Annotated in this window: 40 protein-coding genes and 1 tRNA gene (1 of these 41 running past the window's edge); 31 read left to right on the forward strand and 10 right to left on the reverse strand. The window is 61.3% G+C overall.

Annotated features, from left to right (window positions below; all coding sequences use genetic code 11):
- From JF616_10290 to JF616_10350, 13 genes are all read left to right on the forward strand, one after another.
- Positions 1-4,848 (forward strand): HAMP domain-containing protein (locus JF616_10290; protein ID MBW8888132.1); only part of this gene is annotated, 4,848 nt, incomplete at its 5' end.
- Positions 4,848-5,690: a protein-glutamate O-methyltransferase CheR gene (locus tag JF616_10295; protein MBW8888133.1), complete on the forward strand. Its 843-nt coding sequence runs from the start codon at positions 4,848-4,850 to the stop codon at positions 5,688-5,690. The genes JF616_10290 and JF616_10295, both read left to right, overlap by 1 nt.
- A complete protein-coding gene (locus JF616_10300; protein MBW8888134.1) occupies positions 5,690-7,837 on the forward strand; it encodes a response regulator in 2,148 nt (715 codons plus the stop codon). The genes JF616_10295 and JF616_10300 overlap by 1 nt, the downstream gene beginning before the upstream one ends.
- Before the next feature lie 304 nt (positions 7,838-8,141).
- Entirely contained in the window at positions 8,142-9,059 is a 918-nt protein-coding gene (locus JF616_10305) for an RNA polymerase sigma factor RpoD/SigA (GenBank protein ID MBW8888135.1), read from the forward strand.
- 182 nt (positions 9,060-9,241) lie between these two features.
- Entirely contained in the window at positions 9,242-10,387 is a 1,146-nt protein-coding gene (locus JF616_10310) for a hypothetical protein (protein MBW8888136.1), read from the forward strand.
- A 28-nt stretch (positions 10,388-10,415) separates the two neighbouring features.
- Positions 10,416-12,110, forward strand: a complete 1,695-nt coding sequence (locus JF616_10315) for a glycosyltransferase family 9 protein (GenBank protein MBW8888137.1) — start codon at positions 10,416-10,418, stop codon at positions 12,108-12,110.
- Between the two features lie 41 nt (positions 12,111-12,151).
- Complete coding sequence (locus tag JF616_10320; GenBank protein ID MBW8888138.1) at positions 12,152-13,252, forward strand: metallophosphoesterase; 1,101 nt, start codon at positions 12,152-12,154, stop codon at positions 13,250-13,252.
- Positions 13,249-15,516 (forward strand): AAA family ATPase, encoded by a 2,268-nt coding sequence (locus tag JF616_10325; GenBank protein MBW8888139.1) that lies wholly within the window; start codon positions 13,249-13,251, stop codon positions 15,514-15,516. The genes JF616_10320 and JF616_10325 overlap by 4 nt, the downstream gene beginning before the upstream one ends.
- A 152-nt stretch (positions 15,517-15,668) precedes the next feature.
- Positions 15,669-17,519: a long-chain fatty acid--CoA ligase gene (locus tag JF616_10330; protein ID MBW8888140.1), complete on the forward strand. Its 1,851-nt coding sequence runs from the start codon at positions 15,669-15,671 to the stop codon at positions 17,517-17,519.
- Between the two features lie 142 nt (positions 17,520-17,661).
- Positions 17,662-19,998 (forward strand): 3-hydroxyacyl-CoA dehydrogenase/enoyl-CoA hydratase family protein, encoded by a 2,337-nt coding sequence (locus JF616_10335; protein MBW8888141.1) that lies wholly within the window; start codon positions 17,662-17,664, stop codon positions 19,996-19,998.
- A gap of 158 nt (positions 19,999-20,156) precedes the next feature.
- Positions 20,157-21,335, forward strand: a complete 1,179-nt coding sequence (locus JF616_10340; protein ID MBW8888142.1) for an acetyl-CoA C-acyltransferase — start codon at positions 20,157-20,159, stop codon at positions 21,333-21,335.
- Positions 21,336-21,459: 124 nt separating this feature from the next.
- Positions 21,460-24,798 (forward strand): hypothetical protein, encoded by a 3,339-nt coding sequence (locus JF616_10345; GenBank protein MBW8888143.1) that lies wholly within the window; start codon positions 21,460-21,462, stop codon positions 24,796-24,798.
- A 94-nt stretch (positions 24,799-24,892) separates the two neighbouring features.
- On the forward strand, positions 24,893-25,444 hold the full coding sequence (locus JF616_10350; GenBank protein ID MBW8888144.1) for a peroxiredoxin: 552 nt from the start codon (positions 24,893-24,895) through the stop codon (positions 25,442-25,444).
- 117 nt (positions 25,445-25,561) lie between these two features.
- On the opposite strand, the gene JF616_10355 is transcribed toward JF616_10350, so the two are convergent.
- Entirely contained in the window at positions 25,562-26,386 is an 825-nt protein-coding gene (locus JF616_10355) for a transporter (GenBank protein MBW8888145.1), read from the reverse strand.
- A 198-nt stretch (positions 26,387-26,584) separates the two neighbouring features.
- On the opposite strand from JF616_10355, the gene JF616_10360 reads away from it, so the two are divergent.
- The 4 genes from JF616_10360 to mdh all read left to right on the forward strand — a co-directional run bounded on the left by JF616_10360 (position 26,585) and on the right by mdh (position 30,353).
- Positions 26,585-27,085, forward strand: a complete 501-nt coding sequence (locus JF616_10360; GenBank protein MBW8888146.1) for an Rrf2 family transcriptional regulator — start codon at positions 26,585-26,587, stop codon at positions 27,083-27,085.
- A 170-nt stretch (positions 27,086-27,255) separates the two neighbouring features.
- Positions 27,256-28,464 (forward strand): ADP-forming succinate--CoA ligase subunit beta, encoded by a 1,209-nt coding sequence (gene sucC, locus JF616_10365; GenBank protein MBW8888147.1) that lies wholly within the window; start codon positions 27,256-27,258, stop codon positions 28,462-28,464.
- A gap of 1 nt (position 28,465) precedes the next feature.
- The gene (sucD, locus tag JF616_10370) at positions 28,466-29,347 is read left to right on the forward strand and encodes a succinate--CoA ligase subunit alpha (GenBank protein ID MBW8888148.1); all 882 of its coding nucleotides are present in this window, start codon (positions 28,466-28,468) and stop codon (positions 29,345-29,347) included.
- A gap of 67 nt (positions 29,348-29,414) precedes the next feature.
- Positions 29,415-30,353, forward strand: coding sequence for a malate dehydrogenase (mdh, locus tag JF616_10375; GenBank protein ID MBW8888149.1), 939 nt, complete (start codon positions 29,415-29,417; stop codon positions 30,351-30,353).
- Between the two features lie 79 nt (positions 30,354-30,432).
- On the opposite strand, the gene JF616_10380 is transcribed toward mdh, so the two are convergent.
- Complete coding sequence (locus tag JF616_10380; protein ID MBW8888150.1) at positions 30,433-31,710, reverse strand: hypothetical protein; 1,278 nt, start codon at positions 31,708-31,710, stop codon at positions 30,433-30,435.
- Between the two features lie 281 nt (positions 31,711-31,991).
- Between JF616_10380 and JF616_10385 the strand changes: the two genes are divergently transcribed.
- Positions 31,992-34,367: a multicopper oxidase family protein gene (locus JF616_10385; protein MBW8888151.1), complete on the forward strand. Its 2,376-nt coding sequence runs from the start codon at positions 31,992-31,994 to the stop codon at positions 34,365-34,367.
- A complete protein-coding gene (locus JF616_10390; GenBank protein ID MBW8888152.1) occupies positions 34,364-35,080 on the forward strand; it encodes a 5'-methylthioadenosine/adenosylhomocysteine nucleosidase in 717 nt (238 codons plus the stop codon). The genes JF616_10385 and JF616_10390 overlap by 4 nt, the downstream gene beginning before the upstream one ends.
- A 3-nt stretch (positions 35,081-35,083) precedes the next feature.
- On the opposite strand, the gene JF616_10395 is transcribed toward JF616_10390, so the two are convergent.
- From JF616_10395 to JF616_10405, 3 genes are read right to left on the reverse strand one after another with little or no spacing between them, the layout of a single operon-like run.
- Entirely contained in the window at positions 35,084-35,716 is a 633-nt protein-coding gene (locus JF616_10395; GenBank protein MBW8888153.1) for a threonylcarbamoyl-AMP synthase, read from the reverse strand.
- A gap of 37 nt (positions 35,717-35,753) precedes the next feature.
- Positions 35,754-36,161 carry a YraN family protein gene (locus JF616_10400; protein ID MBW8888154.1) on the reverse strand — a complete coding sequence of 136 codons (408 nt, stop codon included), beginning with the start codon at positions 36,159-36,161 and terminating at the stop codon, positions 35,754-35,756.
- A 28-nt stretch (positions 36,162-36,189) separates the two neighbouring features.
- The gene (locus tag JF616_10405; GenBank protein ID MBW8888155.1) at positions 36,190-37,683 is read right to left on the reverse strand and encodes a serine/threonine protein kinase; all 1,494 of its coding nucleotides are present in this window, start codon (positions 37,681-37,683) and stop codon (positions 36,190-36,192) included.
- Positions 37,684-37,849: 166 nt separating this feature from the next.
- On the opposite strand from JF616_10405, the gene JF616_10410 reads away from it, so the two are divergent.
- On the forward strand, positions 37,850-39,586 hold the full coding sequence (locus JF616_10410) for a serine/threonine protein kinase (protein MBW8888156.1): 1,737 nt from the start codon (positions 37,850-37,852) through the stop codon (positions 39,584-39,586).
- Positions 39,587-39,605: 19 nt separating this feature from the next.
- On the opposite strand, the gene JF616_10415 is transcribed toward JF616_10410, so the two are convergent.
- The 3 genes from JF616_10415 to JF616_10425 form a co-directional block, all read right to left on the reverse strand.
- Positions 39,606-40,802 carry a pyridoxal phosphate-dependent aminotransferase gene (locus tag JF616_10415; protein ID MBW8888157.1) on the reverse strand — a complete coding sequence of 399 codons (1,197 nt, stop codon included), beginning with the start codon at positions 40,800-40,802 and terminating at the stop codon, positions 39,606-39,608.
- A 51-nt stretch (positions 40,803-40,853) separates the two neighbouring features.
- A complete protein-coding gene (gene ilvD, locus JF616_10420) occupies positions 40,854-42,527 on the reverse strand; it encodes a dihydroxy-acid dehydratase (protein ID MBW8888158.1) in 1,674 nt (557 codons plus the stop codon).
- Positions 42,528-42,698: 171 nt separating this feature from the next.
- Entirely contained in the window at positions 42,699-45,998 is a 3,300-nt protein-coding gene (locus tag JF616_10425) for a hypothetical protein (GenBank protein MBW8888159.1), read from the reverse strand.
- Positions 45,999-46,119: 121 nt separating this feature from the next.
- Between JF616_10425 and JF616_10430 the strand changes: the two genes are divergently transcribed.
- The 11 genes from JF616_10430 (at position 46,120) to JF616_10480 (ending at position 56,085) form a co-directional block, all read left to right on the forward strand.
- Positions 46,120-47,478 (forward strand): hypothetical protein, encoded by a 1,359-nt coding sequence (locus tag JF616_10430; protein MBW8888160.1) that lies wholly within the window; start codon positions 46,120-46,122, stop codon positions 47,476-47,478.
- Positions 47,479-47,487: 9 nt separating this feature from the next.
- Positions 47,488-49,086, forward strand: a complete 1,599-nt coding sequence (locus JF616_10435; GenBank protein ID MBW8888161.1) for a transglycosylase SLT domain-containing protein — start codon at positions 47,488-47,490, stop codon at positions 49,084-49,086.
- Between the two features lie 118 nt (positions 49,087-49,204).
- The gene (gap, locus tag JF616_10440) at positions 49,205-50,209 is read left to right on the forward strand and encodes a type I glyceraldehyde-3-phosphate dehydrogenase (GenBank protein ID MBW8888162.1); all 1,005 of its coding nucleotides are present in this window, start codon (positions 49,205-49,207) and stop codon (positions 50,207-50,209) included.
- Between the two features lie 186 nt (positions 50,210-50,395).
- Positions 50,396-51,634 carry a phosphoglycerate kinase gene (locus tag JF616_10445; protein MBW8888163.1) on the forward strand — a complete coding sequence of 413 codons (1,239 nt, stop codon included), beginning with the start codon at positions 50,396-50,398 and terminating at the stop codon, positions 51,632-51,634.
- A 135-nt stretch (positions 51,635-51,769) separates the two neighbouring features.
- Positions 51,770-52,531, forward strand: coding sequence for a triose-phosphate isomerase (locus JF616_10450; protein ID MBW8888164.1), 762 nt, complete (start codon positions 51,770-51,772; stop codon positions 52,529-52,531).
- A 14-nt stretch (positions 52,532-52,545) separates the two neighbouring features.
- Complete coding sequence (gene secG / locus JF616_10455) at positions 52,546-52,983, forward strand: preprotein translocase subunit SecG (protein MBW8888165.1); 438 nt, start codon at positions 52,546-52,548, stop codon at positions 52,981-52,983.
- 71 nt (positions 52,984-53,054) lie between these two features.
- Positions 53,055-53,138 (forward strand) — tRNA-Leu (locus JF616_10460).
- Between the two features lie 60 nt (positions 53,139-53,198).
- Entirely contained in the window at positions 53,199-54,056 is an 858-nt protein-coding gene (gene psd, locus JF616_10465; protein ID MBW8888166.1) for a phosphatidylserine decarboxylase, read from the forward strand.
- Between the two features lies 1 nt (position 54,057).
- On the forward strand, positions 54,058-54,909 hold the full coding sequence (locus JF616_10470) for a hypothetical protein (GenBank protein MBW8888167.1): 852 nt from the start codon (positions 54,058-54,060) through the stop codon (positions 54,907-54,909).
- A 43-nt stretch (positions 54,910-54,952) separates the two neighbouring features.
- Complete coding sequence (locus JF616_10475; protein ID MBW8888168.1) at positions 54,953-55,795, forward strand: hypothetical protein; 843 nt, start codon at positions 54,953-54,955, stop codon at positions 55,793-55,795.
- A gap of 104 nt (positions 55,796-55,899) precedes the next feature.
- Complete coding sequence (locus JF616_10480) at positions 55,900-56,085, forward strand: hypothetical protein (protein ID MBW8888169.1); 186 nt, start codon at positions 55,900-55,902, stop codon at positions 56,083-56,085.
- Positions 56,086-56,250: 165 nt separating this feature from the next.
- Here JF616_10480 and JF616_10485 read toward each other — a convergent pair whose 3' ends face one another.
- Both JF616_10485 and JF616_10490 read right to left on the reverse strand, forming a co-directional pair.
- Positions 56,251-57,132, reverse strand: a complete 882-nt coding sequence (locus JF616_10485; protein ID MBW8888170.1) for an ABC transporter permease — start codon at positions 57,130-57,132, stop codon at positions 56,251-56,253.
- Positions 57,133-57,139: 7 nt separating this feature from the next.
- A protein-coding gene (locus JF616_10490; protein ID MBW8888171.1) for an ABC transporter permease crosses the window boundary here: on the reverse strand, positions 57,140-57,671 show its 3' portion. The gene runs 389 nt beyond the window's last position; only the last 532 of its 921 coding nucleotides appear in the window; its start codon lies off the right edge, out of view; its stop codon occupies positions 57,140-57,142.

Genomic DNA, 57,671 nt, shown 5'->3' on the forward strand with positions numbered 1-57,671 from the left:
GCCGTGGCCAACGGGGATTTGTCCAAGAAGATCACGGTGGACGTGAAGGGCGAAATCCTTGAGCTGAAGAACACCATCAACATCATGGTGGATCAGCTGAACTCCTTCGCGTCGGAAGTGACGCGCGTGGCGCGCGAGGTGGGTACGGAAGGCAAGCTGGGCGGCCAGGCCGAAGTGCGCGGCGTCGCCGGCACTTGGAAGGATTTGACGGATTCCGTGAACTTCATGGCCGGTAACCTGACCGGGCAGGTGCGTAACATCGCCGAAGTGGCGACCGCCATCGCGAACGGGAATTTGTCGAAGAAGATCACGGCCGAAGCCAAGGGGGAAATCCTCGAGCTCAAGAACACCATCAATATCATGGTGGATCAGCTGAACTCCTTCGCGTCGGAAGTGACGCGCGTGGCCCGCGAAGTAGGCTCGGAAGGCCGTCTGGGCGGCCAGGCGGAAGTGAAGGGCGTGGGCGGCACCTGGAAGGATTTGACCGACTCGGTGAATTTCATGGCGTCCAACTTGACCTCGCAGGTGCGTAACATCGCCGAAGTGACCACCGCCGTGGCCAACGGGGATTTGTCCAAGAAGATCACGGTGGACGTGAAGGGCGAGATCCTGGAGTTGAAACGCACCATCAATACCATGGTGGATCAGCTGAACTCCTTCGCGTCGGAAGTGACGCGTGTGGCGCGCGAGGTGGGTACGGAAGGCAAGCTGGGCGGCCAAGCCGAAGTGCGCGACGTGGGCGGCACCTGGAAGGATTTGACCGACTCGGTGAACTTCATGGCCTCGAACCTTACCGGCCAGGTGCGTAATATCGCCCAGGTGACGACGGCGGTGGCCAATGGCGATTTGTCCAAGAAGATCACGGTGGACGTGAAGGGCGAGATCCTGGAGCTGAAGAACACCATCAATACCATGGTGGATCAGTTGAACTCCTTCGCGTCGGAAGTGTCGCGCGTGGCGCGCGAGGTGGGTTCGGACGGAAAGCTCGGCGGCCAGGCCCAGGTGAAGGGCGTGTCGGGCACGTGGAAGGATTTGACGGATAACGTGAACTCGATGGCCTCGAACCTGACGGGCCAGGTGCGTAACATCGCCGAGGTGACCATCTCGGTGGCCAACGGCGATTTGTCCAAGAAGATCACCGTGGACGTGCGCGGTGAGTTCCTGCAATTGAAGGACACCATCAATACCATGGTGGATCAGTTGCGCGCCTTCGCTTCGGAAGTGACGCGCGTGGCGCGCGAAGTGGGTACGGAAGGCAAGTTGGGGGGCCAAGCCTACGTACAGGGCGTGGCGGGCGTTTGGAAGGATTTGACGGATAACGTGAACTTCATGGCCTCCAACCTGACGGGCCAGGTGCGTAACATCGCCCAGGTGACCACGGCGGTGGCCAACGGCGATTTGTCCAAGAAGATCACAGTGGACGTGAAAGGCGAAATCCTGGAGCTGAAGAACACCATCAATACCATGGTGGACCAGTTGTCCTCTTTCGCGTCGGAAGTGTCGCGCGTGGCGCGAGAGGTGGGCACGGAAGGCAAGCTGGGCGGCCAGGCCCAGGTGCGCGGCGTGGGGGGCACCTGGAAGGATCTGACCGATAACGTGAACTTCATGGCCGGTAACCTGACCAACCAGGTGCGAGGCATCGCTAAAGTAGTGACCTCGGTGGCCAATGGCGATTTGAAGCAGAAGCTGGCTTTCGAAGCCAAGGGCGAAATCGCGGCCTTGGCCGATACCATCAACGGCATGATCGATACCCTGGCGACCTTCGCGGACCAGGTGACTACGGTGGCCCGCGAAGTGGGCGTGGAAGGCAAGCTGGGCGGCCAAGCGCTCGTGCCCGGCGCCGCCGGTACCTGGAAGGGCCTGACGGATAACGTGAACCAGTTGGCGGCTAACCTGACGACCCAGGTGCGCGCCATCGCCGAGGTGGCGACGGCAGTGACCAAGGGCGATTTGACCCGTTCCATCCAGGTGGACGCCCAGGGCGAGGTGGAAGCCCTGAAGGACACCATCAACCAAATGATCGTGAACCTCCGCGAGACAACCTTGAAGAACGCGGAGCAGGACTGGCTTAAGACCAACCTCGCGAAGTTCACCCAGATGTTGCAAGGCCAGAAGGACCTGCTCACGGTGACAAAGCGCATCCTGGCCGAATTGGCGCCGGTGGTGGCGGCCCAGCACGGCGTGTTCTACCTGGTACAGCAACAGGAGGACGAAGCCGTCCTGAAGCTGATGGCTTCATACGCGTACAAGGAACGGCGCCTGGTGGCGACCGGGTTCAAGATGGGCGAGGGGCTGGTGGGGCAATGCGCCCTGGAGAAAGAGCGCATCCTGCTTACCAACGTGCCTTCGGACTATATCATGATCAACAGCGGGTTGGGGGAGGCTCCGCCCCTTTCCATCATCGTGCTTCCCGTGATTTTCGAGGGCCAGGTGAAGGCGGTCATCGAGCTGGCTTCCTTCGAACGCTTCAACGCCACCCATCAGACCTTCCTGGAGCAACTGACCGAATCCATCGGCATAGTGCTCAACACCATCGAGGCCAACATGCGTACCGAGGATTTGCTGAAGCAATCCCAGTCGCTGGCCCAAGAGCTGCAATCGCAACAGGAAGAGCTGCAGCAGACCAATGAGGAGCTGGAAGAAAAAGCCAAGCTGCTGGTGGAACAGAACGCCGAGGTGGAGCGCAAGAACCGCGAGGTGGAACAGGCCAAGCAAGCCTTGGAAGAAAAGGCATCTCAGCTGGCGCTGACCTCCAAGTACAAGTCCGAGTTTCTGGCCAACATGTCCCATGAGTTACGCACGCCCCTCAATTCCTTGCTGATCCTGGCGCAGCAATTGGCCGATAACGTGGAGGGCAATCTCCAGGTCAAGCAGATACAGTTCGCCCAGACCATCTATTCGGCGGGATCGGATTTGCTCACGCTGATCAACGACATCCTCGACCTTTCCAAGATCGAGTCGGGGACGGTCACGGTGGATCCTTCCGATCTTTCCTTCACCGAAATGCGCCAGTACGTGGAACGTACCTTCCGGCATATGGCGGATAACAAGAACCTCGACTTCCACGTGTCCGTGGACGAGGATTTGCCCAGCTACATGAACACCGACGTGAAGCGCTTGCAGCAGGTGATCAAGAACCTTCTCTCCAACGCCTTCAAGTTCACCGAGCGCGGGCACGTGGACCTCCGGATAAACGTGGCGCGCGCCGGCTGGAGCCCGGATCAGATGATACTCAACCGGGCCCGCAACGTGGTCGCCTTCTCCGTCACCGATACGGGGATCGGGATCCATCCCGACAAGCAGCAACTCATCTTCGAGGCTTTCCAGCAGGCCGATGGCACCACCAGCCGCAAATACGGCGGCACGGGCCTGGGATTATCCATCTCGCGCGAAATCGCCCGGCTCCTGGGCGGCGAGATCAAGCTCAGGTCGGCCTTGGGCGAAGGTTCCACATTCACTCTCTACCTACCGCTCGATTACAAGCCGCACACCTTGGGCAAGATATCCGACGCCGGGCAGCCGTTGCTGCCGTCCCCCGCCGAGGCCCGCCGCGACATGCCCCGCGAGGCCGCCCCGGCCGAAATGGCCCAACGCGATTGGCAGGCCTTCAGCGAAGTCCGGACCGTACCGAAGCCCCAACCGGTTACCGATGATCGCGAGTCCATCAAAACCGGCGACCAGGTGGTGATGATCGTGGAAGACGACGCGAATTTCTCCTACCTGCTGCTGGGCGTCGCTCGCGAGAAGGGCTTCAAAGGTATCGTCGTGCCGTGGGGGAATTCGGTGATGTCCCTCGCCCGCGAATACCAGCCGGACGCCATCACCTTGGATCTGCATCTGCCGGATATGGACGGCTGGAGCGTGCTGGCCCGTCTCAAGGAGGATTCGGCCACCCGCCACATCCCGGTGCATATCATCTCCGTCGACGAAGAGCGCGATCGCGGCTTGCGGGCCGGCGCCTTGTCGTTCCTCAATAAGCCGGCCACCAAGGAAACCTTGGATGAAGCCTTCGCGGACATCCAGGCATTCATCGCCAAGGGCGTGCGTAACCTGCTGGTCGTCGAGGATAATGCCGATCAAAGGACCGCCATCCTGGAGCTCGTGGCCGATCCGGACGTGGAAGTCGACGCCGTAGGCACCGGCGCCGAGGCCCTGGCCATCATGCGATCCAAACATATCGATTGCATGGTTATGGATCTGGGTCTGCCGGACATGGACGGGTTCGCCATGATCGAGGAGATCAAGAAGGATCCGGCGTTGCGGGAAGTACCCATCGTGGTCTACACCGGCAAGGACCTGACCACCAAGCAGGAATCGCAACTACGCGAGGTGGCGCAATCCATCATCATTAAGGACGTGCGTTCACCCGAGCGGTTGCTCGATGAGACCGCGCTCTTCCTGCATCGCGTACAGAAGCGCCTGCCGGAGCATAAACGCAAGATGCTGGAGCAGTTGCACCAATCCGACGCCCTGCTCCACGGGAAAAAGGTATTGGTGGTAGACGACGATATCCGGAACATCTTCGCCATGACCAGCCTGTTGGAACGGCACGGCATGGAGGTCATCACCGCGGAGAACGGCAAGGATGCCATCCAGATCCTGGAGAAGGGGTTGCATATCGACGCGGTGCTGATGGACATCATGATGCCCGAGATGGACGGGTACGATACCATGCGCGCCATCCGCCGCATGCCGCAGTACCAGGCCTTGCCCATCGTGGCCCTCACGGCGAAAGCCATGAAGGGGGATCGCGAGAAGTGCATCGAAGCGGGAGCCAGCGATTACATCTCCAAGCCGGTGGATACCGATCAGCTCTTGTCCCTCCTGCGCGTATGGGTGTACCGCTGATGCCCGCCCGAAAATCCGCGCTTAAAGAGGGGCGGGTCGGCGAGGAGCTGAACCCCATCCTCGAGGGAATCCTGGATCGATACGGATACGATTTCCGCGATTACTCCCGGCCGGTACTGGAAGGACGGGTGCGCTTCTTCATGAAGCAGGAGGGTATCCCGGATCTGGCCGCCTTCGGCGATCGCATCCTGTCCATCCCGGAGATCATGCAAAGGTTCCTGCTCGCGTTATCCTCGACCGGCGCGGCCATGTTCAAGGAACCGGAGCTGTACGCGGCCATCCGCCGGGACATCGTACCCGTCCTGCGGACTTACCCGTTCATACGCATCTGGCATGCCGGCTGCGGGAGCGGGCAGGAGGCTTATTCCATGGCCATCCTGCTCGCCGAAGAAGGCCTCTACGATCGTTGCCGCATCTACGCCACCGATATGGACGAAAGTTCCTTGCGAAAAGCCCGCGACGGGATTTTTTCGATACAGTCCATGCGTAAGTACGCCCAGAATTACGTCCAGGCGGGCGGGAAGAACTCCTTTTCCGACTACTACACGGCCAAGTACAACAGCGCCATCATCAACGCCTCGCTCCGGAAGAACATCGTTTTCGGCCAGCATAACCTTGTTTCGGACGGCTCGTTCAACGAGTTTCAGGTCATCTTTTGCCGCAACGTGCTGGGCTATTTCAACGATCGCCTGCAGGAGCGGGTACTAGGCCTTTTGCACGGGAGCCTGGGCATGTTCGGGTACCTGGGGCTGGGCCCCAAGGAAACCTTGCCTGCGGGCGGCTATCAAGGCTGCTTCAACGAAATCGACGCGAAGCATCGACTCTATCGGAAGGTCGCATAATGGCGGAGGGCAAACTGGGCAACGGCGCATCGGATGGTCCTTCTTTCGATGCGTCAGGGCCGCATGAAGAATCCGCGCATGGCCAGGGTGCCGTAATGTACGGGGAACCGACCTATCCCGCCAACGGGCATTCCATGGCCCTGCCGGCGGCCCAGGAGGAAAAAGTCAAAGTCCTCCTGGTGGACGATCTGCCGCATAAATTGACCGCGCTGCATGCCATCCTGGAGAACGAGAACCTGTCCCTGGTGACGGCCACTTCCGGATTCGACGCCTTGCGTAATCTTCTGCGCGAGGATTTCGCCGTCATCCTCCTCGACGTGATGATGCCCGGCCTGGACGGTTTCGAGACGGCCGCCCTAATCCGCCAGCGGAAGCGTTCGGAGCATACCCCCATCATCTTCATTACCGCCAACCTCGCGGACAACAACCTCTCCAAGGGCTACTCCCTGGGCGCCGTGGATTACATCTATGCGCCGGTCGTTCCCGAAATCCTGAAGGCCAAGGTGGCCGTATTCGTGGAGTTGTTCCGCATCAACCGCAAGGTGAGGCAGCAGACCCGCGCCTTGCGCACTTATACCCTCGACCTCGAGGTCGTGAACAAACAGCTCGAGCACCGCACGCGGGAATTGCAATCCAGCCGCGAAAGCTTCCGTAATATCGTGGAAAAGAACCAAGAAGGGATCGCCGTGGTGGATGCCGCGGGAAGCATCCGCTTCGCCAATCCCGCTTTCGCCCGCCTGCTGGGCGAACGGGGAGGAGAAGCTTCCGGTGGCGTGATCGGGAAGCCGTTCCCTTTCCAACTCGAAGCCGGCTCCATCCGCGAATTGGAGCACACCGGCGCGGACGGGAAGCCGATCCATATCGAAGTGTCCTTGGCGGAAACCCAATGGGAAGGCGGAACCGCCTACCTGGCCAGCGTGCGCGACGTAAGCATGCGGATCGATGCCGAAGCAGCGCTGCGCGACAGCGAGGAAAAGCTGCGGCAGGCCCAGAAGCTCGAATCCATCGGGCGCCTGGCCGGCGGCGTGGCCCATGATTTCAATAACCTCCTCACGGCCATCAACGGCTACACCGACATGGTGCTTGCCAGCTTGGAGGATTCCGATTCCAACAAATCCTACCTGCAGGAAGTGCGCCGATCGGGGGAACGCGCCGCCGAGCTGACCCACCAATTGCTGGCCTACAGCCGCAAGCAGGTGCTCGTGCCCAAGCTGCTCAATTTGAACAGCGTGGTGGACAACATGACCAACATGCTGCGCCGCCTGATCGGGGACAATATCGACCTGGTTTCGGCTCCGGACACGGATTTGGGTTTGGTCAAGGCCGATCCCGGCCAGCTAGAGCAATTGATCATGAACCTGGTGGTCAACGCCAAGGATGCCATGCCGGACGGGGGCCGCATCACCGTTTCCACCGGCATGGAAACCTTGGCCCAGGATTCGGACGCCCTGCATCCCATCGACAAGGAGTTATCCGTCGTACCCGGCCAGTACGTGGTCCTCAGCGTGGCCGATACCGGCATCGGCATGGACGACGATACGCGCAGCCGCATTTTCGAACCCTTCTTCACGACCAAGGAAGTGGGGCGGGGGACCGGCCTGGGCCTCTCCATGGTGTACGGCTTCGTCAAGCAAAGCGGGGGTAACATCACGGTTACGAGCGCTCCGGGTGCGGGCACCACCTTCCGCATTTACCTTCCCTTGGCGCCCGGCGGAGCCGCCTGGACTCCCGAGGCCCATGACGGAAGCATCGTCGAATCCGGATCCGAAACCATCCTGCTGGTGGAGGATGAAGCCACCGTCCGCAAGTTCCTCCTGAACGTCCTGACCCAAGTGGGATACCGGGTGATCGAAGCGGAGGACGGCAAGCACGCCCTGGATATCACCGGGACCCTTACCGAGCCCATCCACCTCCTCCTGACGGACGTGATGATGGCCAACATGGGCGGCCGCGAATTGGCGGCCAGGCTCTCGGAACGCCGCCCCGCGATGAAGATCCTTTTCATGTCCGGGTACGCCGAGGACGTGCGGCCCGATGGATGGGAAAGCCTCGGCGGAGTAGACTTCCTGCAGAAACCCTTTTCCCCGGGCATGCTGGCCCAACGGGTACGGTCGGTTCTGGATTCCACTCGGGCCTTGGCCGATTGAAAAAACTTCGGGCGGGGCGGTTTTTCCTGAAGGAATAGTTTTTTCCGGAGGACCCAAGTACCGTTTCCAAGAACCCATCCACGGGTGGTGGCATTCGCTCCGCGTGACTAAATTTCCTCAATAGGGAACGCAAGGAAAAAAATCCGACGATTCCTGACGTTTCCCCCATTTCCGGGAAGGGAAGCGGGTTGGCAATCTGACGCGATTGGGCGTGGGCATTGCCTTCTTGATAAATTGGTTGAATCGCCGACCGGACATGGGATAATAGAACGGATCCCACCACCAAGGAGTTTCGTCCATGGATGTGCCCAAGGCTTCTAAGGAACGCCAAGAATCCCGCCGCGTCGCCGGGGTATCCGCTTCTTCCCCTAGGATCGAGCCCCGGGTCCGCTTCATGCAGGATGAGGACGGGCTGGGCGCGTATTTGCGCGAGATCGGGAAGAACCGATTACTCTCGCTGGGGGAGGAGCGCGAGCTCTTGGCCCGTATGCGCAAGGGCGACAAGCGCGCCTTCAAGGATCTCATCACCGCGAACCTCCGTTTCGTGGTTTCGGTATGCCGCAAATACCAGCATCAGGGCCTGCCGCTCATCGATTTGATCAGCGAAGGGAATCTCGGCCTTATCCGCGCGGCGCAAAGCTTCGACGATACCCGCACTTGCCGCTTCATCAGCTACGCCGTGTGGTGGGTGCGCCAGCGCATATTGCAAGCGCTCGCGGAACAATCCCGGAACATCAGCCTGCCGGTAGGGAAAGCGGCCTTGTTGCGTAAGCTGAGCCATGTGCGCAAGATCCTGGAACAGAAGCAGGGTCGCGAACCGCTGCCCAGCGAACTCGCCGAAGCCCTGCGTATCAACGAGAAAGAGGTGCTGGATCTTTTGCAAGCGGGCCGGAGCTCGCTGTCGTTGAGCGAACCCGGCGCCGGAATGGAAGACATCCCCATCGAAGACATGATCGCGGATCAAAGCGCGGAAAGCCCGGACCAGAGGATCGACGCCGCCCGCCGCCAGCGCGGCGTGCTCGAGGTGGTTAACGGGCTCAAGGAACTGGAAGCCCTGGTGTTGCGTTTGTACTTCGGACTGGGCCAGGAACATGCCTTAACGCTGGAGGAAATCAGCCAGCGGCTGGACGTCAGCCCGGAGCGCATCCGCCAGATCAAGGAGAACGCGCTCCATCGGCTGCGTCATCCCAGCCGCATCCAACAGCTCATGGACGTCGCCTGAAGGCGACGGCCGCGGCCCGGTCCCGATACCGCCCCGTCGACGCTACCGTAACTTCGATGTTACGGTAGCGTTTTTTTTGGCCATCAACCATGGGGTAAACCCGAGGGCGGAATCCGTCGTGGCGGGCTACCGGGGTTTGAGGTCTTGAAAAAGAGGAAGGCATGGGGGCATAATCATCAAGAATGCGCCTTTCCCCGCTTTTCACCATTTGCGCGATAATCGCGTCCTGCTTCCAACATGCCCTGGCCTCGGAGGCGGACACGGTCGATCAAAAGCGCGTGCATGCCGAATACGGGGACGGCAATTTCGAAACCGTGGTGCAAATCCTGGAAGATTACCGCGGCCGACATGAGCATTACCGCGCGGCCGACAGCGTGGTGATCGCGAAGTATCTCGGGGTGATCTACGCGGCCAACCCCGATTCCCGCGAGAAGGGCAAGTACTGGCTCTACCGCATGCTGCAACTCGATCCCGGGCAGGACCTGGTCGATTTGTACGTGGGCGAGGAGGTCCAGGCGGTCTTCGACAAGGTGCGGCAGGAATTCGTGGTGCGCCGCAATTACCGGGGCATAAACGATACCCGGCTCAACAAGGCGGTGGCCGCGGGCGATCCCCCTAAACGCGATACCGTGGTCCGCAAGGACACCGTCGTGGTCAGGGACAATTATTTATCGCCAATCGTGACTCCGATCACCGAGGGGATAAGGGGCGGCTACGACGAAGTGAAGGGCGGGATCAAGGCCGGCATCGAAGCCGGGTACGTCCCCGTCAAAGAAGAGGCCCGCCCGGACGATAACGGCTTGACCGGCAACATCAACGCGGGGGCCGGGCTCAAGTTCGTGGAATCCCGTTGGGAAACCCTGGCCGGATTCTCGGACGAAACCGGCTTCCGGGTGGCGGCGGATTTCCGTAGGCGCAAGTGGCCCATCAATATCGCCCTCGACTTCAACTACGCGTTCTCGCCCGAGGTCTACCAAGACCTGACGGGTAGCGGGCATGGCCTGGCGAAGCAGACGATCCGCACCTACGAGATTTGCGCCGGGGTGCGCAAGATATTCGACTTCAAGCTCTACAGCGTCCGGCCCTTCTTCGGCGGGGGCCTGGGATACCTGTATACGGAATGGGATCTCAAGAGCGACAATTACGATTCCCATCTGCCGGGCGACGCCACGGGCATCTGGGTCAACGGCGGCGTCTATTGGGAGCTGGATCGGCATTTCAACATCGGCATCGATTGGATGTACTCCTGGGCCAAGATAAGCTTCTACAACGAGTCCCTCAATAACGGCGGACAGCACCTGAATATGCTACTGGGCTACCATTACTGAAGCGCCGCCCCTTGGGGCCTTTTCCGGCATGCGCGACATCCTCATCCTACAAACCGCCCGGCTGGGCGACCTCGCGCAAACGGCTCCCATGCTGCGGAGCCTGCGCCGGAACCATCCCGGGGCCCGCCTGACCCTGGTCGCCCAAGCGGGTCCGGCGGGACTTTTGGCCGATTCGGGACTATGCGATCGCTTGGTTTGCGTGCCTTACGATGAACTCGGATCCCTGGCTGATCCCGCGGTCGAGAACGCATTCCCGGGCATCGGCTCCTTCGCGGCGGAACCCGCTTTCAGCGCGGAATACGATCTGCTGGTCAACCTCTCCAACGATCTGGGTACCGCCGTCCTCTGCCGCCGGATCGCGGCGCGGCGCAAGCTTGGGCGCATCCACTCATTCGAAGGCGAACTGCGTTTGCTCGGTCCTTGGTCCAAGTACTTGTATGCCATGGTCACGCATCGCCGCGAAAACCTCTTCAACTTGGTGGACATCCAAACCGGAATTGCCGGCCTGGCCCCGCATCCGGAGACCGTTTCCTTGCCCGTATCCGAAGGCCGCCGCATTGAGGCCCTGGCCCTGTTGGCCGGGTTTGGAATTCGTCCCGGTCGGCTTTTGGTTTCCGGGAAACCGTTGCTCCCAGGGCAGCCTTTGGCCGCTGGGCAAACCTTGGTTCCTGGCCAAACCTTGGTTGCTTTGCAGGCCGGGGCCAGCTCTTTGCATCGCGCCTGGTCGCTGGAGAATTTCGCGGCCTTGGGAGCGGGCCTGAGGCTCGACCCGGGAGTTCAACTGGTGTTGCTGGGGGACGCGCGCGAAAAGGATCGTTGCGCTGAATTGGCGCAGCGCATCGGCGGCGAGGGCGTAGCCAATCTGGCCGGGGCCACCTCCCTGGCCCAGATGCATGCCGTACTCGCGGTATGCGATCTGCTCATCAGCAATGATACGGGTTCCGTACACGTAGCCGCCGCGGCGGGAACCGCCACCCTGGGACTGTATTTCTCCACGGCCTACTACGCGGAGACCGCGCCCTATGGGGCCGGGCATACCGTTATGCAAACTGAAATCGCCTGCGCGCCGTGCGACGCTTCCAACGTTTGCGCGGTGCAAAAATGCCGCGAATTCCTGCCGGCCGGGGCCGTACTGGAAACCGCGCGTTGGTTGTTGTCGGGGGCCCCTACGGATGCGGCTCCCGCAGCCGCCCCCAATCTTTCCTTGTACCGAAGCCGGTTCCTGAAGGATGGCAGCCTGGCTTATCTGCCCGTCCGGACCGAAGCCGCCTCCGCCCATTTCCAGGAAGCCTTGCTGGGCCGCTTGCTTTGGCAGGATGCGATGGGCCTCGGCGGCGATCCGGCTTTGGACGAGTTGCGCTTGCGGCTAAGCAGGGAAGAGCCTTTCCGGCGCCTGCGGGAAACCTTAACGAAGGCGCTGGCGGATTTGGAAATCCCCGTGCGCCGCGGCCTGGAACTGGCCGTTGCATTGCGCGCCGAGTTTAGCGCCGGGATGCCGGCGCACGAACGCATCTTGTCTTTGCACGGCGAGCTCGCCGATCTGGCCGTCGTGCTCGCCTCGGCTTCGAAGTCCGCGGGCTTGTGCGGGTCCTTCCTCCATTTCGAAATGATGGACATGGACTACGTCGCCTATCCTTCCCTGGCCGGGATCCTGGAGGAAAAGTACCGCATGCTGGCGGATTGGCTCGCGCGATTCCGCGCTACGCTTGGCGGCATGGGGTAAGCTCCCTCGGGCCCGCCCGCCGGTTTGTACTTTTCCACTTCATGCCGCGCATCCTGCACGCCGCCGACTTGCACCTTTGCGAGGAGGATAAAGCCTACGGCCTCGCCGTCTTCGCGGAATTGATCGAAACCGCGCGCGCGGAACGGGTCGATTACCTGCTGTTCTGCGGCGATCTATTCGACACCTTCGCCGACGCCGAGCGCCTTAAGGGCGAGGTGAGGCGGTTGCTGGGGACGCCTCCTTTCGAATTCCTATATCTGCCTGGGAATCATGAGGAGATCCGCAAGGGCGGGGGAGACTTGGGCCGCTTGGACCTGGGCGCGGCCGATCTTCTCGCTACCGCGCCTTGGTCCTTGTTCCGTCGCGAGCACGGCGGCGCTCCCATCGAATTCCTATCCGTGCCCCATCAGGAATCGTATTCCGGATACGGAAGCTGGACGATTCCCCGCAAGGAAACCCGTTGGCGGGTAGCCCTGGCCCATGGCCTGGTGGCAGGCCTCGCCTACCGCGGACCGGACGATGAAGGCGGGGCCTCCGCCCTGGATCCGGATCTTTTCCAACGCTTCGGCGTCGACTACGCGGCCTTGGGGCACATCCATGGGGCCCGAAGCCAAAGCTTGGGATCGGTTACCTTCGCCTATCCGGGTTCCAGCCGGGTATGGCGCCGGAATGAATCGGGCGCCCGCGGGGCCTGGCTCGTCGACCTGCCCGAGCAAGGCCCACTACGGCCCGCTTTCGTGCCATTAAAGGCCGCGGGACAATTCCGGCAATACGCCTTGCCCTTATCGCTCGAAGGCGAACCCGCCGATATCGAGGCCCTGGCGAAGGAATGGGGAAAGGCCGATTTCATCGTTCTGAGTTTCACCGGCATCGTGGAGGATGAGCAAGCCGTGGCGGCCTTGGCGGAGCGGCTTCGGACCCGTTACGCCGATCGCGTACGCAAATTCGAGATCGAGAGGGACGAAGTGGTCGCATTGCCGGGCATCGCGGGCCAGCCCTTGGTACGGCGCTTTCTGGAGGCATGGGAGAAGCGGGTCCCAGCGATCGGCGCTCCCGGCGGCGATGAACGTCGCGCGGACTGGCTGCGCGCCCGCGATCTCGCCCTGGCCGCGCTGAAGGCCGGCTTGGAGCGGGCGACATGATCCGTAAGCTCATCTTCCAGGGTTTCGGGAAGTTCGGGCGGGAAACCTTCGACCTGGCGCCCGTCACCGTGGTCTTCGGGCCCAACGAAGCGGGTAAAACCACTTTCTTCGACGGCTTGTTCCAGGCCGTATGCCGGCCCAGCGAAGCCAAGAAATCCGGGAAAATCCTGAAAGAGCGGTATGGCGCCGCCCGCCAGGTCAGCGCCGTCATGGCTAACGAATCTCCCATCACCGACGAAGAGTTCCTGAGTTTGTACGCCATCCGCGCGGGCGATCTCAACCTGCGCCTGGATCAGGGAACCGATTGGATCGAGAAGCTCAAGGCGCGGCTCTTCCATGGGGGGATCGATCCCGCCGTTCTCATCGCCGAGTTCCAGAAGCGGAGTTCCGATTCGCGGGCGGTCGTCGTCAACAAGGAATTGGAGAAGGCCCGCGAGGCCGCGGCGCGTACCCGATCGGATCTGGAAAAGCTCCGCCGGGAACGCGAAGGGCACCTTGCGCGCGAACGGGAAGTAGCGGCCATGGAAGAATCCCTGACCGGCCTGCGCGCGCGTATGGAAGCGGCCCTCGAGGAGGCGCGTACCATGGAGGCCGAGCTGGAATCGGAGGAGCGCATCGCGCGGCGCCAGAAATTGGCGGCCCACCTTGCTCGCTGGGAAGAATGGTCGGACCTGGAGGCGGAAGCGCGTTCGCTGGAATCTTTCGCCGAAGATCGCCGCGCCGAGTTCGAAAACCTGGCCGCCGCCACGCGTACCCTGGCCGAAGCCGTCTCCTCAGGCCGGGGGAAACGCGATCAATGCGCCGAGCTTTTGGCCGAATCCCGCGCCGAAGCGCGCATGGCCCGGGAGGCCGTCGACGCCGCCGTCTCGCGCGCGGCCCTGGCCCGCCGTCTGTCCGACGCCTCCCGCGCCTTGCTTGCCGCCGGGGGCGGGGGATTGGGTCGGGGCGGGATGATCACATCTTCCGCATGGATCGCGGGCGCCCTGGCCGGAGGCATCGCCGCCCGCGGGCTCCTGGCCCTGGGCGCCATACTCGCGGGTCTGGTCGGGGCCGCGGTTTCGCTCTTCGCTTCCTTGCGGATGGGGCAACGCGCGGCCGCGCGCCGGCGCGAGTCGTCCTTGGCGGCTTGGAAGGACGAATGGATGGCCGCGGGAAACCCGTCCGAGGGCGTGGCCGGCCTGTCCTCTTTGGAAGGTTTCACCAAAGCGATGGACGAGAAGGCGCGCGAGAAGGATGCCGCCGAGGCGCGCTCCCGCGAGGCCGCGGCCCGCTGCGAAACGCGCCAGACCGATTTAGAGCGCGCCGAAGCCGAATGGGGCCGCGGAAAAGACGCGGAAGAGTCCGCGCGCAGGGCCGAACGGGCGTGGCTGCATTCCCGAGGTTGCGAGACTTTCGCGGAATACGATCGTAAAACGGCGCGGGTGGCGCAGCTGCGCGGGGAGATCGGCAAGCGCCGGGCCGAACTGGATGTATTGGCCGCGGGCGGCTCCCTGGAAGCTTGGCGGGCCGAGGTTCAGCGCAAGCTGCGGGATTTGGATCGGGACGGGGTGCCTGCCGCAGGCCGGGACGATGCCGCGCTGCAACGGTTGCGGAACCGCAAGGCCGAGCTGCAACGCGAAAGGGAAGAGGTCGCCCGCCGGGAAAAGGACATGATCGATCGCCGGTCCGGCGCGGCGGGGGAAATCCGCGGGGCCATCGGCAAATTGGCGGGGGAAATGGTGGCCGCGGAGGATGGCCTGGCCGCCGCCGAAGAAATGGTACGTCGGCTCGAGTTGGATAAACGCGCGGCCGCCTTAGCCCTGTCCATTTTCCAAGAGATCGGAACGGGGGCGGATATGCTCCTGGCCGGCTTGTCCGGCGAGATCGGCAACATGTTGGCGCGCATCCTGCCCGGCGAACGCGCGGTGGCCTTGGCCGGTCTGGAAGAAGATCGCATCCGGGCCGGGGATGCCGCCGGCACGGCGCGCGCCCTGCCCAACCTCTCCACCGGGACCCAACATGCGCTGGTGCTGGCCGCCAAGTTGGCCATGGCCCGCAAGCATCGCGAGGGTCCCGGCCTGTTCGTGCTCGACGAGCCGTTCCTGGCCATGGACGAGGCCCGCGAGACGCGCGCGCTGGAAATGTTGCGCGAGTTCCATCTACGGCATGGCTGGCAATTCATCCTCCTGACCAAGGAGGCGCGCCTGCGGGACAAGATGGGATCCCTTTTCGCCGATGTCCGCATCATCGAGTTGCAGGCGTCGGGTAGGGAAACTCCCGATTAAGGCCAAGTTGACCTTCCCCAGGTAACCGATCCGGCCTCGTGGCGCGTCGTAACCGGAAGGATCGTACCGGAAGCGCGTCTATTTCGTCTGCAACTCGCGGCGTTTCCCGTATCCATCGGGCATCCGCAAATGTTATTATAGGAGGACTCCCCATGGCCGTCGAAACCGGGACATTGAATGCCGCCGCCGCGACTCTCGCCTCTTCCTCCTCATTCGCTGGGAGCTATCCGATGACCGATTCCTTCCGGACCTTGCCGGGCCTGCTCAAATACGTGGAAGCCAAGTTCCGGAACCCGGCCACGCTGGGTTACAAGAAGGATGGCGCATGGGTCGGCATATCGACCCAGGAGATGGGCGAAACCGTGCGTCGGCTTTCCTCCGGGCTGGTGGAACTCGGCCTCAAGCCCGGCGACAAGGTCGGCATCGTGGCCGATCCTTCCCCTTTCTGGATGATGATGGATCTCGCAATCCTGGGGGCCGGAGCCATTTCGGTGCCGATGTTCGCCAACATCTCCCATGAGAATCTCAACTTCGAAATCCAGGATTCCGGGATGCGGTTCCTCTTCGTCGGCTCCCTGGAACAGTACGAGGCCATGAAACCCTTCTTCGGCCGCCTGGAAAAGATCCTCGCCATGGCGCCGCAAGCGGCTTCCGCCGGGGACGCCAAGGTGGTCGCCTTCCAAGCCCTGCTGGACCTAGGCTCCAAGCGCATCGCCGCCCACCCCGGCGAGTACCTCCGCCTATCCGAAGGCATCAACGAGCAGGATACCGCCACCCTCATCTACACCTCTGGAAGCACGGGAATGCCCAAGGGCGTCACCCTGACCCATCGCAACCTGGTCACCCAGGTCATGGGCGCGGTCAAGCGTTTCCCTCTCGATCCCAAGACCGACGTCATCCTCTCTTGCCTCCCCTTGGCCCACGTCTTCGAACGCCTGGTGGCGTACTACTACCTGTACTCAGGTTGCCCCCTCTACTTCGCGGAAGAAATCAAAAAGGTCGGGGATAACCTGCGCGAACTGCACCCTACCGTCATCACCATGGTGCCGCGTTTGTTGGAGAAGGTGCATGCGCGTTTCCAGGCCAACCTGGAATTGGCGAAGGGTTTCAAGAAAACCCTGGGGATGAAAGCCTGGGAAAGGGCGCATAAGAAGGAGCCGGGCAGCAAGGATAACTGGAAGGACAAGCTGTACGACGCGTTGGTTTATAAGAAGATGCGCGAGGGCCTGGGCGGCCGATTGCGCTTGGCGATTTCCGGTAGCGCCCCGCTGGATCCGGCCCTGGCCGCTTTCCTGTTGAACATCGGCATCCCGATTTACGAAGGCTACGGATTGACCGAGGCCTCCCCCGTGATCGCCTGCAATTATCCCGGCCATCGCAAGCTGGGCACCGTGGGCCTGGCTTTCCCCGGCGTGGAAGTGAAAATCGCCGATGATGGCGAAATCATGGCCCGCGGCCCGAATATCATGAAGGGCTACCACAACAAGCCGGTAGAGACCGCCGAAGTCATAGACAAGATGGGTTGGCTGCATACCGGGGACCTCGGGCACGTCGATAACGAGAACTTCATCAAGATCACCGGCCGCAAGAAGGAACTCTTCAAGACGGCGAACGGCAAATACGTGGCTCCCGTCCCCATCGAGGCCGCCATCGCGTCCAGTAAGCTGGCGGATATGGTGATGGTGGTGGCGGAAGGGAAACCCTTCACGACATGCCTCATCTTCCCTGATTTCGAAAACCTGAAGGTCGTGAAACAGGAGCTGGGAGCCGAGACGGCCGAGAACGGCGCCTTCCTCGACAGCGCCGAGGCCAAGGCCTACGTGCAAAAGACCGTGGACGAGGTGAACGCCAAGTTGAACCATTGGGAGCAGATCCAGAAGTTCCGGATCATCAAGACGCCCATTTCCATCGATACCGGAGAACTTACCCCGACCATGAAAATCCGCCGCCATGTTGTCATGGAAAAATGCCGGGCGGAAATCGATTCGATGTACCGGTCGTAAGAACAATTTCCGCGCGGAAATTGATTCCATGCACCGCCCCTAAGTACAATATTAGAGGTATCGCCGCCCGATCCGGGCCGGCGGTCGCGGACGCCGAAACGCGGCGCCGCCAGAATCCTTCCCCTTCCCCGGAGGAGCCTCTATGCAACCCATCCGCAGCGCCACCGTCATCGGCTCCGGCATCATGGGATCCCAGATCGCCGCCCACCTGGCCGGATGCGGCATCCCCGTCCTGCTCCTCGACATCCCCACCGAAGGGAAGGACCGCAACGCGGTGGCCAACAAGGGTCGAGATGGGTTGAAGAAGGTGAAGCCCTCGCCGCTTTATTCCACCGAAGCCCTGGATTTGATCAGCACCGGCAATACCGCCGATCATCTGGCCGAAGCGGGCAAGACGGATTGGATCATCGAAGCCATTATCGAACAGCCCAAGCCCAAGCAGGAGTTGTTCCAGAAGCTGGCCCCGCTGATGGGGCCGGATACCATCCTGGCCACCAACACTTCGGGCATACCGCTCAAGGTATTAGGCGAAGGCCTGCCGGAATCGGTGCAACAGCGTTTCATCGGCACGCATTTCTTCAATCCGCCGCGCTACCTGCGGCTAGTGGAAGTCATCCGCGGACCCAAGACCTCGCAGACCACCGCCGACCGCATCGAGCATGTCCTCAATGCCGTGCTCAACAAGGTGCCCGTTCCCGCCTTGGATTCGCCGACCTTCATCGCCAATCGCATCGGGGTGCAAGCCATGGTGGCGACCGTGAAAATCGCCAAGGAGATGGGCCTGTCCGTGGAAGAAGTGGACGCCTTGACCGGGCCACTACTAGGCCGGCCCAAGACCGGCACCTTCAAGCTTGTGGACCTGGTGGGCATCGATACCCTCGGCCATATCATCAACGGCCTCAAGCAGGCCTTCCCGAAGGAAGACTTCTCCATCGATCCCGTGATCCAGGGCCTCATCGACAAGAAATTCTTCGGGCGGAAATCCAACGCGGGTTTCTATCGCAAGGGCAAATCGAAAGAGGACATGGAGGTCGTCGACCTCAAGACCGGCGAGTACCGCCCCGAAGCCAAGGCCCGCTTCGAAGAGCTGAAGGACATCTCCAAGGAAGAGAACGCGGAGAAGAAGTTCCGCAAGTTGTTCGCCGCCCAGGGCCGCGGCGCCGAGGCCGCCCAACGCATCCTGTCTTCAACCTTGGCCTATGCCGCCACCGTCGCGCCCGGCATCACGGAAGAACTGTCCTACGTCGACGAAGCCATGGAACTGGGCTTCGGCTGGGAAACCGGACCCTTCAAGATCATCGACGCCATCGGCCCGGAAGCCTTCCAGGCGGCCTGCGCCAAGTTCAAGATCGAGGCCCCCGCCTGGCTTTTCCAATCCGTAGGCGGCGATGCCCGCACCTATCAGGTCGAAGGCGGCCGGGTCCTGATCCGGGACTTGCCCAGGACGGGATCGGCCGGTGGCCGGCATGAGATGAAGTCCCGCGGCTTCAACCTCGCGCGACATCGCGCCAGCCATAAGCCGGTCATCGCCACCACCGATGCCACCCTGTGGGACATGGGCGACAAGATCCTCTTGCTCGAATTCCATTCCAAGATGAATTCCATGGGCCCCATCTCCCTCGACATGATCATGAAGTCGGTGGATAAGGCCAACGACGGCTGGGACGGCCTCGTGATCGGCAACCAGGGCGCCAACTTCTGCGCCGGCGCCAACATCGCCATGGTGCTGATGGACGCCGCCAACGGCGAATTCGACAACGTCGATCAGGCCATCCGCATCTTCCAGAAGGCCAGCATGGCCATCAAGTATTCCGGCGTGCCGGTCATCGTTTCGCCGCATAACATGGCTTTGGGCGGCGGCTGCGAATTCGTTTTGCATAGCAATCGCCCCGTGCTTTCGCCCGAAACCTATCTGGGCCTAGTGGAAGTGGGCGTGGGGCTTCTGCCCGCCGGCGGCGGGACCAAGGAATTGGCATTGCGCACCTACCAAAGCGGGCGCGGCCCCTTGACCTTGCCCGCCCTCGCCAAGGTCTTCGAGCTCATCGCAACCGCCAAGGTCTCGACCAGCGCCAAGGAAGCTTTCGAATTGGGATACCTCGACAAGCGCGCCGTCATCGCCGCGAACGAATCGACGCGCCTGGATCAGGCCAAGGCCGAAGCCATGGCCATGGCCCGCGCCGGCTATCGCCCGCCCGCGCCCGCCCTGAAGATCGAGGTGTTGGGAACCGAGGCCATCGCCGCCTTCGAGACCGGTATCTTCATGCTGCGCGAAGCGGGCTACGCTTCCGAGCACGACGCCTATATCGCCCGCGAGGTCGGCCATATCCTGGCCGGCGGCAAGGTTACCGCGGGAACCATGGTGGACGAGGATTACCTGCTGGAATTGGAGCGGGAAGGTTTCCTGAAGCTGGTGGGGACGAAGAAGTCCCAGGAGCGGATCGAGTTCATGCTCAAGAAGGGCAAGCCGTTGAGGAACTAGTGATAGAAGGCAAAGAAGGGTAAAGGGTTAAGGGTCAAGGGTCAAGGGCGGAGACCGGAATGGATCGACCTACCGGCGCGCAGCGCCGCCTGCACCCTTAACCCTTAACCCTTTACACTTACCACGAAATCAGACAAACAAGATCGGAGAGGTGAATCATGAGTGAAGCAGTCATCGTAGCGGGGGTCCGCACTCCCGTCGGCAAAGCCGGCAAAGGGTCCTTCACCCACGTCCGTTCCGATACCCTGGCGGCCATCACCGTGCGCGAAGTGCTCAAGCGCGCGCCGGGAATCAAACCCGAGGATATCGAGGATCTGATCCTCGGATGCGCCATGCCGGAAGCGGAACAAGGCATGAACGTGGCCCGCATGGTTGGCCTCATGTCCGGCCTGCCCGACAGGACCGCGGCCATGACTATCAACCGGTATTGCTCCTCGGGATTGCAATCCATCGCCCTGGCCAGCGATCGGATCAACCTGGGGGACGCGGAAGCCATCCTGGCGGGCGGGCTGGAGAGCATGTCCATGATCCCCATGGGCGGTCATAAGATCGCGCCCAACCCCGAACTGGTGGGCAAGCGCCCGGAATCGTACATGACCATGGGGCTGACCGCGGAACGCGTGGCCGCGAAATTCGGCATCACGCGCGAACAACAGGATGCCTTCTCGCTGCGGTCGCACCAGAAAGCCTTCGCCGCCATCCAAGCCGGGAAATTCAAGGACGAAATCGTCCCGGTGGTGTGGACGGAGACGCAATTGGATCGGCATAAGAAAGAGAAGTCCATCGAGCGCACCTTAGCCCAGGACGAAGGCCCCCGCGCCGATACGACCTTGGAAGCCTTGGGCGGGCTTAAGCCCGCCTTCAAGAACAACGGTACGGTGACCGCGGGCAACAGCTCCCAAGTGAGCGATGGCGCGGCCATGACCCTGGTGGTCTCCCGGAAGTTCGCCGAGTCCCGGGGCTTAAAGCCCATCGCCCGCCTGGTCAAATTCGCCGTCGTCGGTTGCGCGCCGGAAATCATGGGCATCGGCCCGGCGGAGGCCATTCCCGCGGTCCTCAAGAAGGCGGGCCTTTCCAAGGACCAGATCGATCTCATCGAGTTGAACGAAGCCTTCGCGTCCCAAAGCCTGGCCGTGCTCAAGGCCATCGACTTCCCGGAAGAGAAGGTGAACGTGAACGGCGGCGCCATCGCCTTGGGCCATCCCCTGGGTTGCACCGGCACCAAGCTCACCGTGACCCTGCTGAACGAGCTCAAGCGCCGCGGCGGCAAGTACGGCATCGTATCGATGTGCATCGGCGGTGGCATGGGCGCGGCCGGCCTCTTCGAAATGCTGTAACCCCACGGTTTCCCCGTTAGGACCCTCGGCCCATCCCGGAGCCGGGGGTTTTATAGTGCCATGAGTTATATTTCGGCCACTCATGGCCATCGTTTCCCCTGGTTTTTCCGTTCCCCCCGAACCCATGCGATTCCAACGCGTCCTTTGGGCTTGGGCCGCCTGCGCGTGCCTCCTCCTGGTATCCCTTTTCATCTGGTCTTGCAACACCGCTCCCGCGGACGAAAACAGCATCACCCTGAATCTGGATTCATCCCGGGTCGGGAAATTCGATAGCGTCCTGGTCGAGATCTTCAACGGGGCCGCGCCCGCGGCCGGGGATACGACCCGCCCCGTACAGTCACAAACCATAAAGCTGCAGGCCTCCACCAAGCAGATCACCATCAAGCTGAGCTCGAAGGTCAAACCGGATTTCTCGGTAGTGGTGACCGGCTACTCCGGGGATCAAGTCGCCTATCGTAACCTGCACACGGTGGACGGGTTCGGCTCGCCGGATAGTACCAAGCCCGCGGTGCTCCTCATCTCCCGCATCTTGGCCGATAGCCTTACCCTGAACGTAGGGGAGACGCGCTCGCCTGCGATCAAGTTCGAACCCGAGAATCCGGGGGACAAGCGCATCGTGCTTAAATCCTTGGATACCACCCTGGTCGCCGTGGCGGGGGATAGTATCAAGGGCCTCGCCGCCGGCAAGGCCCACGTCGAAGCCTTGACGGCGGATGGCAAGATCAAGGTGACCTTCACGGTCAACGTGGCCGTGGTGCGCGTGACCGGGCTGCTGGCGGATACCCTTCAGCTTAGGGTGGGGGATAGCGTGGCGCCCGAGGTCCGCATCGTACCGGACAATGCCACCGACAAGGAATTTACCGAGGAAAGCCTGGACAGCGGCTTGATAGCGGTGGATGGCAAGAAGGTGATCGGCCTCAAGGCCGGGCAGGCCAAACTAGTCCTGGCGTCCCGCGATGGCGGGGCCAAGGATACCCTCATCGTACGCGTACGGGTGCCGGTGGGCGGGATCGGCGCTAAGGATCAAACGAAAGAGGTGGGGGATCGATTCCCTCCCGTGCTGGAATTCCAACCGGCGGACGCGACCCGTAAAGGATATACGCTAACGACCAGCGACAGTTCCAAAGTGGCGGTGGTCGGGGATAAGGACAGTCTCGAGGCCATGTCCGTCGGCTCGGCGAAGATCACGGTCAAGACCAATGACGGCGGCTTCACCGCGACATTCACGGTGGACGTGGTGCGTAAGGTTATCCATGTGAAAGCCATTACGTCGGATAGCCTGCGGGCCTTGCCGGGCGATACCTTGGCGGTCCAGCTGACTTTCGATCCGGCCAATGCCACCGACCAGGGATTCACCCTCAAGAGCCTGGACACGGCTTTGGCGGAGGTGGATGGGAACAAGTTGATCGCGAAGGCGGTCGGGAAGGCGAAGATCGTGGCCGCCACGGTGGACGGGGATCTCCGCGATACCATCGACTTTACCGTCGCGCTCGCCAATTTCATTCAGGACATCAAGCCGATCACCAGTTCCAAATGCGCCCCTTGCCACATCCCCCCGGCGACCTTCAATTGGACCGATTCGGCGCAGCTCGTGCGCAAAGGCCCGATAGCCATGCTCCGGCTCACCCTTCCGGATACGGCCGTTGGCCACATGCCGGTGGCGGGCGCTACGGGCGGGCCGATCACCCAGCGGGAATTGCGGGTGCTCTTGGGATGGCTAGGGCGCGTCTCGGTCCCCTTGGCTTCCATCGCGGTCAAGGATACCGAGGTTAACATGGGCGATACCCTGGCCGCGCCTATCACCTTCAATCCCGTCAACGCGTCCAATCAGGATTTCATCTTGACCACCCTGGATACGTCAATCGTGACCGTCGTGGGTAAGCGCCTGGTCGCGGCGGGCGTGGGTTCCACGTCCATAGACGTCCTTCTCGACGAGGGCGGCCGCCATTCCAAATTCAAGGTTACGGTGGACCTGCCCTCGTTCCTGAAAAACGTTCAACCCATCACCACCGTCAAATGCACGCCCTGCCATGGCCCCGATCAGGTCTTCAACTGGCAGGATTCCTCGGCCCTGATAGGGGATGGCTCCAATGCCTTGGATCGCTTGACGCGGGACGCCAACGCGCCCGGGAAGATGCCGCTGAAGGGCGCGCCCAACGGCGATCTCACCCCGGCCGAGCTGCGCATCCTGCTGACATGGTTGAACTCGAAAGTGGTTCCCCTCAAAGGCATCACCGTTCCAGACGACAGCCTGGTGCTGGAGACCCAGAAGGAACCGGCCATCGTCTGGAATCCCGCCAACGCCACCAACAAATCCTTCATCCTGGTCAGCGCCGATACGGCCAAGGTGGGCATCCTGGGTACCCGTATGCTGGGCAAGGCCCTGAGTGCAGGGACAACGGTGGAAGTGCGCGCCATCGACGGGGGATTCTCCAAGCTGATCTTGGTCAAGGTGCTTCCCATCAAGGTCGATTCGATCGCCGTGCACGATACCGCATGCGCGGTCGGGGATTCGGTCTACCTGAAGCCGGTCTTTTTCCCGGCCAATGCGTCCAACCAGGCCTTCACGGTGGTCTCCAAGATCGCCAGCCCCAAGGTCAAGATCGATTCGGGTTTCAAAATCACCGGCATGATTCTCGGCAAGGACACCTTGGAAGCCTCCTCCACCGACGGCGGCAAGAAAGCCCGCTTCGTCTTCACGGTGGGCCCGGTTATCCCGAAGTCGATTATCATCCCGGATACCAACGGCACTGTTTCCGGGGCCCTGATCAGCCCCCGCTTGATCTGGAATCCGACCACCACCACCGATAAGTCGTTTACCTTGGCGATCACCGCGGGCGATACCGTCAACGTGGCCGCGGTGCGCGGAACCCAGTTGCTCCCGAAGGCCTCGGTGGGCCAGGTAACCGTGGTAGCGACCTCGATCGCCGATCCCACCGTCAAGGCGACCTTCAAGTTCAGCGTGGGACCGGTCGGCGTCATCAGTTTTTCGACCGCCCCGATTACGACGAACATCGGATTCCTCCTGGCCCCATCCATCACATGGAACCCGGCCAATGCCACCAACAAGTCAATCGCCTTGACCCTGGCGGCGGGGGATACCGGCTTGGTCCTCAATGGCGCCGCGACCGCGATCACGACCAAACATCTGGGCCTGCATAGCGTGACGGTGAAGTCCCTGGACAGCAATAAGACCGCGCCCTGGTCGGTGAACGTTATCCGGACTTCGTTTACTGCTAACATTTTGGGAATCACTACCTCGAGGTGCAGCGCCTGCCACAATGCATCCACCAACCAATTGACCCAGCCGAATTGGATGGATTCAGCCACGGTCGTGTCCTTTGCCGCGGCCATCAAGGATCGCATCAGCCGGTCCAGCCTGGCCGCTGGATATATGCCTCAAGGCTCCACCATGGGGGCTGACACCATCGCCGTCATCACGAATTGGCTGAATCAGAATTGATCTACTGACGACTTGCGCCGGATTCGTTCGATCCCTTGGATCCGCCGCCGGTCGAATAGTATTTCAGGCTATCACCCACTTCCCGGGAGTCGCCATGCGCGCCAAGTTCTCCGCACCCTCGATCGCCCTGGCTTTCGCCCTCGCCCTGGCTTTCCTACCGCATTCAGCCCATGCCGCCAAGGATTCCATCGCGGTAGGTCAGCCCGCTCCGGACTTCACCTTGCCCGATCAAGATGGCAAGCCGGTGGGTCCCAAGGACTTCTCCGGCCATTGGCTGGTCCTTTATTTTTACCCGAAGGATTTCACGGGCGGATGCACCCTCGAAGCGCATAACTTCCAACGGGATAGCGCCAAGTACGCCGAGGACGATGCGGCCATCCTCGGGGTCAGCTTGGATACGCCCGGTTCGCATAAGGATTTCTGCGCCAAGGAAGGCTTGCGTTTCAAGCTTTTGGCCGATAGCGGCGGCACGGTTTCGGCCCGCTACGGATCGCTCAACAATTACTTGGGTAAGAAGCTTTCGGCGCGGAACACTTTCATCATCGATTCCCAGGGGAAGGTCGCGCGCGTATTCTTGGGCGTAAAGCCCGCGACCCACAGCGAAGAAGTCTTGGCGGCCCTAGCCGAGCTCCGCAAGCCGAAATGACCGCGTAAAGCAAGCCGGAATGAGCTAGTAAAAAAAAGGGGCCCTTCGCAGGCCCCTCCCATCCGAACGGGATCTACGACCCCGCGGGGCCTATGGGCCCCTGGATATCGCCGCGTTCTAGAGCGAGTTGTACAGGCCTTCGTCCAGGGTGAAGAAAAGCTCCAGGCGCACGGCCCGGGTCTCCTCCATGAACTGCCCGGCCAAAGTGACAGGGAACTGGAGCTCTGCGCTCACGATCTTATTTAAGGTGTAGTACGCGCCCGGGGTCGCCACGAACAGATGCGCGCCGTCGTCGGAGGAATTGCCGTCCACTTCCCGGTTGAACATGAAATCGTAGCTAAGCGCCAGGTTCAGGCCCAGGTATTGCCCCCGCGTGGTCAAGGCCTTCAGGGGCAGCGGGTATTCCGGTTTCGCGTAGAAGCGGATGTCATCGATCTTGCTCTTATGGCTGTCCTCGGTGTTGAACGAGTAGGAAACATTGCTCTTCAGATTCAGCATCGGGAAAATCTTGTTGTACATGGCCCCGAAGCTCAGGGTCGCGTAATTTCCCGCGTTCATGATGTCCTCGAAACCCACCGGCAGCGCGATGGCGAGAAAGCCGCCCAGCCCCTTGGTCGGATCCAGGTATTTCAAAGCCAGCCTGGGGCGATCCAAGCCCGTATGTCCGCTATCGTCCTGGATCAGGTAGTTGACCTCCATCGAACCTTCGAGGTTGTCCATCAAGCCGAATTTACCCTGCATGGGCAAGCTCAGGGGATTGTTCTCGTTCTCGACTCCGTCGCTTTCCCAAGTGTCTTGGTAGACCCCCGTGATGTCCGAGCGTTCCATCCCGACATTGATTTGCATCACCCGGGCCGGGACGGGATTGTATTCGTCGAGGGCGAAAGGCGCCACGGCCGTGAGGACAACGGTGAAGGAGGCGACCATCAACTTATGCGACATTCCAGGCTCCTACGCTTGCGATTTGGCTTGCGGGCTTTGCGGTACTGGCAAAGTTTACCTGAATCGGGGCATGGATTTCAATATTTTGATGCGATCGCCCTAATCAAGGTCGTTTCCGGGCCTGGAAAAGTCCGGAATCAGGGGATAGACTATATTACAAGAACTGGTTCCGCAGCCTGCGGGAGCGCCGTTTAGGCCATGAAATTCACCAAGAAAACCGATTACGCTCTCCGTACCATGCAGTTCCTGGCCCGCCAATGGTATGGCGGTGATGAGGATCGGGGCGGTGAACCCCGCCCGGTTCCGGTCCAGCAGATCTCCGAACACTGCCATTTGTCCTTCCGTTTCCTTCACGGGATCGTCTCCAAGCTTTCCAAGGCGCGGCTACTACGCACCTTGCCCGGTCCCAAGGGCGGCATCATGCTGGCGCGCGATCCGGAGTTCATCCCCATCCTCGAAATCGTCGAGGCCGTGGAAGGCCGGATCAACCTGATGGAATGCCTCGAGCATCCCGAGCACTGCGATGCCTTCCAAGGCTGCTCCATCATGTCGGTGATGCACGGGGCCCAAGTGGCGCTGGTGCAGAGCTTGGCCAATACCAATCTCAAGCTAATGGTCCGCGCCAAACAGGATCCTTTCAACCGCGTGCCGGAAAAGCATTTCCTTAAGCCCCAGTTCGGCTGCCCGGTCCTGAAGTAACCGGACCGCAAGCGGGCCGCCTTTTCTCCCGTCAACATGGCAATCGGACGCCGGCGTAGGCCGGGCAGAGTCCGGATATCATCAAATGACATCCGCGGGATGGCGGATTCGATTGATCCCCCGCGCGAATTTGAGCATTTTTTACCGGTCTAAAACAACAAGGATCCTCCATGAAGTTGCACGAATACCAAGCCAAGGCGATCTTGCGCCAGGCGGGCTTGCCCGTTCCCAAAGGGGAAGTCGTCTTCAAGGCCGACGAAGTGCCCGCCGCCCTGGCCAAGCTCGGCATGAGCGCGGGCGTGGCCAAGGCCCAGGCTTATACCGGCGGTCGCGGCAAGGCCGGCGGCATCAAGCTGTTCAAGACCGCGGACGAAGCCAAAGCCATGGCCCAGCAACTCATCGGCATGACCCTGGTGACCAAGCAGACCGGTCCGCAGGGCGTGAAGATCGAAGCCGTCCTATTGGAAGAGGCCAGCGTTATCAAGCGGGAGCTGTACGTGGCGGTGACCCTCGATCGCGGCAAGGCCAACATCGCCTTCATCCTGAGCCCGGAAGGCGGGATGGACATCGAGGACGTGGCCGAGAAGACGCCTGAGAAGATCAAGAAGCTGTATCCCGCCTGGGGGCGGAATCTCGATGCGGCGCTCGCCGCCGAAGGCGCAAAATTCCTGGGCCTGGAGGGCGAACAGGCCAAAGCCTTCGCCGACATCCTGGAAAAGCTGTACCGGTTGTACCAGGAGAAGGATTGCAGCCTGCTGGAAATCAATCCCCTGATCGTGAACGACAAGGGCGGCCTGGCCCTCCTGGATTGCAAGTTCAACATCGACGATAACGCCGTGTACCGGCAAAAGGATACCGGCGGCGACGAGAACGCGGAGAAGGATCCTTCCGAGATCGAAGCGGCCAAATACGGCCTCAGCTATATCAAGCTGGACGGGGACATCGGCTGCATGGTGAATGGCGCGGGCCTGGCCATGGCCACCATGGATATCATCGCCCATTACGGCGCCCAGCCGGCCAACTTCCTGGACGTGGGCGGCTCGGCATCGGAAGAGGCCGTCACCAAGGCCTTCGAAATCATCAGTTCGGACAAACACGTGAAGGCCATCTTGGTGAATATCTTCGGGGGCATCATGCCCTGCGATCGCATCGCCCGCGGCGTCGTCAACGCCGTGAAGACCACGGGCCTCAAGGTGCCGCTGGTAGTGCGTCTGGAAGGCACCAACGTGAAGGAAGGCAAGGAAGTCATCGACAAATCCGGATTGGATCTCGTCAGCGCGACGGACCTGGAGGATGGCGCGCGCAAGGCGGCCGAAGTCGTGAAAAGCATGAAGGCGGGAGCCGCCGGCGGCGTCTCCGGCTCCAAAGGAGTAAAGTAAGATGGCCATCCTGATCGGCAAAGACACGAGACTCATCACCCAGGGCATCACCGGCAAGGCCGGCCTGTTCCATTCCCAGAAGTGCCGGGAATACGGCACCAACGTGGTGGGCGGGGTAACCCCTAAGAAGGGCGGAACCACGGTGGAAGGCTTCCCGGTCTTCAATTCCGTGGCCGAGGCGGCCAAGGCCACCGGCGCCAATGCCACCATGATCTTCGTACCGGCGGCCTATGCCGCGGACGCCATCCTGGAAGCCGCCGATGCCGGCCTCCCGCTCATCGTGGCCATCACCGAGGGCATTCCGGTGATGGACATGCTCAAGGTGCACAATTACCTGAAGGGCAAGAAGGCCATCCTCATCGGACCGAATTGCCCCGGCATCGTGACCGCGGGCGTTTGCAAGATCGGCATCGCCCCCGGGCCCATCCATAGCAAGGGCAAGATCGGCATCGTTTCGCGTTCGGGCACGCTCACCTACGAGGCGGTGCATCAGACCACCATGGCGGGCCTGGGCCAGACGACCGCCGTGGGCATCGGCGGCGATCCCATACATGGCTTGTCGCACGTGGACGTGGTGAAGATGCTGAATGAGGATTCCGAGACCGAGGGAATCATCCTTATCGGCGAGATCGGCGGCAGCGACGAGGAAATCGCGGCCGAGTACATCAAGAAGCATGTCAAGAAACCCGTAGTCGCCTTCATCGCCGGGGCCTCCGCGCCCAAGGGCAAACGTATGGGCCATGCCGGCGCCATCATCGACGGGAACACCGGGGGAGCCGAGGCCAAGAAACAGGCCTTACGGGATGCGGGCGTGACGGTGGCGGAGACCGCGGCCGAGATCGGCAAGCGCATGGTCGAAGCCATGAAGGCCAAGGGTAAGTGAAATTCTCCCGCGCGGCGTTAAGGCCGCGGCGGCAAGGCAATCAACACTAGAAGGAACGAGGAATAGAATGGCACGGAACAAGATCGCGCTCGTCGGCGCCGGGCAAATCGGCGGCACCATGGCCCTCCTGGCGGCCCAGAAGCAACTCGGGGACGTCATCACGGTGGACATCGCCGAAGGCGTGCCCCAGGGCAAGAGCCTGGACATCATGCATGGGCGCTCGCTCATCCCCACTTCGTCCAACCTGATCGGGTCGAACGATTACGCTGCCATCGCCGGCGCGGACGTGATCATCGTAACCGCGGGGCTGCCCCGCAAGCCCGGCATGAGCCGCGACGATCTGCTGGACGTCAATTTCGGCATCATCAAGACCGTGGGCGAGGCCATCAAGAAGAACGCCCCTAATGCGTTCGTGATCGTGGTAACCAATCCCCTCGATGCCATGGTCTATGCCATGCAGCGCGTGACCGGCTTCCCCGCCAACCGCGTGGCCGGCATGGCGGGCGTATTGGATAGCGCCCGTTTCGCGGCCCTGGTGGCCGAGGCCCTTAACGTGTCCAACGAGGACGTGCGCGCCTTGGTCATGGGCGGCCATGGGGATACCATGGTTCCCCTCATCCGCTATTGCACGGTAGGGGGCATCCCCGTTACGCAATTGCTGACCAAGGAAAAGCTGGACGCCATCTACAAGCGCACCGCCAACGCGGGCGGCGAGGTCGTGGCCTTGCTCAAGACAGGCTCCGCCTTCTACAGCCCGGCCATGTCGGCGATCCATATGGCAGAGGCTTACCTGAAGGACAAGAAGAACGTTCTTACCTGCGCGGCCAAGCTCAACGGGGAATACGGGGTCAAAGGCCTGTATGCCGGGGTGCCGGTGATCCTGGGCGCCGGCGGCGTCGAGAAGGTCCTCGAGGTCGAGCTGGACGAGACGGAAAAGAAGCTGTTCGACGTCTCCATGGCCGCGGTGAAGTCGCTGGTGGAGTGGGTCGACAAGAAGATGGGGTAAGCCCCGCGGCCCCGGTGAACGGGGCTCGCGTGTTCCCGCCCTCACGGGCGGGCCGGCCCACGCTATTGGCGGGGTCGAATCAGTTGCCGTTCCAAAGAAGGCGGGGAACCCCATCCCGCGCTGTCAAGGTCAGGACCCGGGCCGAGGAAGCGTCCAAAGCCCGTCCTAGCAGATCCAATCCCTCCGGATGGTTCCCATGGGCCTTGCGGAAGGCCCGGGCCAGGGTCAGCGGCATGCCATTGTAAATGACCTGCACGTCCACCCAGCCGTTCTCATTGTAGGTCCCGGTATTGATCCCGAGCACGGTGAAGGTGGACGTCCCGTATTTGTCCGTAAAGGATTTGCCCGAGGCGAGCACGCCGTCGGTTTCATCGTTGCTGGTGCGCGATTGGGGAGTCATGTCCAAGAACCAACTGTCGAGGTTGGTCGGGGTCTTGAAACCCTGGAACATCACCGAAGCCCCGGTCCGGGAAGACGTAGAGCCACCGCGGTACTCGAACCAATAGGCATAGTTGGGATCCCCCGCGGGAACCTTAAGGCCGATGAGGCGGCCCTTATGCGCGGCATTATCCTGGGCATAGACGCGGAACACGCCCGTGGTTTTCACTTCCTTGACCTCGTCGGTATCGGCCCATCCGATGCGCCACTTGTACATCATGTTGAAATGCCCCGTTGAGCCCCCGCGGCCCATGATGTCGAAAGGGTTGCCGTACTCGTTGGTTTCCGTGGCATTGCCCGGAGTCCCGAACATATCGGTCCCGGCTTCGATGGAGTGCGCATGCGGCAGCCCTAAGGTATGCCCCAGCTCGTGGCCGGTCACGCCGGAGCTGTAGCTGCCGTTGATCCAATCGGCATCGCGCAGATTGGAAAGCCCCGCCCAGGTCAGGTTGAGCAGCGGGAAGTTGGCCACGTAGACATCGTAATCGGTGCCGCGTTTCAGGCCGAGGGCGGTGATTTGCTGGGTGATCCAGGTTTGCAGGCTGGTGAAATCGGCCGCATAGTCGTTACGGGTGCCGGGCGCGTTGAGCACGGTCGGATAGACGCTCCAGGTCCATTCGAAGAGATTGCGGGACATCGCGTGGTATTGCACGTTGATGGCCGCGTTGGTTTTGCTGATGGTGGAGTCGGTGGTCGCGTAAGCGGCATCGGAAAAACCGACCCGAATCACCAGGGCCTTCAGGGTCCCGGACCAGACCTTGGTCACCTTCGGGAGATCGGCGGATTTCCCCAAGGACGGGGCTAAGGCATCTTGGGAACCGCAGATGAATCCGGCGTCATCGCCTTGGGCCAATACGTTCCCAAGACTTAGGGCTACCGAAAAGGCGAGCAAGCGCAATTTCCCTGTGTAAGTTATCATCGTCAATGGAACCCCTCTAGGAATCCGTAACCCCTGGAAGACAAGCATAGCGGTTCGTAACATATGAGTACAGAAAAATCGCGGGATAGGCACGGTGATTCAAGCCATGGCGGATGGGGCCTAGGCGGTTTTCTTTCCGGTATCGGTACCGGGACGCGAAGGCAGTTCGTTTTATGATGGGAGTCATGGTTCCGATTATACCGGCTGGGGCAAAGGGGGGTAAAAGGAAAAGCGCCATTCCGGCTTCGCGCTTTGGCGCGCGGTTTTCTTCTCTCTGGAATATGGCGAAATTCCCGACGCGGATCGCTTTGGGAATCCTGGGAGCTTGGGCCGTTTTGGCTTGTGGCGATAAGGCTTCGGCGCCGGTCGAGACCGGAGCCAAGGTCCCGTACGATGCCTCCGTGGAGGGCCTGCCCGAAGCGAAAGCCATGGGCACGCTGGAGGCGAAGGACGGCGATACCGTTCATCTCACCGTATCCTACGTGGCCAAGTGGGTCTCGGGCAGGAAGGTGCGCATGCTGGCCTATAACGGATCGGTGCCGGGTCCGATCGTCAAGGTCAGCCAAGGCGCCTCCATCGTGGTCCTGGTGAAAAACGAGACGGATCTTCCCACCAGCTTGCATTCCCACGGCGTCCGTTTGGATTCCGATTACGACGGTGTCGTCGCCGAGGACAAAGGCGCTCCCGGCCCGGGCCAAACCTTCGCATATCATGTCCGTTTCCCCGATGCCGGCATCTACTGGTACCATCCGCATACGCGCTCGGATTACCAAACGCAGGTGGGCCTATATGGCGCCTATTTGGTCGCTCCAGCCGACCCGGCCTATTGGCCCCCGGTCAACCGCGAGATTGTTCTGATGATCAACGATTTGGCGATCAGCGGGAACGTTTTGCAGCCCTTCTACCGGAATGAAACCGATCATACCTTGATGGGACGATTCGGGAACGTGCTCATGGTGAACGGGGACACGGCCTGCACCATCCGCGTGAAGCGTAACGAGACTATCCGTTTCTACGTGGTGAACGCTTCCAATGCCCGGGTCTACAACCTGCAATATTCGCGCGACATGGACATGAACATCGTAGGAGCCGACAATGGCCGCTTCGTGCTCCCCGATTCCAGGGAGTCCTATCTAATCGCCCCGTCCGAGCGATTCATCTACCAACTCTATTTCAACGATGTCTTATCGGATTACGATACCCTCGATTTATGGAATGCCACGCCCACCGGCGCGCGCCCGTTGGCGCACTTCGTGTACGAGCCCGATACGGCCATGCCCGATTACCGTTCCAGCATCAACCTGGACAGTTGCCCACAGGCCGCCGCGTCCATCGATCCCTTCCGGCCCTATTTCGATAAGTCCCCCGACGAGGAAATCCTGTTGACGGGATTCATGGCCATGTCCAAGCCGCTTGCGAAAGCGGCCCTGCTTTCCGCAACGAACGCATTGGCGAAAGCGGCCGCGGTCGCCCATGATGCGGACCCTTCCAACAGGCTGGGAGTGGAATGGAGCGATAGCGTGCACGGCCCGGCCATGCTCTCCATGAACGACTCGTCCACCGACGCCAATACGCATTGGGCCATCCGCGATCTCAGGACCGGGAAGGAAAACCATGACATCCAATGGACCTTCTCGAAAGGGGATAAGATCCTGATCCGGGTGCATAACGATACCACCACCACGGGACCCGACGCGTCCATCATGTACCATTCCATGCCCCACCCACTGCACTTCCATGGACAACGTTTCCTGGTGGTGCGCGAGAACGGGCGGCCCACCTTGGAGAGCCTGGTTTGGCGGGACACCTACCTGATCGGGCGCGGATATACGGTGGACCTGTTGTTGGACGCGTCCAATCCGGGCGATTGGATGTTCCATTGCCATATCGCCGAGCATTTGGAAGACGATATGATGGCGCATTTCCGGGTGGTGGATAGCGGGGGCGATGCGCCTCGGCCATACGAATGGTCCCTCGGGCTTCCCTGGGCGGGGATCGATTCCCTGCGCCGGGATACCAGCCTGGCCGTCCTGATGCGCGCGGCCATCACCGGGACCGTCCGGGCCCGGCCCACCCCGGGGGCCGCCGATATTCCCTTGGCCGCGGCCTTGGACGGAAAGATATACCTGTCCAACGCGGATTTCCCCGACTTGCATGCCGAGGCCGCGTTCGATGCGGCCGGCCGCTTCACCGTGGCAGCGGATGCGGTCCTAGGCGCGGCCGACATCGTCCGCCTTAAGATCTGGGTCAAGGGCGTTACGTCCGGCCTGCGCCCGGTGCCCGATACCTTGCATCTGGTATTGGATCGCCGCGGAAAGATCCCTTGGTCCCTCGATCTCGATCTGGCGGGAGAGGCTTCCTTCGCGGGTCTTAAAATGGATACTTCGGCCGTGAGCACCATGCGAGGACAAGTGGCCGGGAAGGTGAACGGGTACGATGGGACCGTGATGCGGGATTCGTTATATTTCCGGAATATGGTCTATCCGGAAATGTTCGCCTACGCGCCGCTGAAGCCCGACGGCACCTTCTCCTTCGATGCGGCCGATCTGGTCGGCGCTTTGGATGGCAGGCACGAAATCGAGATTTTCTTGCGTCCCCAGGCCGGATCGCGTCGTTTCGATCCGGACACCCTGCGCGTGCACTTGAGCATTCCGTGAACGACGGGAAAAAAGGTCCTATCGCCATCCTCGGGGCCATGGATGCCGAGATCGTGGAGTTCCTGGCCCATTCCGAATTGCTGCGCCGGGAGGAATGGAACGGGTTCACGTTCTATGCCATCCGCTTGGAAGGGCGGGAGGCGGTGCTGGCCAAGTGCGGGATCGGTAAGGTCTTCGCGGCATTGGTAAGCCAGCATCTGATCGACGCCTATGCGCCTTCGCGCATGCTCTTCACCGGCGTGGCCGGAGCGCTGAACCCAGCCTACGAAATCGGGGACGTGGTGGTCTCGCGCGATTGCATGCAACATGACGTGGACGGGCGAGTCCTAGGCTTCGCGCGCGGGAACCTGCTGTATACCGATCTGAAGGTATTCGCCGCCGACGAAGCGATGGCGCGACTGGCCGCGGGGGCGCCGGCGCAGGGCCATCGGATCCATACCGGGCGTATTCTCACAGGCGATCAATTCATGAACCGGGACGAGATCAATCATCATCGTTACCTGATGGAAGAAATGGCCGGGGACGCGGTGGAGATGGAAGGCGGCGCCATGGCCCAAGTCTGCGCCGTGAACAAGGTGCCCTTCCTGGTGGTGCGGACCATTTCCGATCGCGCCGATGGCGATGCGGTGCACGATTTCAACCGCTTCCTGCCCGTGGTGGCCCACAATTCCTTCGCTATCGTAAGGTATGTGTTGTCGCGCCTTCCGGCGTAGGCGCTATCGGCTCGGGAACAACCTCGGCCCCAGCTTCGCGGTACGGGTCCCTTCCCCGGGGAGCGGCCCCGCGCCTTCGCGCAGGACTTCCGGGGCTTCTCCCACCAAGGATATGACGGTAGTAGGATTGATGGGCTGCGGGCCCAGGTCCACGATCAAATCGACCAGGTGGCCATAGGTTTCCTCGATCTCGGCGGGATCGATGAAATTGTCCTCTTCGCGGATCTTGGCCGCCGTGGTCAGGATCACCGCTTTGGGCGACATCGCGAAGAGGGTATTCGTGAACGGGCAATCGGGCATACGCACGCCCACCTCGGGACGGTTCACGTCCAGGATTTTCCGCGAACGGACCGTGGCCGGCAGGACGAAGGTGTAGGGTCCCGGCACCAGGGACTTCATGAAACGGAAGGCGGCCGTCTCCACCTTCGCGAACTCCGAGAGCTCGCTGAAATCGCGTACCATCAAGGCCATCAGGTACTTCTTCATGGCGCGCTTCACGTGGTAAAGCTTATTCACGGCCTTCTTGGAAAGCGCGTCGCAACCCATGGAATAACCGGAATCGGTGGGGTAGATGACCACCTGGCCGGCGGCGAACGCTTCCAGCACCTTTTGCATCAGGCGCGTTTGCGGGTTCACGGGATGAAGCTCTAGTCGCATAGGGGGAAGATAAAATTTAAGGCCAGTATCCGTTGCCATCCGGGAGGAAGGCCGCTTCTAGATGCTCGATGCCGGGGGCTCGGCCCTCACCGGATAGATCAATGCCGACCACGTCGAAACGCATGTCGCGATGCCCTTGGTTCCGTGATGCGCAATAGCGCTGGGCGAGCCTTTGCAAGCGGCGGATCTTGCGGCCGTCCACCCGCTCCAGTGGCCGACCGGAAACCGAGCCGCGGTTGGATTTGACTTCCACGAAGACCAGGGTTCCGTCGGGCGCATCGACGATCAGATCGAGTTCCCCCCGGCCGTGCCGGAAATTGCGCGCCACCAGGCGATAACCCTTGGCCTGCAGATAAGCCAAAGCATGGTCCTCGCCGCGGCGGCCCGCGGCGCAGTGGTTTTCCTGGGTCTCGGCCTTTTCCATGCGCGGTTCCGGTGCGGCCGGCATGGGTTTATTCGTAGGGAAGCCCCAGGAAGCGCACTTCGCGCACCGCCATGGGTTTGGATCCTCCGCCCGCGGCGAAGCGCAGCTTGGCCTTTTCGGCCAGCACTCCCGGAAAGGAAATGAATTGGGGCGCATCCGTTTCGGAGAGGGTAAGGCGTACCGGCTTATGGCCGTCCACCTCGAGGGAAACCGATTTGGGGGAGACATACCCCGGGGAAGAGGCGTCGGGAACGAGGTAGCCGGCCTCGATCAGGATACCCGTCAGCAGCATGCGCGAGCGGAAGGTGAATTCGATTTCGGATTCTTCCTTGCCCGCGGGAGAGGTCCAAGCCGTAGAACGCTTGCCATCGAAAAGGTCGGCCGGGGAGGACGGGCCCGAAGGCCCATCGGTGGAGGCGGGGCCGGTATACGAGCTAGGCGTAATCCAGTGCAGGCTGGCGCCCGGGGACGAGGACGGGCGCAAGAGCAGAAAGGCCATGCCGGCCATGATCAAGCCGAACAGCGCCAGAATGCCCCACAAGTAACCGCGGGAAACCGCCATGGGCTCCGGGATATACCGGCGATCGCGTCCGCGGCGATCGGTGATGCGCAGATCGGAGGGAAGGCTGGTTTCGGATTCGGGTCGCACGGGCTCGGCCAGATCGACATAATCAAGATGGGCCGAGTCCAGGTCCTTCAACAGTTCGTCCGCATTCCGATAACGTTCGGCCTTCGGTTTTTTCAGGCACTTAGCCACGATCAGTTCCAGGCGGGGCGGCACGTCCGGAACCCTTTTCGAAAGCAGGGGAGGCGCCTCGTGGACTTGCTTATAAGCCACGGCCAACGGAGTGTCCGCGAGAAAGGGCGGCCGTCCCGTCACCATCTCGAAAAGGATGATCCCGAGGCCGTAGATGTCGCTTTGGCCGTCCACCACGCCGCCTTCGCATTGCTCGGGGGCCATGTATTCGGGCGTGCCCATGGCCATGCCGGTGGTGGTGATGCTGGGCGCGTCCACCACCTTGGCGATGCCGAAGTCGGAGATGTAAACCTTGTCGCCGGGCTCGACCATGATGTTGCCCGACTTGATGTCGCGGTGCACGATTTCGCTTTGGTGGGCGTACTTGAGGCCGCGGCAGATTTGCTTGGCGATGGAGATGATGCGGGCGTAGTCGAGCCTTTTCTCCTGTTGGATGAGCTTGCCCAGGGTGGGGCCCTGGATGTATTGCATGGCGATGTACTTTTGCCCGTTCTCTTCGCCGTAATCGTAAATGGTGACGATGTTCTGATGCTGGAGCCTGGAAATGGCGAAGGCTTCGGTCAGGAAACGCTCGGAGAACTCGGCGTTGCGGGCCAAGATGCCAGGCAGGATCTTCAAGGCTACTACGCGTTCCAGGCCCGGTTGCACGGCCTTGAATACGTCGCCCATGCCGCCCTTGCCCAGATGTTCGAGGATGGTGTAGCCCCCGAATTTCCTGTCCGCCAGCGCGTCCGCTTCCGCGGGATTGAGTGACGCCTTTTCCATGGACCGTCCTTTCCGGGAGGGCTGACCGGGCCCGGACCCCGAATCTACCGGAAGTATAGGAAAATAGCACTCCTGAAATCCCGGAATTCCCGCGGCGGCGTAGCTCGACGCATATCAAGGGCTTGACCGCGATCCCATCTTCCGGCGCCGCGCGCGCGTTGTTACCTTGGCTTCGATGGCTGTCCGTTACGGGCGTTACGAAGTGCTCTATAAGCTGGGCCAGGGCGCCATGGCGCAGGTCTACCTCGCCAAGGATCCCGTGCTCTCGCGCTTTGTCGCCGTGAAAGTACTGCACGCCGATCTGGCCACGCGCCAGGACGTATTACACCGCTTTTTCAATGAAGCCCGCACCGTAGCCATCATCCGCAATCCCCACGTAGTGGAGGTTTTCGACTTCGGGCAGGAAGGCAAAGACCTGTACCTGGTGATGGAATTCGTGGACGGCCTGAGCCTGCATGGCCTGATGCGGCGGAGCCCCGCGCCATCGGGCCCGGAAGCGAAACCGGACGCATGGCCGGCGCCCGGCCGGGATGGCGCTCCCAACTATCAGCCCCTCGATCCGCTCCTCGCGGCCGCCCTCATGTGCCAGGCCGCCGAGGGCTTGTCCATAGCCGCCCAGCATGGCGTGGTCCATCGCGATCTCAAGCCCGAGAACCTGATGCTGAACACCCAAGGCTACCTGAAGATTTCCGATTTCGGCATCGCCCACGTGCAGGACGATAGCCTTACCAAGACCGGCGCGGTGCTGGGATCGCCATTGTACATGTCGCCCGAGCAGGCCCGCGGGCTCAAGCCCATCACTTCCCAGTCGGACATGTTTTCGCTGGGTTCGGTATTCTACGCCTGCCTGGCCGGCCACCCGCCTTTCCAAGGCCGGACGGTGACCGAGTTGTTCCGCCGTATTTCCTCGGAAGCGCATCTCCCGCTCTTGAGCCTGCGTCCCGAGCTGGATCCGGGCCTGGGTAACCTCGTCGATACCCTGTTGCGGAAGTCCCCTTCCGCGCGCGGAGGCGGCCCGCTTTGGCTTCAGCGCCAATTGAAGGCTTACCTCTCTCTCTCCGGGGTGACGGATCCGGCCGAATTGGCGGCGGGCCATTTGCGGGAGGTGAACGCCAATGGGGTGAGGACGACTTGGAACCCGGATGCGCGCAATGCCACCTTGCCCATGACGGTGGCCTCCACTCAACAGGCGACAGCCCGCTCCCGGCCTGGCCGGGTCTTAGCGCCGGGAACCTTCCCATCGATCGCCTTGCCCATCAACCCGACGCACCGGTCCGGACCCGGCAGCCGCAAACGCCGATCGGCCGCATCTTGGGCCTTGGCTTTGGCGTTCTTGGCCTTCGGGCTCGGAATCGTGGCCGGAGGTTGGCGGCTGCTAGGTCAGGTCCGGAAATCCCAAGGCGATTCATCGGATATTGCGTCTCTCGCCTCGGGCCGGAATGCCGCGCAGGGAAACGGTGAAGGCGACGGGAATTCCAATCAAGCGGTTCCTTCCGGACCGGAAACCGGACCGGTTAACTTGCGCGATACCCTGTCGGCGGCCCTTACCGGATCCGGAAGCGCGGGACCCGCTGCCACCGGCGCATCCGCGATCTCCGTCGCAGCGAGCGCGAATTCTCCCGGAGCCGCGGGGGAATCGGTGGGCAAGGAAAGCGAAGCGATTATCATCCTGAAGAGCTCTCCGCCCTTCGCCGAAGCCTACGTGGATGGGCGCTTCCTGGGGACGACGCCCATCCGCCTCGCGCATCTGGCGCCGGGGCGGCATCGACTGGAATTGAAATCGCCCCGCTTGCCAGGGTTGGATACGAGCCTGGTGCTTACGGCCGGAATGCATGCTTTGAAAGTCCGATTGGAAGCGGGACCGGGCCAGCGCATGGCCGCCGTCCCCGTCGAAGGCGAATAAACCCGGCGCGGCGCCGGGCTCAGGCCAACGCCAGCAGCCCTTCCGAAAGACGGTCCAAAGCGCGGACCAATTGTTCGGGATCGCATGCGAAGGAGATGCGCACGTATCCCTCCAGCCCGAACGCGCTTCCGGGAACGGTGGCGACCAGGCGCGTATCCAGGAGATATTCGCACAACTCGAAGCTGGTGCGTACGGGCTTGCCGCCATGGGATTTGCCCAGATAGGCTGACACGTCGAAGAAAACGTAGAAGGCTCCCTGGGGAGGGAAGACCTTGAGGCCGGGGATGCGGGCTAGGCTTTCCAATGCCAGGCGGCGGCAGGCGTCCAGATGGCTTTGCAGTAATGCCGGAAAGCCAACGTCCTCGTTCAAGGCGGCAATGGCGGCGAATTGGGAGGCATTGGCGGGGTGATGGGTGCCATGGCTCTGGATGGCCCCGATGGCGGCGGCCAAGGCGGGCGGTGCGCCGGTAAAACCAATGCGCCAACCGGTCATGGCGAAGGCTTTGGACATGCCGTTGACGGTGAGGGTGCGGTCGAAAATGTCCGCGCCCAGGGAGGCGATGCTCACGTGGCGCGCGCCTTCGTATACGATATGCTCGTAGATTTCGTCGGCCAGGCAATACAGATCATGGCGGACCAGGACCTGCGCGATGGCTTTCAGCTCAGCTTCCGGGTATACGGCCCCGGTGGGGTTGCCGGGGGAGTTGAAGATCAAGAGCTTGCTGCGCGGGGTAATGGCCGCTTCGATTTGGGCCGCGGTGGCCCGGAAGCCCGCTTCCAGGATGGTCGGGATCATAACCGGGGTCCCGCCCAGGAAGCGCACCAGCTCGGGATAGGTGACCCAGCATGGGGAAGGGATGAGAACCTCGTCGCCCTCCTCGACCAGAGCCAAGAGCGCGTTGAAGACGGCATGCTTGGCTCCGCTGGAGATAACGATATCGGCGGGAGGATAGGCGAGATTATTCTCGCGCGCGAACTTGGCCGACACGGCCGCCTTCAATTCCGGCAGACCGGTCACGGCCGAATATTTGGTCTTGCCCGATCGGATGGATTCGATGGCCGCGCGCTTCGCCGACTCCGGAGTATCCAGATCCGGCTCTCCCGCGCCCAGGCTGAGCACGTCCTTGCCTTCGGCCTTGAGTCGCTTGTACTTGGCGTCGATGGCGACGGTCTGGGACGTGGAAATCCGTCCCGTGCGGGAGGCGAGGGGTTTCACGCGACCTTCGGGCGTCCTTTAAACAAACTACCCGCATGCTTCCCGCAGCCGTCACGCATCCGTAACGCAGCCTTCCGAGGCCGTGCTCACCGTTTTGATGTACTTGTACAGGGTTCCCTGGTCCACCTTGTAGGCGGGCGGAGTCCAGCCCTGGAAGCGCTCCGCGATTTCCTCTTCCGTGAGATCCGCGTCCAAAGTGTTCTTCTCGGCATCGATGGTGATGACGTCCCCGGTGCGGATGACGGCCAACAGGCCGCCGGTCTGCGCTTCCGGGGTGATGTGGCCCACCACGAACCCGTGCGTCCCGCCCGAGAAGCGTCCATCCGTGATCAGTGCCACGCTCTTTCCGAGCCCGGCGCCCATGATGGCCGAGGTCACGGTGAGCATTTCGCTCATGCCCGGCCCGCCCTTGGGGCCTTCGTATCGGATGACCACCACGTCTCCGGCCTTGATTTCCTTCCGTTCCAGGGCATGCAAGGTGTCTTCCTCGGAATCATAGACCTTTGCCGGGCCCGTGAAGGACAGGCCTTCCTTGCCCGTGATCTTGGCCACCGCGCCTTCCTTGGCGAGGTTCCCGTATAAGATGCGGATATGCCCGGTCTTCTTGAGAGGCTGACTCACCGGGAAGATGATTTTCTGGCCTTCCTTCAACCCGGGCAAATCGGCCACGTTCTCGGCCAGGGTCTTGCCGGTGACGGTCATGCAGGATCCGTCGATGAGGCCTTCCTTGATCAGGAGCTTCTGCACCGCCGGCACGCCACCCACGGCGTGCAGATCCTCGAACACGTATTGGCCGCTCGGTTTCAGATCGGCGAGGTAAGGGCGCTTGTCGCTGATGCGCTGGAAGTCGTCGATGGTCAAGGGCACATGGGCGGCTTTCGCCATCGCTATCAGATGCAGCACGGCATTGGTGGAACCGCCCAGCGCGATGATCAGGGTGATGGCGTTCTCGAAGGCCTTGCGGGTCATGATATCGCGGGGCTTCAGGTCCAATTCCAGGGCGTTGCGTATCGCCTTGCCGATCACCAGGCATTCGCGAAATTTCTCGTCGCTCACCGCGGGCGAAGAGGAATCGTAAGGCAGGGTCATGCCCAAGGTCTCGATGGCGGCGGCCATGGTATTGGCCGTGTACATGCCGCCGCAGGCCCCTTGGCCCGGGCAAGCGTGCTTGATGACTTCGTTCATGCCGGCTTCATCCAGCTTGCCGTTGACGTACTTCCCGTAGGCTTCGAAGGCGGAGACCACGTCCAGCTTATGGCCGTCGTGGTAGCCGGGCAGGATGGTGCCGCCGTAGACCATGATGGACGGGCGGTTGAAGCGGGCCATGGCGATGACGGCGCCCGGCATGTTCTTATCGCATCCCGCCACGGAGATGTTGGCGTCGTACCACATGGCGCAGGTGACGGTTTCGATGGAATCGGCGATGAGATCGCGCGATTGCAGGGAATAGTTCATTCCCTCGGTGCCCATGGAAATCCCGTCGCTGACCCCGATGGTGTGGAAACGCAATCCCACCATGCCCGCTTCGTTAACCGATTTCCGGATATGGGAGGCGAAATCGTTGAGGTGCATGTTGCACGGATTGCCGTCGTAGCCCATGCTGGCGATGCCGACCTGGGCTTTGCCCATGTCCTCATCGGTCATCCCGATGGCATGCAGCATGGCCTTGGAGCCGGGCTGGGAAATGGTCTGCGTCAGTCGCGAAGAATACTTATTGAGTTTCATGATTCCCTGAGAAGTCTCTGGAAGAGAGGGTTAAGGGTACAGGGTACAGGGTAAAGGGTGAAAGTCGGGGTATTCCAAAACCCTAAACCCTTTACCCTTTACCCTGAACCCCTAGGTCAATCGAAAGGGAAATAGTAGCAAACAGGCGCCGGTTCTACCCGCTATCCCGGCCTACCGCTTGGAAATCTGCAGCCTCAGTCCCGACCGCGCCAGGATCGGTTCCCACTCTTCCTGGATCTTGGTGTACTCCTCGGGGGTCGCCACGAAGGGGTCGATGCGCCAATTCTGCTTGATCCCGATCGACTCGGGAGTGGTCTGGTTGATGGAGAGCAGCCAATGGAGGTAATGCTCCGAAAGCTCCCGATCGAGATTGAGGGATTTCCATCCGTATCCGGGCGGGATTTCGTAAACCCACTGGGAATTGATCTGGATCTCGTGGGGGAAATACACCGGCGACTTGCGGGATGCCGCGCGCGGGAAGCGCAGGAAGCTCAGTTCCAGTTTGGGGAAATGCTGGAATTCCAACGTGCCGTTGTGGAACGGGAATTTGGCGCGGTAATGGAAAACCATGATGAGGGGCAGGTCCGGATCATCCTCGTTCAAGACCCGGAAGCGTTCATCGGCGAAGGCGGGATAGCTTTGGGCCAGCCAGGAAAGCAAGTTCTCGTACTTCGTGTTCGGGTTCCATTCGCGCATATGGGATCGGAATTCCGAAGCGACTTTCCCGCTCAGAATCATGCTGTCGGAACCGAGCGCGGTTTGGTTGGGGTCCACCTTGCGGCTGTGGAACACTAGCACGCGATGCTCCCCGGCGCTGTCGAGCTCGGGAATGGTCATCATGCGCGAGTTCTCATCGTCGATGATGAGCACGTTCTTGCTTTCGAGGGCCAAGGGAGAGCGCCGGAAGGCGTAGGACTTTTCCGTGGGGTCCAGGAAATATTGCGGCATGCCCTGCTGGGCCGGCACGTGGACGATCATATGGTTGAACTGGTGCAGGCTGGGCTGATCCAGATCCCCTGCATGGTTCAGGCTCACCAGACAGAGGTGGGCGTCGATGCCGCGCGCCTTGAGCATTTCCATGAGCAGCAGGGCATGGCCTTTGCAATCGGAATAGCCGTTCGTCAGGACGGTCTCGCAGCGCTCGGGCACCAGGGCCTGCAAGCTGAATTCGTAGTTGTTGTAGCGTACCGAATCGCGCACGAAGCGGAACATGGCCTGCACCGGATTCATTCCCCGGTTCCGTTCCGCCATTTCGATGGCGCGCTCCTTCACCGGCAGAGGCACGGAATCCAGATGGACGCCTTCTTTCTCCAGGAACCGCTGGTAATTGCGCCCTACTTCGCGCCAAGTCGCGAAGGGCGTGGCCGAGAACCCCGTCCCGATCTCGTCGTTGCTGGGGCGGTAGTTCTCCTCGAAGGCCGGCGTCGCCTCGTCCATCCTGACTACGATGCGATCCGGGAGGCTGTCCACGCGGGACTCCCCGAAGGCGCTCAGAAGCAGATGCTTGGGCGGATGCAGGATCTCGTACTCGCATGCGAGGATGGGGAAGGGATAAGCGTTGTCGTAGCGGAGATAGGGGAATTCGTTGGTCGGGAGCTGGGCTTCCTCGGTGGTGATGGATTCCAGCCATTGGACGCCGGGCCGGGTCTTGATGGGCAAATGCACCAGCAGGTTCTCCGGATGCAAGGTCGTATTGTGGTTCTTGGTGACATAGAAGTCCCCGCTCTTTTCCTCTTCCATGAGCTTCAGGTTGGCGTCGTAAAGCCGGAAAGCGTTGACGTAGAAGCGGGAGTAGCCCGGGTTCAGCTCATAGGTCAATTCGGATAGCCGGATGAGCTTGCGCGCATCGCGGATGTGGTAGATCTGGTGGCGCGTTTTCTTCCAGCGGCCGTCGGCCGCACGGGACTTGGGGGCCCAAGCGTAGACGACTTCTTGATAGGCGAGCGTGAGGGGGTACTGCGCGGCCAGTTGCAGGTTCTCTGGCTTTTGCAGCAGCGCCCGCGCCGCCGCCAAGGTCGCTTTGGTCTTAAGCGGGGTAATGGGAGTACGCAGGATCAGGTTGCTGCGGCTGCCCATCAAGGCCGCCACCTGGGTCGCCAATTGTTGCGCATCGCGGTTGGACGCATCCAGCTCGAGGGCGATCTTAGCCGATTGCCCCGCCTGACGGTAGAGCTTAAGGCTGAATTCGCACGTGCCTTTGAGGAGATAATTATTCGAGGTGCGCGGGAAGGCCGTCCCCAGATCGCGAACGTAATCCAAAGCGCCTTCATAATCCTTCAGGCCCGCCAGGGCGCGCAGGTAGTACTCCACCGACTTTTCGGTGGGGGCGCTGTCGGCATGCGCTTGCACCATTACCTGCCGAGCGTTCTCGTATTCCTCCAACCCCAGGTAGGTTTGCGCGAGGTACACCGATAATCGGAAGCTGGGCTTTTCGGAATACATCTTCAGCAAAACGCTTTTCGAATGCACGCGCTCGCCCAGCCCCCATAAGGCGTCCGAAAGGTTGATGAGCCATTCCACGTTGCCGGGATCGAGTTCCAGCGCCTTCAAGGCCCATTCCTTGGCTTCCTGGAAGCGGCCGAGATCCTCGTAGAACGCCCCCATGGTGCCCGCCAGGTCCCCGGAAGCGGCCACGAGGCGCGGATGCCGCATCAGGAAGGCGATGCCTTCCAGGTTCTCCCGCTTGACCTGGAACATGGCGCCGCAGTTCACTAAAAAGGCCGCATTACCGGTATCCAGGTCCAGGGCGGTTTGGAAATGCTTCATCGCCAGGTTCCAGTTGGAATCCTCCACGGCCCGTAAGCCCAGCGTGTTTTCGATGGCGCCCCGAAAAGTGCGCGAACAGGAATCCGGGGCCAAGCCGCGCCGCAAGGGATCCGATTCGAGGAGCAGATCGGGTAAGCGGCCGAGGCCTTCCGCCGGGAGCGGCGTTTTCGATTCCAGATTCACGAAAACCAGGGACGTATCGGACCGCAGCAACATGCCCCAATGGTTCAAGGTATCGGCGGGGGGGCGGAACAACCGGTAATGAGCCTGCGGCTCCCCTTTTTCCGACGAATCCGGATCGGCTTTGAATAGATAGGCCAGGGCCGCGCGCAAGTCCGTGTCCCGGGCCTTCCCCTTGGGCCAGGAGGTTTCGAAAAGCGAAATCCGGAGCTTGCGATCCTCGCTCCGCACCAGGGTCCGCGCGGGGATACCCATGCCGGTGCGCTCGCTGGGGACGTCCACCCACACGGGCCCGGTCGCGGAAAGGACCCAACCGCCCGCGCTCCGGTATTCCTGGAAGAAACGTTCTTTCGGCGGTTTGGCTGAAACGGAAGCCGGAACGTGGAAGCGGGTGGAATCGATCGCATGCGCCGATCCATGCGCGTTTTCCCCGGCTCGGGGCGGACCTCCGCATCCCACCAAGGCGAGGCCGACGGCGCATGCCCATCCTGCGAGGGTGACCGGAATGCGAATGGGATGGGTCATATCCGACGTAGCTGCTGTATGTTCTCGGGGAAGGCGGTTCCGTTGCGAAGATTATAGCATTCCGCTAATTTACGAATCGCGCTAAGGCGCGGAAGCCCCGCCGCGAATTATATTTGCGAGCGTGGCAGGCGGCATCGGCGATTTCAGCGTCTCGACGGTAAAGAATCAAGCGGTAGGCCGGATCAGCGCGGAACCGGGAGCGAGATCCGTTCGCGTCCCCGGCCGGGGCAATTCCCATTACATCGTCCTGCTCAAGCGCGGATGGGAGCAGGACGGCCCGCTGAAATTCCATAACGGATATCTGGACGAATTACGCAATCGTTTCCACATCTCGGCCAAGGTTCCCTTGCCGGACATGCCCCAGTTCTTTCCCGCCGGCGCCGAAGGCGAAATGACCTTCCAAGGCAAGGATGTTCTGCATCTCGAGGCGGCCCTGCGCGGGCAGGGCCTATTTTCGCATCTGGAAACCCTGCGCGATCTGGTCCAACGGGTGGCCGATCGCAAATTGGCCTTCCCCGAATTCCTGCCCGCCTTGAACCGGTTGTCCCTGCCTCCGGAGTGGCGCAACGAGATCGTCAACGGCCTTTTCTCCCATGCGCAACAGACGCCCTCGGCGCCGGCGCCCAAACCGCCCGGCCTTTCCAGCGATCTCGACAAGCTGATGAACATGCTGGAACAGGAGAATACCGGCGGTTCCAAGCTCAGCCCCAGCCTCAGCGCCTTTCTCGACGAGGTCGGGCGGGACAGCACGGGATTCATCCTCCGGGACGGGGCCGCGCGCCAATTGCACGGGGATCTGGTCGCCACCCTGGAAGCCTTGCGCGGCGGATTGCTGTCCCACAGCGCCTTGGCTGACGTTCTCGGGTTCATGGCATCGCTGCATCGCTTGGCCCGCCAAGCCAAAGGCCGCGAAAGGCAAATGGTGCATCTCTGGTCCTCCCTTCCGGCCGATCCCGAAGCCCTTCTCATCGGCGATCAGGCCAACGAGGACGGGGACCATGCGGTAGCCATCGTCGTGTTGGACGCGCCGGATCGCGATGCGGCTTGGCTCTCCGCCGCGGCGGCCCTGGCCCATCGGCTCGCTTGCCCTCTGCTTATGCAAGCTCCCGGCGATGCCATTCCGGAGGGCGAAGCCATGCAAGCCCTGTCCGAGGCGGCGGCCAAGCCGCAGGCCTACTTTTTCTCGGGAGGCGTGGCTTCCCGCGTGGAAGGGGAGAACTGCGTTTTCCGGCCCGCCGCGCTGGCATTTCTGGAAGGTCTGGTCGGCTCCCGGGAAAACGTGGACTATTACGTCCATCGCGCCATGGTCCTGGAAGACCAGGATTTGATTTCCGAAAAGGGCCAGGCCCGCGCCACCGATCGGTTGTTGGACAACGTTCAATGGGAGAACGCTTCCCGCCGGGGCGTCAATCGGGTCAACGGGGCGCGCAATAAAACCTCCGCTTCCTTCCCGTTGCTCAAGTCCTGGGCGGATATCTGACCGGCTTCCATGCCTGATTACTTCCTGCAAATCATTTCCGGCGTCCAGGTCGGGCGCAAGATCCGCGTAGCTAATGGAGTGACCCTCGGCCGCAACCCCGAGAATTCCGTTTGCTTTTCCGGACCGGACGGGACCCTCGTTTCCGGCAAGCACGCGGTGATCGAGAAGCGGGGCGAAGTCCTGATGCTCCGCGATCTGGGTAGCACCAATGGCACTTACGTTAACGGGCAGCAGATCGCCGAGCATGCCCTCTACGTGGACGAGGTCGTGAGCCTGGGCGTATCGGGCCCCAAGATGCGCCTGGTCGATCGCGCCGGCGCCACCGATTCCACCACCATGCGCCCGATGACCCAGCCCTTGGGAGTGAGCGCCAGCGAACCCCGGCAATTGCGGACCGAATACGAAGGCAAACGGACGCCGGGCAAGGCCGCCGTCCCGCCCGGATTCCTCAAGCCCAAGAACGGCGGCGGGGGTTTCGGAAGCGGTGACGCCGGGGATTACACTATGGGCCTGGCCCATCGGTTGAAGGACGACGAGGCCGGCAAGGGGGAATTGCAAGAGCTGATCAAGGACAAGGGCCGCGCCGAACGCATCGCGAATAGCGGGGTCCTGAGCAAGCGCGACGCGTTGATGATCAACAGCGCCGCCCAGATGCATTCGCATCAGAAGAAACGGGCCTTGCTCATCCTCGGCTCGGTTTCCTTGGTCGCCTTCATCATCGTCAGCGTCCTGCTCTACCAGAACATGGGCTACCGCGGCAAGCTCAAGCAGCAGGAAATCCTGCTGAGCGAAGCCAAGAACCTGGAATCACAGCTGGCGCAAGCGCAGAACCAGGCCGGTCCCGCCACGGACGATCACGAGAAGGCCATGCTGGTGGCCAAGCTGCGCGCCGCCGAACGCCAATTGATGAGCGTACGCTCCAACCTGAAATCCTCCGATCTCATCAACACCTACAAGAATCCGCTGGGCCGGGAGATCCACGTCATCCTCGAAGGCTTCGGCAAGCGCGATTACATCGTGCCGGACATCTTCATCAAGCAGGTCGAAAAGCACATCAACTATTTCAGCAGCAATCCCGGGGTCCGCTCCATCATCGAGCGTTCCTTGAACAACAGCCACAAATACAAGGGCATCATCGAGGATGAATTGACGCGGCAAGGCATGCCGTTGGCCTTCTTCTACCTGGCCATGCACGAGAGCACGCTGGATACCGATATCGTCAGCCGCACCGGCGCCAGGGGCCTGTGGCAGTTCATGCCAGCGACCGCGCGCGAGTACGGCTTGCGCGTTCCCGAGAATTGGGAGAACATGCCGACCTATCTGGATCAACGCACCGACCCGCGCTTATCCACCCAGGCCGGCGTGAAGTACGTAAAGACCCTGTATGCCGAGTTCGGCGACGTGGCTTTGGCCATGGCGGCCTACAATGCCGGCGAGGGCCGTATCCGTAAGGCCCTGCGCAGCATCGACGACCCCATCAACAATCGCGACTTCTGGTATATCTATCGCCTGGGAGTGCTCGCCGACGAGACCAACGAGTACGTGCCGAAGATCATCGCGACCATGATTATCGACAAGAACCGGGCCCGCTATGGCTTTCCGCCATAGCGCCCGCTACGGTTTTAACCCCGTAAATACGTCGTTTTGCCGCGTAATCTTGCCGTAGCGCGGACGCTCAATTATATTTCCGCCCATCATCAGCAGCATCCTTCCAGGAGGTAATTCGGTGGCAGTCAAAATTGGAATCAACGGGTTTGGCCGCATCGGCCGTTTGGCTTTCCGGGCCGCCATCGCCCGTGACAACGTCGAGATCGTTGGCATTAATGATCTCATCGACGTCGACTACATGGCCTACATGCTCAAATACGACTCCACCCACGGCGCCTTCAAGGGAACGGCCGAGGCGAAGGACGGCAAGCTCGTCGTTAACGGCAAGTCCATCCGCGTCACCGCCGAAAAGAATCCCGCGGATCTGAAGTGGAGAGACGTCGGCGCCGACTTCGTCATCGAGTCGACCGGCTTGTTCACCACCGTCGAAAAGGCCCAGGGCCATCTCATCGCCGGCGCCAAGAAGGTCGTGATCTCCGCGCCCTCCGCGGACGCTCCCATGTTCGTCATGGGCGTGAACCACGAGAAGTACAACTCCGCTCAGAACATCGTTTCCAACGCTTCCTGCACCACTAATTGCCTGGCCCCGTTGGCCAAGGTCATCAACGACAACTTCGGCATCCTGGAAGGCTTGATGACCACGGTGCATGCCACCACCGCCACCCAGAAGACGGTGGACGGCCCCTCGGCGAAGGACTGGCGCGGCGGCCGCGGCGCGGCGCAGAACATCATCCCTTCCTCCACCGGGGCCGCCAAAGCCGTGGGCAAGGTGATTCCCGAACTGAACGGCAAGCTGACCGGCATGGCCTTCCGCGTGCCCACCCCGGACGTTTCGGTGGTGGATCTCACGGTCCGCCTCGCGAAGCCCGCCAAGTACGAGGAGATCAAAGCCGTCATGAAGAAGGCATCGGAAACTACCTTCAAGGGCATCATCGGCTACACCGAAGAGCAGGTCGTTTCCAACGACTTCCTCGGCGACCCGCGCACCTCCATCTTCGACGCCGATGCCGGCATCGCGCTCAGCGACACCTTCGTGAAGCTGGTGGCCTGGTACGACAACGAATGGGGCTATTCCAACAAGCTCGTCGACCTCATCCTGCATATGGCCAAGGTGGGCGTCTAGGCGAACGCTTTCGCGTGGGCGGGCCCAGGACCTTCCGTAAGGACGGTCTTGGCATTCCAACCGCCCGCGCGGATCCGGCCAACCCCCGCAGCGGCCCGTCCGCTCCGGTTGGCCTACCGCCGCGGCCCAGTAATGGACCGCGGCGGTTTTTTTTCAAGGCACTAATTACCAACCACGGATCGAAAAATGGCAAAGCTCTTTATCGAGGATCTACAGGTAAACGGCAAGCGCGTCCTGATGCGGGTGGATTTCAACGTCCCCATCAAGGACGGCAAGGTCGAGGACGAGAAGCGGATCGCCGCCGCATTGCCCTCCATCAAGTACCTGCTCGATAAAGGCGCCAGCGTGGTGCTGATGAGCCATTTGGGCCGCCCCGACGGCAAGCCCAACGCCGAGTTCAGCCTCAAGCCGGTCGGCGCCAAGCTGCAGGAGCTGCTCGGCAAGCCCGTCCAATTCGTCGACGATTGCGTGGGCCCCAAGGCCGAAGCCGCCTGCGCCTCCTTGAAGCCCGGCGGAGTCATCCTGCTCGAGAACGTCCGTTTCCATATCGAGGAAGAAGGCAAGATCAAGCTCGAGGACGGCACCAAGCTCGTGGCCGACAAGGACAAAGTGGCCGCTTTCCGCGCAGCCCTGTCCAAGCTCGGCGACGTGTACGTCAACGATGCTTTCGGATCCGCCCATCGCGACCATAGCTCGGTTTCGGGCATCAGCTTGCCCCAGCGCGCTTGCGGGTACCTGATGAAGAAGGAACTCGACTTCCTGGGCGGCGCCATCGAGAATCCCAAGCGCCCCTTCGTGGCCATCATCGGCGGAGCCAAGGTGAGCGGCAAGATCGACGTGATCCAACAGATGTTGCCCAAGGTGGACAAGCTGATCATCGGCGGCGGCATGGCCTACACTTTCGCCCGGGCCAAGGGCCTGGAAACCGGCAAGAGCCTGGTCGAGCCGGATCGTATCGCCCTAGCCAAGGAACTCCTGGAGAAATACGGCGACAAGCTGATGCTCCCGACCGATTGCTTCATCACCGACAAATTCGACTTCAAGGCCCGCACCATCGGCCAGGGCAAGACCTGCCGCATGACCGAAATCCCCAAGGAATGGGAAGCCATCGATATCGGCCCGGAAACCTCGGCCGCCTACGCCAAGGTCATCGCCTCCGCCAAGACGGTCTTATGGAACGGGCCTATGGGCGTATTTGAAGTCGAAGCTTCGGCTAAGGGCACCTTCGCCGTGGCCCAGGCCCTGGTGGAAGCCACCAAGAACGGCGGCACCACCGTGGTCGGCGGGGGAGACTCGGCCAGCGCCATCAAGAAGGCCGGCCTATCGAAACAGGTAAGCCACGTATCCACGGGCGGCGGCGCATCGCTTGAGTTCTTGGAAGGCAAGCCGCTTCCCGGAGTCGTGGCGTTGACGGAGAAGCCGTAAGAAGAGGGTATAGGGTTAAGGGTATAGGGTACAGGGTTAAGAAAGCGGATATTCGGTTTTCCCATACCCTTAACCCTGTACCCTATACCCTTCCCCCTAACGAAGATCAGACCACACCGAGGTATCGAGGTATTAATGCGCAAGAAAATCATCGTCGGCAACTGGAAGATGAACAAGAACGTGGAAGAGTCCGCCAAGCTCGCCACCGAACTGGTGGCCGCCGTTAAAGGCCAGGCCTTCGCGGAAAAGGTTGAGATCGGCATAGCGCCCACCTTTCTGGCGCTCGATCGCGTCGCCGGCATCCTCAAGGGCTCGCCCATTAAGCTGGCCGCCCAAGACGTCCACTTCGAGAACCAGGGCGCCTTCACCAGCAAGGTTTCCGTGGACATGCTCAAGTCCCTCGGGGTAACCCACGTGATACTGGGCCATTCCGAACCCCGCACCCTGTTCGGCGAAACCGATGCCGCCGTCAACAAGAAGACCCTCAAGGTCCTGGCCGAAGGGCTTACGCCCATCGTCTGCGTGGGCGAAACCTTGGCCGAGCGCGAATCCAACGTCACCGAGAAAGTGGTCGGAACGCAGGTGCGGGCCGCCTACCAGGGCGTATCCGCGGCCGATGCTGCCAAAACCGTCATCGCCTACGAGCCTGTCTGGGCCATCGGCACCGGGCGCAATGCCAGCGATGACCAGGCCCAGGCCGTGCACAAGTTCATCCGCGGCCTGCTGTCCGAAATGTATGGTTCCCCGACGGCCGAAGCGATCCGCATCCAATACGGCGGCAGCATGAAGCCGGAAAACGCCGCGGGACTTCTGAAGCAGCCCGACGTGGATGGCGGGTTGATCGGCGGCGCCGCCTTGAAGGCGGATGCCTTTTTAGGTATTATAAGGGCCGCTTAAAACCGGTTGGAAATATGAATCATTGGGCCTTCGTAGCATTGATTGTACTGCACGTCTTCGTGTGCCTCCTCTTGGTCCTGCTCGTTCTGGTGCAGAACGACAAGGGCGGGGGATTGGCGGGAGCTTTCGGCGGAATGGGCGGCAGCGCCGCTTTCAGCGGCAGCTCGGCTTCGACCTTCCTGACCACCTTGACGCGCTATGTCGCCTTGGCCAGCTTCATCATCCTTCTCGGTCTCAATTACATGTCCACCCGGGGCATCGAATCGGGCCGTCGCGAGTCCGAGCTGAAAGGCTCCCATCGCGGCTTGTCGAGCATTTTGCCCTCGACCGGCGCTGGCCCTTCGAGCGGCAATGGGCAAGGGCCGGTCAACGCCATCCCGGGGTTGGGAACCGGGCCCGCGGCGCCTGAAAAGGCTCCGGCGAACGGCGCGGCTCCGGCCAAGGGACACTAAGAAACTCGCCGCCATGGCAACGGGAGGATACCTCAATCCGCCCGCAGCCCAGGCGGCACATTGCGGAAATCGCGGTTGTGGTGAAATTGGTAGACACGCCAGCTTGAGGTGCTGGTGGGGGCAACCCCTTCGCGGTTCAAGTCCGCGCAACCGCAGTTATCTTCTCCCTCCTTCGCGCCCATCGAACCTCGCCGGCGTTCCTTCCTGAGGGGCTCATGTTCTTCCGCCTCCTTTATTTGGTCCCCAAGAATTGGCTCAGTTCCTTCGTCGGGGCCCTCGTACGGGCCCGCTACCCCTTCGGCCTGCATACCGCGATCCGGGACTGGTTCATCCGCTTCTACCGGATCGAAACCGCCGAAGCCGAGTTCCCCGTCGATCGCTATCCCACCATGGGGGAATTTTTCGTCCGCCGCCTCAAGCCCGGGGCCCGGTCCATCGCGCCCGACGCTCTCGTCTCTCCCGTTGACGGTACTTTGACCCAAGCCGGCCGCTTCGATCCCGAGCGGCCGAAACTCAAGCAGATCAAAGGCATCGACTACGCCTTGGCCGATTTAATCGGGCCCGGCTGGGATCTTCCGGAATACGCCCAAGGCGGCTTCCTGACCATCTATCTTGCCCCCTACAACTACCATCGCATCCATGCGCCCATAGCGGGCCAGGTCACCCGGTGCGCGCATATTCCCGGCGCCTTATGGCCGGTCAATACCTGGAGCGTCTCGCATATCCCCGGCCTTTTCGTCGCCAACGAGCGGGTTATCGTCGAGTTGGAAGGGGAAACCGGAAAAGCGCTGGTGGTCATGGTGGGCGCCACCAACGTCGGCCGCATCACCCTGGATTTCCATCCGGGCATGATCGGCAACCCACGGCCCCTCCGCAGCGCTTCCCATTGGGCTCCACCCACCCCACTACGATTGGCCAAGGGCGAAGGCCTGGGATGCTTCGAGCTGGGATCCACCGTCATCCTCATCCTCTCGCGCGCGCTCGCAAGCAAGACGGGGGCTCGTTGGTTCGACGTCGCTTCCCGGGGCGTCGCCGGCGAAGCCATCCGCATGGGCCAGGGGCTGGGGTCTTGAGTTGGCCAACTGGGTCGAGCGCAACCAAGCCCATCTCTCGAATCTTCGCGCTTACGTAGAAGGCTTCCAAGGCCGCGCGCCGTCGCCCTTCGCTTGGTTCGAAGGGGGAACGAAGGCGCAATTCCCATTCAGCCCCGGATCGGATCGGGGCGCGGCAATGCTGCTCAGCTTCTGCGCATTGTACCAGGGGATTTCCGAGGCCGCGCTCATGGCCCTGCTGGCGCGCCTCTGGCGCGAATACGGGATCGATTTCCTGAGACTGAACAAGCTCAACTTCGAAGAGTTGCAAGAGCGCATCGAAGGCCAACGCGGCTTGGGGAACTGGGCCATCCGCAAACAAGCCCCGGGTATCCTCCGCAGCGTGTGCGATTTTTTCTTCCGGCACGGGAGCCCCGTGGCATGGGTCCGGAGCGTGGGGGACGGCGAAGAATGCGTCCGCATCCTTTGCGAAGAGATCTTCCTGATGGGGAAGACTTCCCTTTTCAAATCCAAGGCGCGCTATTTCATTTGGCTGCTCACCCAATTGCCCGATGCTCACGCCGAATCCTTCTGGACGGAAAAAACCTTGCTCCCGATCACGACGGGCCACATTCGCTTCTTGCGCGAGTTCGGCCCCTTGAAAGAGCGCCAATCGGTTCCCTGGCGCGGTCCTGAGGAGAAGCTCGACTATCTGAACCGGTTCTTCAGGTTGCTCTCTCCGCAAGCGCCCTGGTCCGTCTATGTCCCTCTCGATGCCTACCTCAAGGCTGCGGATCCGAAACGAACGCCGCCGCAATGGGAGTGCCGCGAGGCTTTGGGAGGATGCATACGATGCCCGCTGGCGCCGCTCTGCCCTGGCCGTGAGGAGTTTTGAGGTGAAGGTTGCTACAAACGCCGAAAGGACATTGCGGTCATCCATGATCCATTCCTTGGCATTACGCCTGTGCGCGCTTTCCGTACTCCCGATATTGGCGGGATGCCTGTGGCCCCAACCCGCCGCCGCTCCCAAGCCCTTATCGCAAAGACTGACCTGGTGCGGCCGGCAAGCCGGGCTAATCCTGGACTCGGTCCCGTCCGATACCGGCAATCCCTCGGCCTGCATCCGCATTCAACGTTTGGAATTCCCGGGAGCGACTACGCCATTCCGGATGGAATTGCGCCAGTACCGGGATCCGGTCCGGGCCTTCGTCGCATGGGAGGGCTTAGCCTTACAAACCCGGCCGCAAGAGGGATGCGTTCGGATCGGATCCCGGTGGGCCTTCATCCATGCCGCCTACGTGGGATTGACGGATTCCTCGGCGGGCGAATTATATCCAGAGGAATTCCGGGAACGGCTGGCCGCCGCCGATGAACCTGCCATCCTGTTTCCGGAGCAATTCAAAGCCTTCCCCCTGCTGGGCCGAATTCCGGGCAGCGAGCGGATTTCCATGAAGGATTTCCTAGGCGGGCCCTGGAGCGGTCCGGTCTTCTCGGTCGGATATCCCTGCCATGGGGACACGGCCATTGCCTTCCGCGCCTCGGCTCGCGATGCGGCCTCCTTGGCTGGCTGGATGAATCCTTGGAAATTCTCCGCGCCCGGCCGGGCGGCCGATTTCACCCTGGAAAAGCGCTACCAGGGGGAAGATGAATTCGGGCGGCCCATGATTCTCAGGGCATTTTCGGACGGAATATTGGGAATTTCGGGTTGCTATGATTCCGATTTAGGCCAGGAATATGCTGAAAAAATGCGAAAAATGCAGGTTTTTTGGCATGACCCTTGAATTTCGTCAAAAAATCGGAATTCGAATTGACATTTGCCCCTTTTTGTTGCAATTTACAGGATCGAAGGGCAATTTACGCCACTTTCAGCATCGGAGGTCGTCCCATGAGCACCATCCAAGCCTTGGAAAACGAAATCGGATTACTCAAGGAAGAATACGAGAAATTCGAGCGCGGCAATAAATCCGCGGGAACGAGAGCGCGGAAAATCCTGCAGAACATCAAGCGTCTGTCCCAGGAAATCCGCGTGACCATTCAGACCGTCAAGAAGACCGAAGATAAGCCGAGCTAAGGCTTCTTCCTCTTCCTAGTCCCCTTTCGAGTCAGGACGACTTCTTTAAATCCGGTGGCCCCCAAGGGTTTCCGGGTTTTTTTTGTTCAAAATTCTTCGCGACCCGGGGATTGGGCCGTGATCGCATGTCTCGCCTTATTTCGCGGGAAAGAACCGAAAATCGGATTAATCGGCTTTAGCGGTTGGATCGAGAGCATCCCGCAAGCTGTCCCCCAGGAAATTCATGCAGAGAAGGCAGATCGTCAAGGTCAGGCCGGGAAATAGCAGGACCCACCAAGCCGTGTCCATATAATCCTTCCCATCCGCGATGAGCACCCCCCAGGTGCAGGACGAGACGCTCAGGCCCAGAAAGCTTAAGAACGCCTCTTGCAGGATAACCGAGGGCACGGTCAAGGTAGCGTAAACTATCACGACTCCGAGCACGTTGGGGATGATGTGGCGCACGATGATGCGCAGATTGCCGACTCCCAGGGTGCGCGCGGCCAGTATGAACTCCTCGTTCTTCAAGGCCAGCACCTGGCCGCGCACGATGCGAGCCACCGTCAGCCATTGCACCAACCCCAGGGCCACGAAGAGCACGTAGATGTTCTTCCCGAATTGGAAAATCAGGATGATGACGAGGAACATGTAGGGCAGGGAATAGAGGATATCCACGATCCGCATCATGAACAGGTCGAGTTTTTCATTGAAAAATCCCGAGACGCAACCGTAGAAGGTGCCGAATACGATGCTGACCAGGGTTCCCAGGATGCCGATGGCCAGGGACAACTGGCCGCCTTTGAGGACCCGGGCCAGAAGATCACGACCCAGATGATCGGTTCCCATGGGATGGGCCCAAGTAGGGGCGGCGAGTTGCATCGCCAGGACCTGCTTTTCGTAATGGGGTAGAAACGATGGGCCGATGAAGACGGCCAGGGTGAGCAGAGCCAAAGCGATGGATGCGCCGACCGCGCGCTTGTCCTTCAGCAGCTTGCCAAGGGCCAAGGCCCCGGGCGAAGGCCCTTTGATCGGGCGCGGGACGGAAATCGGGGAAGCTGTCGCGGTCATGGGTTCCTCATTGCAGGCGGATGCGCGGATCGATGAGGGTGAGCACGATGTCGGCGAGCAGGTTGAGGAAGAGCAGGAACAACGAATAGATGATGATCACACCGAGCGCGAGGGGGAAATCCCGTTGGAAGACCGATTCGACGAAGTAGCGGCCCATGCCGGGAATGTTGAAGATGCGTTCCACCACCAGGGTGCCGGTAAGGATATATGCGGCGGCGGGAGCCAGATAGTTGATCACCGGCAATATGCTATTGCGTAGAAGGTGCTTCCATAACACGCGTCCTTCCGGCAGGCCTTTGGCCCTTGCCGTACGGATGTAATCCTTGTTGAGGTTCTCCATGAAGCTGCCGCGGGCGATGCGGGTGATATAAGCGATGTAGGCGAAGCTCAGCGTAATGATGGGAAGGATCTTGCTGTCCCAACCGGACCATCCCGCCACGGGGGTGACGCGCCAATGCAAGGAGAAGAGCAATTGCAGCAGGGATCCGAGCACGAAGCTGGGAATGGCGATGCCGAGCATGGCGAAGGAAAGCACCAGG

This window comes from Fibrobacterota bacterium (assembly GCA_019509785.1).
In the GTDB taxonomy this organism is placed as follows: domain Bacteria; phylum Fibrobacterota; class Fibrobacteria; order UBA11236; family UBA11236; genus Chersky-265.

Excerpts from the sequence above, each read along its gene's own strand:
- JF616_10295 (MBW8888133.1), top strand. The coding sequence starts at position 4,848 with ATGCCCGCCCGAAAATCCGCGCTTAAAGAGGGGCGGGTCGGCGAGGAG.
- mdh (MBW8888149.1), top strand. The coding sequence starts at position 29,415 with ATGGCACGGAACAAGATCGCGCTCGTCGGCGCCGGGCAAATCGGCGGC.
- JF616_10315 (MBW8888137.1), top strand. The coding sequence starts at position 10,416 with ATGCGCGACATCCTCATCCTACAAACCGCCCGGCTGGGCGACCTCGCG.
- JF616_10485 (MBW8888170.1), bottom strand. The coding sequence starts at position 57,132 with ATGACCGCGACAGCTTCCCCGATTTCCGTCCCGCGCCCGATCAAAGGG.
- JF616_10325 (MBW8888139.1), top strand. The coding sequence starts at position 13,249 with ATGATCCGTAAGCTCATCTTCCAGGGTTTCGGGAAGTTCGGGCGGGAA.
- JF616_10445 (MBW8888163.1), top strand. The coding sequence starts at position 50,396 with ATGGCAAAGCTCTTTATCGAGGATCTACAGGTAAACGGCAAGCGCGTC.
- JF616_10435 (MBW8888161.1), top strand. The coding sequence starts at position 47,488 with ATGCCTGATTACTTCCTGCAAATCATTTCCGGCGTCCAGGTCGGGCGC.
- ilvD (MBW8888158.1), bottom strand. The coding sequence starts at position 42,527 with ATGAAACTCAATAAGTATTCTTCGCGACTGACGCAGACCATTTCCCAG.
- JF616_10385 (MBW8888151.1), top strand. The coding sequence starts at position 31,992 with ATGGCGAAATTCCCGACGCGGATCGCTTTGGGAATCCTGGGAGCTTGG.
- JF616_10480 (MBW8888169.1), top strand. The coding sequence starts at position 55,900 with ATGAGCACCATCCAAGCCTTGGAAAACGAAATCGGATTACTCAAGGAA.
- JF616_10475 (MBW8888168.1), top strand. The coding sequence starts at position 54,953 with ATGATCCATTCCTTGGCATTACGCCTGTGCGCGCTTTCCGTACTCCCG.
- psd (MBW8888166.1), top strand. The coding sequence starts at position 53,199 with ATGTTCTTCCGCCTCCTTTATTTGGTCCCCAAGAATTGGCTCAGTTCC.
- sucC (MBW8888147.1), top strand. The coding sequence starts at position 27,256 with ATGAAGTTGCACGAATACCAAGCCAAGGCGATCTTGCGCCAGGCGGGC.
- JF616_10310 (MBW8888136.1), top strand. The coding sequence starts at position 9,242 with ATGCGCCTTTCCCCGCTTTTCACCATTTGCGCGATAATCGCGTCCTGC.
- JF616_10340 (MBW8888142.1), top strand. The coding sequence starts at position 20,157 with ATGAGTGAAGCAGTCATCGTAGCGGGGGTCCGCACTCCCGTCGGCAAA.
- JF616_10350 (MBW8888144.1), top strand. The coding sequence starts at position 24,893 with ATGCGCGCCAAGTTCTCCGCACCCTCGATCGCCCTGGCTTTCGCCCTC.
- JF616_10300 (MBW8888134.1), top strand. The coding sequence starts at position 5,690 with ATGGCGGAGGGCAAACTGGGCAACGGCGCATCGGATGGTCCTTCTTTC.
- JF616_10330 (MBW8888140.1), top strand. The coding sequence starts at position 15,669 with ATGGCCGTCGAAACCGGGACATTGAATGCCGCCGCCGCGACTCTCGCC.
- JF616_10360 (MBW8888146.1), top strand. The coding sequence starts at position 26,585 with ATGAAATTCACCAAGAAAACCGATTACGCTCTCCGTACCATGCAGTTC.
- JF616_10400 (MBW8888154.1), bottom strand. The coding sequence starts at position 36,161 with ATGGAAAAGGCCGAGACCCAGGAAAACCACTGCGCCGCGGGCCGCCGC.
- JF616_10345 (MBW8888143.1), top strand. The coding sequence starts at position 21,460 with ATGCGATTCCAACGCGTCCTTTGGGCTTGGGCCGCCTGCGCGTGCCTC.
- JF616_10380 (MBW8888150.1), bottom strand. The coding sequence starts at position 31,710 with ATGATAACTTACACAGGGAAATTGCGCTTGCTCGCCTTTTCGGTAGCC.
- JF616_10335 (MBW8888141.1), top strand. The coding sequence starts at position 17,662 with ATGCAACCCATCCGCAGCGCCACCGTCATCGGCTCCGGCATCATGGGA.
- JF616_10450 (MBW8888164.1), top strand. The coding sequence starts at position 51,770 with ATGCGCAAGAAAATCATCGTCGGCAACTGGAAGATGAACAAGAACGTG.
- JF616_10355 (MBW8888145.1), bottom strand. The coding sequence starts at position 26,386 with ATGTCGCATAAGTTGATGGTCGCCTCCTTCACCGTTGTCCTCACGGCC.
- JF616_10425 (MBW8888159.1), bottom strand. The coding sequence starts at position 45,998 with ATGACCCATCCCATTCGCATTCCGGTCACCCTCGCAGGATGGGCATGC.
- sucD (MBW8888148.1), top strand. The coding sequence starts at position 28,466 with ATGGCCATCCTGATCGGCAAAGACACGAGACTCATCACCCAGGGCATC.
- JF616_10320 (MBW8888138.1), top strand. The coding sequence starts at position 12,152 with ATGCCGCGCATCCTGCACGCCGCCGACTTGCACCTTTGCGAGGAGGAT.
- JF616_10405 (MBW8888155.1), bottom strand. The coding sequence starts at position 37,683 with ATGGAAAAGGCGTCACTCAATCCCGCGGAAGCGGACGCGCTGGCGGAC.
- secG (MBW8888165.1), top strand. The coding sequence starts at position 52,546 with ATGAATCATTGGGCCTTCGTAGCATTGATTGTACTGCACGTCTTCGTG.